The organism is Bacillus sp. ISL-51 (assembly GCF_018613535.1).
In the GTDB taxonomy this organism is placed as follows: Bacteria; Bacillota; Bacilli; order Bacillales; family Bacillaceae; genus Bacillus.
Map to the genome: position 1 here is coordinate 1 of NZ_JAGGQB010000002.1, position 56,995 is coordinate 56,995.

Annotated in this window: 57 protein-coding genes and 2 pseudogenes; 15 read left to right on the forward strand and 44 right to left on the reverse strand. The window is 46.8% G+C overall.

The annotated features are described in order from the left end of the window. Positions 1 to 346: 346 nt before the first annotated feature. Complete coding sequence (locus J7E26_RS00140) at positions 347 to 1,231, reverse strand: nucleotidyltransferase-like protein (protein WP_214800349.1); 885 nt, start codon at positions 1,229 to 1,231, stop codon at positions 347 to 349. 203 nt (positions 1,232 to 1,434) lie between these two features. On the opposite strand from J7E26_RS00140, the gene J7E26_RS00145 reads away from it, so the two are divergent. Continuing rightward, on the forward strand, positions 1,435 to 1,788 hold the full coding sequence (locus J7E26_RS00145) for a YgzB family protein (RefSeq protein WP_214800350.1): 354 nt from the start codon (positions 1,435 to 1,437) through the stop codon (positions 1,786 to 1,788). Positions 1,789 to 1,822: 34 nt separating this feature from the next. On the opposite strand, the gene perR is transcribed toward J7E26_RS00145, so the two are convergent. Then, on the reverse strand, positions 1,823 to 2,260 hold the full coding sequence (gene perR / locus J7E26_RS00150) for a peroxide-responsive transcriptional repressor PerR (protein WP_013351502.1): 438 nt from the start codon (positions 2,258 to 2,260) through the stop codon (positions 1,823 to 1,825). A gap of 125 nt (positions 2,261 to 2,385) precedes the next feature. Beyond that, positions 2,386 to 2,859: a thioredoxin-dependent thiol peroxidase gene (gene bcp / locus J7E26_RS00155; protein WP_214800351.1), complete on the reverse strand. Its 474-nt coding sequence runs from the start codon at positions 2,857 to 2,859 to the stop codon at positions 2,386 to 2,388. 168 nt (positions 2,860 to 3,027) lie between these two features. On the opposite strand from bcp, the gene J7E26_RS00160 reads away from it, so the two are divergent. Next, positions 3,028 to 4,317: a glutamate-1-semialdehyde 2,1-aminomutase gene (locus J7E26_RS00160; protein WP_214800352.1), complete on the forward strand. Its 1,290-nt coding sequence runs from the start codon at positions 3,028 to 3,030 to the stop codon at positions 4,315 to 4,317. 209 nt (positions 4,318 to 4,526) lie between these two features. After that, a complete protein-coding gene (locus J7E26_RS00165; RefSeq protein ID WP_214800353.1) occupies positions 4,527 to 5,591 on the forward strand; it encodes an aromatic acid exporter family protein in 1,065 nt (354 codons plus the stop codon). A gap of 75 nt (positions 5,592 to 5,666) precedes the next feature. Here the strand turns inward: J7E26_RS00165 and J7E26_RS00170 are convergent, their stop codons facing one another. From J7E26_RS00170 to fabL, 5 genes and pseudogenes are all read right to left on the reverse strand, one after another. Next, positions 5,667 to 7,409 carry an ABC transporter ATP-binding protein gene (locus tag J7E26_RS00170; protein ID WP_214800354.1) on the reverse strand — a complete coding sequence of 581 codons (1,743 nt, stop codon included), beginning with the start codon at positions 7,407 to 7,409 and terminating at the stop codon, positions 5,667 to 5,669. 81 nt (positions 7,410 to 7,490) lie between these two features. Further along, positions 7,491 to 8,021 carry a nucleoside tri-diphosphate phosphatase gene (gene ntdP / locus J7E26_RS00175; protein ID WP_214800355.1) on the reverse strand — a complete coding sequence of 177 codons (531 nt, stop codon included), beginning with the start codon at positions 8,019 to 8,021 and terminating at the stop codon, positions 7,491 to 7,493. A 135-nt stretch (positions 8,022 to 8,156) separates the two neighbouring features. Further along, on the reverse strand, positions 8,157 to 8,423 hold the full coding sequence (locus tag J7E26_RS00180; protein WP_214800356.1) for a YgaB family protein: 267 nt from the start codon (positions 8,421 to 8,423) through the stop codon (positions 8,157 to 8,159). 160 nt (positions 8,424 to 8,583) lie between these two features. Then, positions 8,584 to 8,736 (reverse strand): annotated as a pseudogene (locus J7E26_RS00185) (gamma-type small acid-soluble spore protein); the annotation flags it as partial. Positions 8,737 to 8,820: 84 nt separating this feature from the next. Further along, complete coding sequence (fabL, locus tag J7E26_RS00190) at positions 8,821 to 9,573, reverse strand: enoyl-[acyl-carrier-protein] reductase FabL (protein ID WP_214800358.1); 753 nt, start codon at positions 9,571 to 9,573, stop codon at positions 8,821 to 8,823. A gap of 83 nt (positions 9,574 to 9,656) precedes the next feature. Here fabL and J7E26_RS00195 point away from each other — a divergent pair, with 83 nt between their 5' ends. Further along, a complete protein-coding gene (locus tag J7E26_RS00195; protein WP_214800359.1) occupies positions 9,657 to 9,881 on the forward strand; it encodes a hypothetical protein in 225 nt (74 codons plus the stop codon). On the opposite strand, the gene mutY is transcribed toward J7E26_RS00195, so the two are convergent. After that, a complete protein-coding gene (gene mutY, locus J7E26_RS00200; protein WP_214800360.1) occupies positions 9,872 to 10,966 on the reverse strand; it encodes an A/G-specific adenine glycosylase in 1,095 nt (364 codons plus the stop codon). The two genes, J7E26_RS00195 and mutY, sit on opposite strands and share 10 nt — an antisense overlap. A gap of 226 nt (positions 10,967 to 11,192) precedes the next feature. On the opposite strand from mutY, the gene J7E26_RS00205 reads away from it, so the two are divergent. Further along, complete coding sequence (locus J7E26_RS00205; protein WP_214800361.1) at positions 11,193 to 12,176, forward strand: metal-dependent hydrolase; 984 nt, start codon at positions 11,193 to 11,195, stop codon at positions 12,174 to 12,176. Here the strand turns inward: J7E26_RS00205 and J7E26_RS00210 are convergent. The 6 genes from J7E26_RS00210 to J7E26_RS00235 form a co-directional block, all read right to left on the reverse strand. Next, on the reverse strand, positions 12,173 to 14,758 hold the full coding sequence (locus J7E26_RS00210) for a YfhO family protein (RefSeq protein WP_214800362.1): 2,586 nt from the start codon (positions 14,756 to 14,758) through the stop codon (positions 12,173 to 12,175). The genes J7E26_RS00205 and J7E26_RS00210 overlap by 4 nt on opposite strands. 36 nt (positions 14,759 to 14,794) lie before the next feature. After that, positions 14,795 to 15,775, reverse strand: coding sequence for a glycosyltransferase family 2 protein (locus J7E26_RS00215; protein ID WP_214800363.1), 981 nt, complete (start codon positions 15,773 to 15,775; stop codon positions 14,795 to 14,797). A 215-nt stretch (positions 15,776 to 15,990) separates the two neighbouring features. Beyond that, positions 15,991 to 16,851 carry an alpha/beta fold hydrolase gene (locus J7E26_RS00220; RefSeq protein ID WP_214800364.1) on the reverse strand — a complete coding sequence of 287 codons (861 nt, stop codon included), beginning with the start codon at positions 16,849 to 16,851 and terminating at the stop codon, positions 15,991 to 15,993. Next, a complete protein-coding gene (locus J7E26_RS00225) occupies positions 16,844 to 17,179 on the reverse strand; it encodes an SdpI family protein (protein WP_214800365.1) in 336 nt (111 codons plus the stop codon). Before J7E26_RS00225 ends, J7E26_RS00220 begins: the two co-directional genes overlap by 8 nt. A gap of 76 nt (positions 17,180 to 17,255) precedes the next feature. After that, entirely contained in the window at positions 17,256 to 17,789 is a 534-nt protein-coding gene (locus tag J7E26_RS00230) for an SH3 domain-containing protein (protein ID WP_214800366.1), read from the reverse strand. Between the two features lie 130 nt (positions 17,790 to 17,919). Continuing rightward, complete coding sequence (locus J7E26_RS00235; RefSeq protein WP_214800367.1) at positions 17,920 to 18,189, reverse strand: YfhJ family protein; 270 nt, start codon at positions 18,187 to 18,189, stop codon at positions 17,920 to 17,922. A gap of 123 nt (positions 18,190 to 18,312) precedes the next feature. Here J7E26_RS00235 and J7E26_RS00240 point away from each other — a divergent pair, with 123 nt between their 5' ends. The 3 genes from J7E26_RS00240 (at position 18,313) to J7E26_RS00250 (ending at position 19,890) form a co-directional block, all read left to right on the forward strand. Then, positions 18,313 to 18,465 (forward strand): small, acid-soluble spore protein K, encoded by a 153-nt coding sequence (locus J7E26_RS00240; protein ID WP_061520358.1) that lies wholly within the window; start codon positions 18,313 to 18,315, stop codon positions 18,463 to 18,465. Positions 18,466 to 18,611: 146 nt separating this feature from the next. Further along, positions 18,612 to 19,523 carry a trypsin-like serine peptidase gene (locus J7E26_RS00245; protein ID WP_214800368.1) on the forward strand — a complete coding sequence of 304 codons (912 nt, stop codon included), beginning with the start codon at positions 18,612 to 18,614 and terminating at the stop codon, positions 19,521 to 19,523. Beyond that, entirely contained in the window at positions 19,486 to 19,890 is a 405-nt protein-coding gene (locus J7E26_RS00250) for a DUF2606 family protein (RefSeq protein ID WP_214800369.1), read from the forward strand. Before J7E26_RS00245 ends, J7E26_RS00250 begins: the two co-directional genes overlap by 38 nt. 40 nt (positions 19,891 to 19,930) lie before the next feature. Here the strand turns inward: J7E26_RS00250 and J7E26_RS00255 are convergent, their stop codons facing one another. The 3 genes from J7E26_RS00255 to recX all read right to left on the reverse strand — a co-directional run bounded on the left by J7E26_RS00255 (position 19,931) and on the right by recX (position 22,376). After that, positions 19,931 to 21,124: an MFS transporter gene (locus tag J7E26_RS00255; RefSeq protein ID WP_214800598.1), complete on the reverse strand. Its 1,194-nt coding sequence runs from the start codon at positions 21,122 to 21,124 to the stop codon at positions 19,931 to 19,933. A gap of 139 nt (positions 21,125 to 21,263) precedes the next feature. Continuing rightward, positions 21,264 to 21,578: a YfhH family protein gene (locus J7E26_RS00260; RefSeq protein WP_214800370.1), complete on the reverse strand. Its 315-nt coding sequence runs from the start codon at positions 21,576 to 21,578 to the stop codon at positions 21,264 to 21,266. 6 nt (positions 21,579 to 21,584) lie between these two features. After that, positions 21,585 to 22,376, reverse strand: a complete 792-nt coding sequence (recX, locus tag J7E26_RS00265; RefSeq protein WP_214800371.1) for a recombination regulator RecX — start codon at positions 22,374 to 22,376, stop codon at positions 21,585 to 21,587. A gap of 90 nt (positions 22,377 to 22,466) precedes the next feature. Here recX and J7E26_RS00270 point away from each other — a divergent pair, with 90 nt between their 5' ends. From J7E26_RS00270 to J7E26_RS00280, 3 genes are all read left to right on the forward strand, one after another. Next, complete coding sequence (locus tag J7E26_RS00270) at positions 22,467 to 23,366, forward strand: TIGR01777 family oxidoreductase (RefSeq protein ID WP_214800372.1); 900 nt, start codon at positions 22,467 to 22,469, stop codon at positions 23,364 to 23,366. A 55-nt stretch (positions 23,367 to 23,421) separates the two neighbouring features. Next, on the forward strand, positions 23,422 to 23,532 hold the full coding sequence (locus J7E26_RS00275) for a YfhE family protein (RefSeq protein WP_003155504.1): 111 nt from the start codon (positions 23,422 to 23,424) through the stop codon (positions 23,530 to 23,532). Between the two features lie 68 nt (positions 23,533 to 23,600). Continuing rightward, on the forward strand, positions 23,601 to 23,792 hold the full coding sequence (locus J7E26_RS00280) for a YfhD family protein (RefSeq protein ID WP_003155508.1): 192 nt from the start codon (positions 23,601 to 23,603) through the stop codon (positions 23,790 to 23,792). A 37-nt stretch (positions 23,793 to 23,829) separates the two neighbouring features. On the opposite strand, the gene J7E26_RS00285 is transcribed toward J7E26_RS00280, so the two are convergent. The 3 genes from J7E26_RS00285 to mprF form a co-directional block, all read right to left on the reverse strand. Beyond that, positions 23,830 to 24,414, reverse strand: a complete 585-nt coding sequence (locus J7E26_RS00285; protein ID WP_214800373.1) for a nitroreductase family protein — start codon at positions 24,412 to 24,414, stop codon at positions 23,830 to 23,832. Between the two features lie 76 nt (positions 24,415 to 24,490). After that, a complete protein-coding gene (locus tag J7E26_RS00290; protein ID WP_214800374.1) occupies positions 24,491 to 25,375 on the reverse strand; it encodes a PhzF family phenazine biosynthesis isomerase in 885 nt (294 codons plus the stop codon). Positions 25,376 to 25,470: 95 nt separating this feature from the next. Further along, positions 25,471 to 28,044 (reverse strand): bifunctional lysylphosphatidylglycerol flippase/synthetase MprF, encoded by a 2,574-nt coding sequence (mprF, locus tag J7E26_RS00295; protein ID WP_214800375.1) that lies wholly within the window; start codon positions 28,042 to 28,044, stop codon positions 25,471 to 25,473. A gap of 169 nt (positions 28,045 to 28,213) precedes the next feature. Between mprF and J7E26_RS00300 the strand changes: the two genes are divergently transcribed. Then, positions 28,214 to 28,696, forward strand: coding sequence for a MarR family transcriptional regulator (locus J7E26_RS00300; RefSeq protein WP_214800376.1), 483 nt, complete (start codon positions 28,214 to 28,216; stop codon positions 28,694 to 28,696). 104 nt (positions 28,697 to 28,800) lie between these two features. Beyond that, entirely contained in the window at positions 28,801 to 30,393 is a 1,593-nt protein-coding gene (locus J7E26_RS00305) for an MFS transporter (protein ID WP_214800377.1), read from the forward strand. Here J7E26_RS00305 and bstA read toward each other — a convergent pair. The 4 genes from bstA to J7E26_RS00325 all read right to left on the reverse strand — a co-directional run bounded on the left by bstA (position 30,359) and on the right by J7E26_RS00325 (position 33,129). Further along, a complete protein-coding gene (gene bstA / locus J7E26_RS00310) occupies positions 30,359 to 30,895 on the reverse strand; it encodes a YfiT family bacillithiol transferase (RefSeq protein WP_214800378.1) in 537 nt (178 codons plus the stop codon). The genes J7E26_RS00305 and bstA overlap by 35 nt on opposite strands. Before the next feature lie 34 nt (positions 30,896 to 30,929). After that, positions 30,930 to 31,202, reverse strand: coding sequence for a ribonuclease inhibitor Barstar (locus tag J7E26_RS00315; RefSeq protein ID WP_214800379.1), 273 nt, complete (start codon positions 31,200 to 31,202; stop codon positions 30,930 to 30,932). A 242-nt stretch (positions 31,203 to 31,444) separates the two neighbouring features. Then, positions 31,445 to 32,536: an acyltransferase family protein gene (locus tag J7E26_RS00320; RefSeq protein WP_214800380.1), complete on the reverse strand. Its 1,092-nt coding sequence runs from the start codon at positions 32,534 to 32,536 to the stop codon at positions 31,445 to 31,447. Continuing rightward, positions 32,527 to 33,129, reverse strand: a complete 603-nt coding sequence (locus J7E26_RS00325; RefSeq protein WP_214800381.1) for an NAD(P)H-dependent oxidoreductase — start codon at positions 33,127 to 33,129, stop codon at positions 32,527 to 32,529. Before J7E26_RS00325 ends, J7E26_RS00320 begins: the two co-directional genes overlap by 10 nt. 190 nt (positions 33,130 to 33,319) lie before the next feature. Between J7E26_RS00325 and J7E26_RS00330 the strand changes: the two genes are divergently transcribed. Further along, positions 33,320 to 33,871 carry a PadR family transcriptional regulator gene (locus J7E26_RS00330; RefSeq protein WP_214800382.1) on the forward strand — a complete coding sequence of 184 codons (552 nt, stop codon included), beginning with the start codon at positions 33,320 to 33,322 and terminating at the stop codon, positions 33,869 to 33,871. A gap of 37 nt (positions 33,872 to 33,908) precedes the next feature. On the opposite strand, the gene cyoE is transcribed toward J7E26_RS00330, so the two are convergent. The 11 genes and pseudogenes from cyoE to J7E26_RS00385 form a co-directional block, all read right to left on the reverse strand. After that, on the reverse strand, positions 33,909 to 34,856 hold the full coding sequence (gene cyoE, locus J7E26_RS00335) for a heme o synthase (protein ID WP_214800383.1): 948 nt from the start codon (positions 34,854 to 34,856) through the stop codon (positions 33,909 to 33,911). Between the two features lie 91 nt (positions 34,857 to 34,947). After that, positions 34,948 to 35,598: pseudogene (locus tag J7E26_RS00340) on the reverse strand (helix-turn-helix transcriptional regulator). 119 nt (positions 35,599 to 35,717) lie between these two features. Continuing rightward, positions 35,718 to 36,575: a catechol 2,3-dioxygenase gene (gene catE, locus J7E26_RS00345; protein WP_214812856.1), complete on the reverse strand. Its 858-nt coding sequence runs from the start codon at positions 36,573 to 36,575 to the stop codon at positions 35,718 to 35,720. Positions 36,576 to 36,591: 16 nt separating this feature from the next. Then, positions 36,592 to 36,996, reverse strand: coding sequence for a DoxX family oxidoreductase CatD (catD, locus tag J7E26_RS00350; RefSeq protein WP_214800385.1), 405 nt, complete (start codon positions 36,994 to 36,996; stop codon positions 36,592 to 36,594). A 166-nt stretch (positions 36,997 to 37,162) separates the two neighbouring features. Then, positions 37,163 to 38,980 carry an ABC transporter ATP-binding protein gene (locus tag J7E26_RS00355; protein ID WP_214812857.1) on the reverse strand — a complete coding sequence of 606 codons (1,818 nt, stop codon included), beginning with the start codon at positions 38,978 to 38,980 and terminating at the stop codon, positions 37,163 to 37,165. Then, positions 38,961 to 40,694 carry an ABC transporter ATP-binding protein gene (locus J7E26_RS00360; RefSeq protein ID WP_214812858.1) on the reverse strand — a complete coding sequence of 578 codons (1,734 nt, stop codon included), beginning with the start codon at positions 40,692 to 40,694 and terminating at the stop codon, positions 38,961 to 38,963. The genes J7E26_RS00355 and J7E26_RS00360 overlap by 20 nt, the downstream gene beginning before the upstream one ends. A 290-nt stretch (positions 40,695 to 40,984) precedes the next feature. Next, a complete protein-coding gene (locus tag J7E26_RS00365; protein WP_214812859.1) occupies positions 40,985 to 43,312 on the reverse strand; it encodes a peptidase G2 autoproteolytic cleavage domain-containing protein in 2,328 nt (775 codons plus the stop codon). A 204-nt stretch (positions 43,313 to 43,516) separates the two neighbouring features. Beyond that, positions 43,517 to 45,103 (reverse strand): alpha-glucoside-specific PTS transporter subunit IIBC, encoded by a 1,587-nt coding sequence (locus J7E26_RS00370; protein WP_214812860.1) that lies wholly within the window; start codon positions 45,101 to 45,103, stop codon positions 43,517 to 43,519. Positions 45,104 to 45,117: 14 nt separating this feature from the next. Further along, a complete protein-coding gene (locus tag J7E26_RS00375) occupies positions 45,118 to 45,879 on the reverse strand; it encodes a MurR/RpiR family transcriptional regulator (RefSeq protein WP_214800390.1) in 762 nt (253 codons plus the stop codon). Positions 45,880 to 45,947: 68 nt separating this feature from the next. Continuing rightward, on the reverse strand, positions 45,948 to 47,297 hold the full coding sequence (glvA, locus tag J7E26_RS00380; RefSeq protein ID WP_214812861.1) for a 6-phospho-alpha-glucosidase: 1,350 nt from the start codon (positions 47,295 to 47,297) through the stop codon (positions 45,948 to 45,950). 174 nt (positions 47,298 to 47,471) lie between these two features. Further along, positions 47,472 to 48,467 carry a zinc-dependent alcohol dehydrogenase family protein gene (locus J7E26_RS00385; protein WP_214984611.1) on the reverse strand — a complete coding sequence of 332 codons (996 nt, stop codon included), beginning with the start codon at positions 48,465 to 48,467 and terminating at the stop codon, positions 47,472 to 47,474. Positions 48,468 to 48,590: 123 nt separating this feature from the next. Between J7E26_RS00385 and J7E26_RS00390 the strand changes: the two genes are divergently transcribed. Continuing rightward, entirely contained in the window at positions 48,591 to 48,917 is a 327-nt protein-coding gene (locus J7E26_RS00390; RefSeq protein ID WP_214812862.1) for a YnfA family protein, read from the forward strand. A 28-nt stretch (positions 48,918 to 48,945) separates the two neighbouring features. Here the strand turns inward: J7E26_RS00390 and J7E26_RS00395 are convergent, their stop codons facing one another. The 8 genes from J7E26_RS00395 to J7E26_RS00425 form a co-directional block, all read right to left on the reverse strand. Beyond that, positions 48,946 to 49,128 carry an H-type small acid-soluble spore protein gene (locus J7E26_RS00395; RefSeq protein WP_061520338.1) on the reverse strand — a complete coding sequence of 61 codons (183 nt, stop codon included), beginning with the start codon at positions 49,126 to 49,128 and terminating at the stop codon, positions 48,946 to 48,948. 66 nt (positions 49,129 to 49,194) lie between these two features. After that, entirely contained in the window at positions 49,195 to 51,003 is a 1,809-nt protein-coding gene (locus tag J7E26_RS00400) for a sigma-54-dependent Fis family transcriptional regulator (RefSeq protein ID WP_214812863.1), read from the reverse strand. Between the two features lie 106 nt (positions 51,004 to 51,109). Continuing rightward, positions 51,110 to 52,489, reverse strand: a complete 1,380-nt coding sequence (gene lpdA, locus J7E26_RS00405) for a dihydrolipoyl dehydrogenase (protein ID WP_214800394.1) — start codon at positions 52,487 to 52,489, stop codon at positions 51,110 to 51,112. 15 nt (positions 52,490 to 52,504) lie between these two features. Then, positions 52,505 to 53,698 carry a dihydrolipoamide acetyltransferase family protein gene (locus J7E26_RS00410; protein ID WP_214800395.1) on the reverse strand — a complete coding sequence of 398 codons (1,194 nt, stop codon included), beginning with the start codon at positions 53,696 to 53,698 and terminating at the stop codon, positions 52,505 to 52,507. A gap of 15 nt (positions 53,699 to 53,713) precedes the next feature. Next, a complete protein-coding gene (gene acoB / locus J7E26_RS00415) occupies positions 53,714 to 54,742 on the reverse strand; it encodes an alpha-ketoacid dehydrogenase subunit beta (RefSeq protein WP_214800396.1) in 1,029 nt (342 codons plus the stop codon). 1 nt (position 54,743) lies between these two features. Continuing rightward, a complete protein-coding gene (gene acoA, locus J7E26_RS00420) occupies positions 54,744 to 55,745 on the reverse strand; it encodes a thiamine pyrophosphate-dependent dehydrogenase E1 component subunit alpha (protein ID WP_214800397.1) in 1,002 nt (333 codons plus the stop codon). A 283-nt stretch (positions 55,746 to 56,028) separates the two neighbouring features. Further along, positions 56,029 to 56,178 carry a hypothetical protein gene (locus J7E26_RS18655; RefSeq protein WP_483861461.1) on the reverse strand — a complete coding sequence of 50 codons (150 nt, stop codon included), beginning with the start codon at positions 56,176 to 56,178 and terminating at the stop codon, positions 56,029 to 56,031. 357 nt (positions 56,179 to 56,535) lie between these two features. Continuing rightward, complete coding sequence (locus J7E26_RS00425) at positions 56,536 to 56,988, reverse strand: DUF6884 domain-containing protein (protein WP_214800398.1); 453 nt, start codon at positions 56,986 to 56,988, stop codon at positions 56,536 to 56,538. Between the last annotated feature and the right edge of the window lie 7 nt (positions 56,989 to 56,995).

The window sequence follows — 56,995 nt, forward strand, 5'->3', positions numbered from 1 at the left end:
CGCCAGCGTTCGTCCTGAGCCAGGATCAAACTCTCCGAGGGTGTGCAGGATGCGGATCATGCATGTGTCGTCACATGACGTGATGAACTTAACATGCGTTCCTTTCCTGCTTTTCTCGTCAGTTTGACTGACTACGCACATCGCTGTGCGATTTATTTAAAACTTTGAATTAACAGGTACGTTTTGTCTTGTTTAGTTTTCAAAGATCATTTCCGTCTCATCTTGAGGCGACTTTCTCATTATAACATTTTGACAAACTAGTGTCAAACGTTTTTTTCTTTTTATTTCTCCGCCGCCGTGTGCTTTTTGTTAAAGCGCATCAGCGACGTTTAATAATATAACATGGTTATGATTCAGCGTCAACATCTTTTTTAAAAGAATATCCACGATGATAAACCTCTTGCCCTTTGGTATCTATTTGACAAACTTCAATCAAGCCCTTTTCTGTCAGGTAATCGAGCATGACACCGAGGTCTTGGGTGAAATGAAGAAGATCGGGATGCTGAAGCAGTTCTCCAAACTGCCACATTTCTTTTTCTTTCATTACTTGATAGAGGTGGGCCGAACCGATCTCTGCTTTCGAATGAATCAGAAAATCATTTGCCAAGAATAATAATTCGAGTCTTTTCTCCAAACTTTCACGGCTCTCTACAAGTTCGGAATATAACTTGTATACTTGCGGCTCGATATGACGGACCTGATTCCACACTGTGGTTTCAGGATAAAAACCTCTGTCAATCACTTCTATGCGGGCCAAATGGTGCAGCGCGTGAACAACCGCATAGTATGCATCAAGAAAGTGATTGGCTTCAAAGAAAGCTTTTCCTTCCACATATCTTCTGATCAGCTTGCCGTATTCCATTCCGATTTTTAATTTACGTTCGGCAAATGGAAATGTATTAAGCCGGTCAATAAGCTCCGCAATATATTCGTTACGGTCAAACAGCACCTTTCCGTTTATGATCCAATCTATGATTCTTCTATTCGTGCCGAGCAAAATCCATTCCTGCAGCAAGGCTTCCGTTACAATATGTAAAGAGGCTGTTTTGTGTTCCAATTCATAATGTTTTATAAAAAGCGGCTCTTCAGCCTGTTTGACAATGACGAGCATGACCGCATCAAAGTTATCAGTGATGGATGATGCTTTGCTCCTTCTTTCAATCATAAGGACGGCCAGCGTATCGGGATGACTTGCTCTTTCTTGGTAAATTGGACGGAGAAGATTGTCCATTACGATTCCTCCAATGCGATTGTTTCACTAGCTTTTGCTTCTACATTTCTATGATAAAACATGAAAGTCCTTTTTTCTAAACACATTGCACTATTATAAACAATTTTCCTTCCGGCTTCCATATATATTCTTCCCTTTTCTTACGAAAACATGAAGAATATGCCATTCACTTTATGCTATAGTTAAACCAGAGGGGGATGGACATGGCGAAATACTCCAGCAAAATTAATAGAATCAGAACGTTTGCGTTAAGTTTGGTTTTCGTTGGGTTTATCATTATGTACATCGGATTGTTCTTTAAGCAGTCTGTTTTACTTGCCAGCTTGTTTATGATTCTTGGCCTGTTATCCATCGGCCTCAGCACCGCCGTTTATTTTTGGATCGGCATGCTGTCGACGAAAGCGGTCCGGGTGGTATGCCCCGCTTGTGAAAAAGAAACAAAAATTCTGGGCAGGGTCGATATGTGTATGCATTGCAGAGAGCCTCTCACATTGGATAAAGGATTGGAAGGCAAAGCATTCGATGAGGCATATAACAGAAAAAACAGCGTGAAATAAACAAAGCTGACCGTATCAAAGCGGTCAGCTTCGTTTAATGGTTTTCTTTTTTGGAACACTCTTGGCAGACACCGTAAATCTCCAATCGGTGGTGGCTTACCTTAAAGCCTGTTACGTGAGCCGCAAGCTGTTCCACTTCGTCAAGCCCCGGATAATGAAAGTCCACGATTTTACCGCAATTTTCACAAATGGCGTGATAATGGTCTGAAGTGACAAAGTCAAATCTGCTGGACGCATCACCGTACGTCAGCTCCTTTACAAGTCCCGCTTCCCGGAATACACGCAAATTGTTATAAACTGTCGCAACACTCATATTAGGGAATTTCCCTTCCAAAGCTTTATATATATCGTCTGCTGTCGGATGAGCCATAGAATCCACGAGATATTCCAGAATCGCATGACGTTGAGGAGTAATTCGGACTCCCGTATCCTTCAACGTGTCTAAGGCTTCTTTTAATTCATGTGCAGCCATCCGTCATGCACCTCTCTTCTAAAAAAGATTCTTACTTTATAATGTTTATAATTAGTGTACATCTTTTACCGGTTCCCTGTCAAATGTAATCTGAAGGAAAGCCCGGGATTTCAAACGTTTGTCCATTATTTTGCCGCAATTTGCTCCAATTCGCGAAGAGCCTCTGCGACATGGTCTTTTACTTTTACCTTTCTCCATTCCTTCACAAGACGGCCTTCTTTATCTAATAAGAAAGTGGACCGTTCAATTCCCATGTATTCTTTCCCGAAATTCTTCTTCAGTTTCCACACATCGAAAGCTTCTGCCAGTTTGTGCTCATCATCTACAAGAAGCTGAAAAGGAAGATCATGCTTCTCTTTGAATTTTTCATGCTTGTCCCGGCTGTCAGGACTTACCCCGATTATAACTGCGTCAAGCCCCGCGAAGCTTTCGTGCTGATCGCGGAAATCGCACGCTTCAGTCGTGCATCCCGGCGTCATGTCTTTCGGGTAAAAATATAGAACAACGTACTTTCCTTTAAAGTCAGTCAATGAGACCTCTTCTCCGCTGTCGTTTTGCAATTTCATATCCGGTGCCGTTTGTCCGATTTCAATAGCCATTTCTTGTACCTCCGGGTTTTTTTATTAAGCGTATCCAATTCACGGCAAGATTACAACCGTTATCCCCTCGGATTTAGATTGGCCTTTTTTACGGATTTGAACCGTTGTGCTCGTATTGAAGCATGCTACAATAGGAAATGACGTAAGGAGATATTAGGAGGGTCATTTTTGTATACAAAATCAGCTGAACTTCATAACGAAGCGTTAAAACATATCGTCGGAGGGGTGAACAGCCCGTCCAGATCTTATAAAGCAGTAGGCGGCGGTTCACCCGTTGCGATGGAGAAGGGAAAAGGCGCTTATTTTTGGGATGTCGACGGGAATCAGTATATTGATTATTTGGCGGCTTACGGTCCTATCATTACAGGCCACGCGCACCCGCATATTACGGAAGCGATCAAGAAAGCCGCTGAAAACGGCGTCCTGTACGGCACACCGACAAAACACGAGGTAACATTCGCCAAAATGCTGAAGGAAGCCATCCCTTCACTCGACAAAGTAAGATTCGTGAACTCAGGAACAGAAGCGGTGATGACAACGATCCGGGTCGCGCGCGCTTATACCGGGCGGACGAAAATCATCAAATTCGCCGGCTGCTATCACGGCCATTCTGATTTGGTGCTGGTGGCTGCGGGTTCAGGTCCGTCTACTCTCGGAACGCCGGATTCCGCCGGTGTACCGAAAAGCATCGCCAATGAGGTCATTACCGTTCCTTTCAATGATATTGAAAGCTATCAGGCAGCATTGGATAAATGGGGTTCAGAAATTGCGGCTGTGCTCGTCGAACCGATTGTCGGCAATTTCGGCATCGTTGAACCTAAAGAGGGCTTTTTAGAAAAAGTGAATGAGTTAACCCATGAAGCGGGCGCGCTTGTCATTTATGATGAAGTCATCACGGCGTTTCGTTTTATGTACGGGGGCGCGCAGGATCTCTTGCAGGTTAAGCCTGATTTAACAGCCCTCGGAAAAATTATCGGAGGCGGATTGCCGATCGGCGCTTACGGCGGCAAAAAAGAAATTATGGAGCAGGTTGCTCCGCTCGGCCCTGCATATCAGGCCGGAACGATGGCCGGAAACCCCGCATCCATTTTGTCAGGGATTGCCTGTCTTGAAGTGCTGAAGGAAAAAGGCGTATATGAGCAGCTTGACAAGCTTGGCGCCAAGCTTGAAAAAGGCATTCTCACGCACGCCGCGGCACACGGCATTACAATCACCGTCAACCGTTTAAAAGGCGCGCTTACGGTTTACTTTACCGATGAAAAGATAGTCAATTACGAGCAGGCGGAAAATACGGATGGAGAAGCATTTGCAAAGTTCTTCAAGCTGATGCTGGAGCGCGGCATCAATCTTGCACCGTCGAAGTATGAAGCTTGGTTTATTACAACCGCCCATACTGAAGAAGATATCGACGCCACTTTAAAAGCGGTCGAAGACACATTCAGACATATGAAAAAATAACTGCTGAAACAAGCGGGAGCCCGGGGCTTCCGCTTTTTCTTTTTGTCCGATTTGTGAGATAATGGTTTTTTCAAAAAAAGACCTTGAATAATTGGTTTGATCCCTGTATATTACTTTATTGTTTAGCAAATTAACTGACAGGGAAATGTAAGTGTCAGCCGTTCGTTCGGCACATAATTTATTAGAGAAAGGAATGCACGCACAAACCAATGAAACTTGGTGCCCGCATTTTTAAAACAGGGATTGCGATTACGCTTGCTCTCTATTTAGCATCATGGATCGGATTGCCTTCGCCGATCTTTGCAGGGATTGCAGCCATATTTGCCATACAGCCCTCTATTTACAGGTCTTTTCTTATCATTATTGATCAAGTACAGGCAAATATCATCGGCGCTATTATCGCTACGGTGTTCGGGCTGATTTTCGGCCCCAGCCCGATTATGATCGGATTGACCGCGGTGATTGTCATTACGATTATGTTAAAACTGAAAATCGAACATACCATTTCGATCGCACTCGTTACAGTCATCGCGATTTTGGAAACACCCGGAAACAGCTTTCTGACCTTCGCTTTAATACGAACAAGCACCGTTATTTTAGGGGTGCTCTCTTCCTTTATCGTGAATCTTGTGTTTCTTCCGCCGAAATATGAAACGAAGCTCACTCATCATACCGTAGAAAATACGGACGAGATCATGAAGTGGATCAGGCTGACCATGCGGCAGTCGACAGAGCATTCGATCTTGAAAGAGGATATCGAAAAGCTGAAGGAAAAAATGATTAAGCTTGATCAGACGTACCTTCTTTACAAAGAAGAAAGAAGCTACTTTAAAAAAACGACCTATGTGAAGTCACGAAAGCTTGTTTTATTCAGGCAGGCGATTATTACGGCGAATCGGGCGCTTGATATGCTGAAAAAACTGCATCGCTACGAGAATGAAATTTATCATATGCCTGAGGAATTTCAGACGACGCTTACAGAGGAACTCGATTATCTGCTTCACTGGCACGAACGGATTTTGATGCGGACGGTCGGCAAGATCAAACCGCATGATGATTCAGAAGAAGAAGGCATACGATATAAACAGCTGCTGACGAAATCTTTCTTAAAAAACCAGCAGAACTGTGAGGATGAACTGCTCGATTACAATATGCTCAGCATTATGGCGGCTGCGGCGGAATACCGCGAACAGCTGGAGCATTTGGATACATTGATCACTAGTTTTCAAACGTACCATCCGAAAGACAGTGAATTAGAAACAGAAGATGAGTAACCCGGTGTCAGAAAAACCGGGTTTTTTTGTATAAAAAAATCTTATACCGCCGAGCGGCGATATAAGATTTGGGGGTCAATTTAAGTTTTGAATGGTAAATAAATGTCTGTATTGGCTGTCCTGCCCCATCAATTCCCCGTGTGTGCCGGTTTCAATGATGGCGCCGTTTTCCATGACCACAATTTTATCTGCATGTGTAATGGTGGACAGCCTGTGGGCAACGATAAATGTCGTCCGGTTTTTCGCAAGCTTGTCCATCGCTTCCTGAATGTAGCGTTCACTTTCAAGGTCAAGCGCCGATGTAGCTTCATCAAGAATCAACAGCGGCGGATTTTTCAAGAATACCCGTGCGATGGAGATGCGCTGTTTCTGTCCGCCTGACAATTTAACGCCCCGTTCGCCGACCCGCGTCTCATAGCCTTCCGGAAACCCCATGATAAATTCGTGGGCATTTGCCGCTTTCGCCGCCGCAATCACTTCATCCAGAGATGCTTCCGGCTGGCCGATCGCTATATTTTCCCGAATAGTTTCGCTGAACAGGAATGTGTCTTGAAGCACCATCCCCACTTGATTGCGGAGGCTTCTCGCTTCATAGTCGCGAATATCAATGCCGTCAATCAGCAAGCTGCCGCTTGAAACGTCGTAAAACCGCGGAATGAGGCTTACGAGCGTCGATTTCCCGCCGCCGCTCATGCCGACGAGCGCTATTGTTTCTCCTTTTTTCACTTGCAAGGATACGTCCCGCAATATGTTTTCTTTTCCTTTTTCATAGCTGAACGAAACGTGCTGAAATTCGACTTCGCCCTTGATTCCGTCCGCTTTTACCGCATCTGGTTTATCGGTTAGCTCATACGGTTCATCGATAAATTCAAACACGCGGTCCATGGAAGCGATCGACTGGGTCAAGGTAGTTGAAGAGTTAATCAATCTTCTGACCGGATTGTACATTCTGTCGATATACCCGACGAAGGCAACCATTGTTCCGACTGTCAGCGGCCCGTTGATGACAAAATAGCCGGCAAATGCGATGACAATAAGGGGAGCCAAATCCGTAATGGTATTCACAACCGCAAACGTTTTTGCATTCCAATTCGTATGACGGATCGCTTTGTTCAGAAAATGCCCATTCTTTTCATCAAAGTTTGCTTGTTCATAATCTTCGATCGCAAAGCTTCGTATGACCGGCATCCCCTGCACCCGCTCGTGCAGGTGGCCCTGAACTTGAGCAAGAGCCTGCGACCGCTCTCTTGTGAGCTTTCGCAAACGGCCGTAAAAATACTTAACTGAAATGCCGTATAAAGGGAATAAAATAACGGATATCAGCGTCAGCTTTATATCGAGAGTCAGCATGATACAGATGACAATCAAAACGGTCATCATATCGAGCCAAATGTTCATCAGCCCCGTAATGACAAAATCTTTAGTCTGCTCGACATCGTTTATCACCCGGGAAATGATTTCACCCGTTCTTGTATTGGCGTAAAACCGCAGGCTCAGCTTTTGAATATGGTCAAACAATGCCGCTCTGATGTCATAGAGCACCCGGCTGCCCGTCCATTGCGCAAAATATTGCCGATAATACTCTACCGGAGGACGCAGGACTAAAAACAGCACGAGCATAATGCCCATAATGGTGAACAAGGTCGATGTTTTAGCGCTTGCCGTGCCGCCGCCTTGAATAATGTCATCGACCACATACTTTAACAGCAGCGGAAGCGCAAGCGGGATGGAGAATTTTATGATTCCGATCAATACTGTGATAAAGATTTGTTTTTTATAAGGTTTTACAAATTGCATATAGCGTCTGATTACGCCCACACTTTATCCCCCTCTCTCTTTAAGGCGTGTGAGCCCATGTGAAAAACCTGTTGACCCGCCAACAGGTTTTTTTCGTATTCTTTATTTTGTATAGCGCAGATACCGTTCATACCACATATCAACAAATTCCGGAGCAAACGGCCCTTTCCGCTGATGAATCCAATGAAGCAGCGTATTTAAATATTCTTTCAAAATGCTGTCGATTTCCTTAGGATAATTCATTGTTTTGCGGTGATCGTCATACTCATCTTCGTCAAGAATGTTATACGTCATATCCGGAAACACTTTGACATCCAGATCGTAATCAATATATTTAATGGCCTCTTCGTCGCAGGCGAACGGTGAACTGATGTTGCAATAATAGTGAACCCCGTCATCTCTCAGCATCCCGATGACGTTAAACCACTGCCTCGCATGAAAGTAGCAAATCGCAGGCTCTCTCGTCACCCATGTCCGGCCGTCGGATTCCGTTACCATTGTCCGGTCGTTTGCTCCGATAATGCACATTTCCGTACTTTTTAAAATCGTCGTTTCGTTCCAAATTCGATGAAGCAGCCCGTTATGCTTATAGCTGTGAATTTGAATGGTTTCTCCTTCCTTGGGATATCCCATATTTCTCCCCTACTTTCTGTAAAGCCCTGCAGTCATTGCAGCCGCAATTGCTTTCCGACAAGTCTTTTCACTATTATACCGTTACGAATTAAAAAATGAAAATAAAAGAACCATCCCGCTTCCGGAATGGCACATTCATCTTTGCACAAAGGAAGACGTCTTTTCTGTGCTGCGATAGGATCGGATGACCTGCTCTGTCTGCCTCTGGAATAACTCCTGTATGCCAGCCAGATCTTTTCGCTTGGTTGCGATTTCGTCCTGAACATTGTCCAGTTTTGCATCTCTTTCCAAACTGATGAGTTCCGCTTCGACTTGCCTGCATCGGTCAAGTTCTGACTGCAGCTCGAGAAGCTGATCCATGATCTTCATCTGTTCACTTACAAGCTTTTCAAACTCTGACATCGGGTTCCTCCTTGAGCTTTTGAGTTGATACTACATACCATTTCGATTTTCAGGAAGAAATCCCTTTGACTCATTCTGTAGAGGATTCACAAGTTTTGTCGTTTTCACACAAGAAAAAAGCACTTCCACCCGAAGATGAAGTGCTTTTCTGTTTCAGTGATTAGCTGTTTTGTTGTTTGTTTTGTTCAGCTGATTGGTTTTGCTTTTTAACCTGCTGTACATCAGTTTCACTGCCGAATTCAGTGCCGAATTGACCCTGACTGGAAGCTGATTGTTGGTTTTGTTTTTTCACTTGCTGAACGTCTGTTTTGCTGTTGTTTAAGTTTGCCATTGTTATCACCTCCACGCCCATTAGAATGCGCAGGAGGCAATACGGCTATTCATCTTTTTTAAAAAATTACACGAGCAGGGAACGGCCGCCGTCAATAATGATGGTCTGTCCGCGGATCATGTCCGCTTTTGAGGAAACTAAAAATTCAACCGTATCGATCATATCTTTAATTTCGACCATTCTGCCGGCAGGTGTATTTTGGCGGGCATCTTCTAACAGTTCCTCTCTGTTCGGGAAATGCTTCAGCGCATCTGTGTCAATCGCTCCGCCGGAAACGGCATTCACAATGATATTTCTCGGAGAAAGCTCTACCGCCAGATAGCGGGTTAATGATTCTAACGCCGCTTTTGAAACCCCCACTGTCGTGTAGTTTTCAAGATAGCGGATGCTGCCTAACGAGCTGATGCTGACGATGTGGCCGCCCCCGGTTTTTTCCATCAGCTTTGCCGCTTCTTGCGCGCAGAAAAGCAATGCTTTTGCGTTAATATTCATCGTCCAGTCCCAATGCGTTTCTTCAAGCTCCATAACGGGTCTCAGCACGCCTGAAGCCGCGTTATTGACGAATACGTCGAGTCTGCCGAAGGCTTCGTCGATCTGGCGGAACATGTCTTTAATTTTTGCCGGCTGTCCGACGTTTGCTTTAATCACCAGCGTTTTTACGCCGAGCTTTTCGATTTCTTCGGCAGTTTCTAATGCCGCTTTTTTGCTTCGGGCATAATTGATGACGATGTTGTATCCTTTTTCCGCCAGTCTGAGCGCGGCGGCTTTTCCGACTCCGCGGCTGCTTCCCGTGATAAGTGCGCATTTATTTTGTTCCATTTTTTCCTCAGCTCCTTGCTGCGTATAGTTCTTTGCATTCAACAAACAATAAAAGCAATAACTGTTGAAAGGGGTCTTCTTTTATGTATGTCGGACGTGATATAGGCGAATTGGCCATGATGTCAAAAAAAGATTGGAAGGACTCGGAACTTGCCTATTTCCATCAGGCCTTCCAGCAAATTATGCCGTATTTAAACGAGGAAGGCCAGTCCAAATATCGGGAACTGGTACAGGAAATCGAAGCGCGCGGCGGGCTGAAACGGAATGAAGCAGATTACGCCCACGGCACGCGCGTCACCTATGATTGAACGCTGTCCGCCATTTTCCAAATCTTTTGATGGGAAACGGGGAACGCGTATTCCTCGAGTTCTTCTTTTGTGACTTGTTTTAATTCTGTTGGATCCGACACTTGTTTTACTTTACCGAAAAAGACAGAAATATTCCATACAAGATGAGTGAAAACATGTTCAACGATGCCTTCCAGTTCACCGATTTCCGCTTTTACGCCCATCTCTTTTTCCAGAAAGGCTGCAAGCTGCTCCCTTTCCGTTTTTATTCCTTTTTGGGTTTCTGTGTTCGGGAATTCCCACAGGTTGGCGAGCAGTCCTTTTGACGGCCGTTTATGGATAAAGATCTTATCTTGTTCGTCTGTCAGGACAACGGCTGCCATCGTTTTGATTCCCGGCTTTTTCTTTTTGCTTTTGACTGGCAGCTCCCGCTCTGTCCCTTCTGAAAATGCCGAGCAATGATGCTGCACGGGACACAAAAGGCAGGACGGCGATTTCGGTGTGCAAATGATGGCTCCAAGCTCCATCAGGCCCTGATTAAATTCAGATGGTTTTTCATGTGAAATAAATGCCTTCACAGCCTGCTCAAAAATCGTTCTTGTTTTAGGTTTGGCGATATCGTCCCAAATGGAAAGGATTCTTGACATGACACGCATCACATTGCCGTCTACGGCGGGGATTGGCTTGTTGTATGCGATGCTGAGCACGGCTCCTTTTGTATAAGGGCCGACTCCCTTCAGGCCGCCAAATTCCTTTTCCTCAGCGGGAACAACTCCCCCGTATTGCTCGTTGACTTCTTTTACAGCGGTTTGCAGATTTCTGACACGGGAATAATAGCCTAACCCTTCCCACGCTTTGAGCACTTTTTCTTCATCGGCTTCGGCGAGAGCCCGAACGGTCGGAAATTGCTCAACAAACCGCTGAAAATAAGGAATAACCGTTTCTACGCGCGTTTGCTGCAGCATGACCTCTGACACCCATACCCGATACGGATCCTGATTTTCTCTCCACGGCAGAATTCTCTGTTCTCTTTCGAACCATGTAATTAAGTCCTCACGAAATTTGTCTATGTCTTTTTGTTTCATTTTTTCTTCAAGTGCGTTCATATCTTCTCCTCAGATGTTCGCGTCCCGCTTTTCTTAAAACCGTTTTTTGGTGTACACTAAGGGCACATCACGATAATATGTTACATTAAATAGAGATAAAGAAAAAGCGGAAACATATGAGAACGGCTGATACACACGCTATGATTGGGCAAACAGAAAATGGGGAATATCTTATAATGCGAAATATGCAGGCTCACTGATTTTTCCACCTGCAAGGAGGTCACCAATGGATACTGGCACTCACGTTGTCATGGGCATCGCGCTTGGCGGACTCGCTACTCTTGATCCTGCCGTCGGCATGCATACCCCCATGTCTCAGGCAGTCATGATCGCCGCGCTTGCGGGCTCTCAGGCACCTGATATTGATACTGTGTTAAAGCTGAAAAATAATGCCGTTTATATACGAAATCACCGAGGCTTCACGCACTCTATTCCCGCTGTTTTGGTTTGGTCGCTTCTGATTCCGGGCATTTTGTTCTTATTTTACCCGGAGGCAAACTTATTGCATTTGTGGCTGTGGACGCTCCTGGCTGTCGTATTGCATGTGTTTGTCGATATTTTCAACGCTTACGGAACGCAGGCCCTCCGTCCTTTTTCGAAAAAATGGGTGGCGCTCGGTTTAATTAATACCTTTGATCCGTTTATTTTTATCAGCCATTTGGCCGCGATTGCCGTGTGGTATATAGGCGGATATCCGGGCATTACGTTTTTGATTCTGTATATCATTCTTGCCGGATATTACGTCATCAGGCTTTTGATGCAGCTGCGGATTAAACGAAGGCTGCGCGAGATGATTGAAGAAGATATTGAAACCATCATTATTTCGCCGACGATGAAGTTCAGGCAGTGGCGGATTGCGGTGACGACGGCGCACGCCTTTTATGTCGGCAGAAGCCTTGATGGCCATGTGGTGATATTAGATACATTCAACCGTGTCCCCGTTCCGGAAACGGATGTGATGAAAGCCGCGAAACAGGATGAAAACATCGCAGCCTTTCTTTCTTTTTCTCCTGTGTACAGGTGGGAGATTGATACATTTAAAGATCATTATGAGGTGCGTTTCATCGATTTGCGCTACCGCAGCAAAGGCCACTATCCTTTTGTCGCCATCGTGCATCTCAGCCATGATTTAGAACTTCTCTCCTCTTACACGGGCTGGATCTTCAGCGAGGAAAAACTCCAGAAAAAATTAAAGCTCGGCTCTGTTTAAGAGCCGGGCTTTTTTTGCCGTCTTGCATATATGACAGCAAGAACGAGGCTGATGACAGAAACGGCTGAAGCCGGTTTGAAATAAGGCGGATAATAGGTTAGTTCAATGTCGTTTTTCCCTTTTTGCGCCTTAAATCCGATAAAGGCATAATCCGCTTTTTCAACCTGCCCTTGTTTGCCGTTAATCGTTAGCTCCCAGCCTTTTTCATACGGAACAGGAAGCATGATATACGGCGCGCCTGCCGTATTTTGATACGAAATATGCAGTTTATTTCCGCGCCAGCTGATGTCAGCCTGTTTTTCTTTTCCCGCTTTTTTGTAAGCGCTTTTGAGCGTCTGGTAATTTTCTTCGTACAGCGCAAGGCTGTCAAGCTGATAGGTTCCTTTCGGCAGCCGGATATTAATTGTTTTTGTTTTCGGCACTCTGATGGTGAGGTCATTGACACCTGTTTTGTAAATGGATTTATTCGATTTTCTCGTTGTGGTATAGTCGTTCACCTTTAATGTGAAGCCTTGGTCTTTCGCCTTGTTTTTCAAATAAAAGCTGACATAGTAATCTCCGGCGGATTTTGATGGTACGTGCGGGTTGATCTTCAGACCGCCGCCTTCCCCGTTTACCGTCAGTATGCCGTTATGATAATCCGCATCCTCGGCTGTCACGCTTGAATTGTGAATCAAATTCTTTACCGTCGGGGCTTGTTTCATTTTTTCTCCTCCGGATTCGGTTATAATTCCGTCAAGCATCGCCCGTTCCCGTACAAGCGGAGGCGCTTTCTCCAGATCACGCTCCTTATACACATGATCGGCTGTCCGGACAAACGGAAGCGTATATTGGTTTTGATAAACCGCGTAGCGGGAGGACTCCATGACTTTTGTAAAGCCGTACGGGACGTTGGCTTCGTTTGTTTTTTCCGTCATATAATATTTCCCGTAAAGCAGGCTGTATAAATTCGACCTGTTCCCTAAAGTCGCATAGCGGCTGACGCTTTCTCTGCCCATGTCGATTTGGAGGTCATTCCAATAAAAAGACAGCAGATTGCGGTTTAAAATGCTGGAGTATACACTGAACCCGTTGAATCCGTATATGATCGGCGTGTTATTGAAAACGCCGTTCATCCAATCCACGCGCGCGTAAGGGTCAGGGTCTTTTTTTTGCAGGCGCTGAATGAGCCCGGATTGCTCACTGCCTTTATAGTCAGCACCTGTCAGAAATGCGTTTGACACCGTATACAGTTTTCCGCCTTCTGACAAAGCGTACTTTTCATATGTATTTGCCGTAAGCACAGCCGTCAGGATAACGATGGCGTAAACGGCCGGGATCGCCCGTTTCAGCGCAGTCTTTGCGGCCAAAAGCGCCGCAATGGTCAGCGCCAGAAGCAGAATAATAGATAAATTGGCCGGCTCGGTAATATCCAGGCTGTGCCGCCTCACATTATTCCAATAAAGCATAATGACAACCACGGCCGAAACCAGTATATCCTTCAATCTTACTTCAGAAAGCTTGGAAAGCCCGGCCGCAGCCGTTCCAGCGACCGTAAAGCACAGGACGTATTCAAACCTGTTTTGCGGAGCTGAAAATCCATTAAAGGCGCTTGCTGCAAACGGGCTGAAATGAAACAGAATATAAAGCAGGCTGATCCCTGCAAACAGGCGGAACAAACGATACTTGTATAAAGAGATTGTAAATAAGAAAAGCAAAAAAATGGCCGGCAGTATGATAATCCGGCTTGAGAATAAAATATTATCGGAAAAATCGACCCAATCGATATGCTGTGCATACTTAGGGCGCAGATTATTCAGATAACCGTACACGACAGGAATAAAGGACACCGCGCTTATGCCGAAGCCGAGCAAGCCGGACAAAATAAATATTCTGCATTGGGCAAGCTTGCCCGTCTCCGCTTCCTCAAAGCGGATCATCCATCTGAATAAAATGTAGATACCGATAAAAATCAGGTTAATATACGCAAAGTAAAAATTGTTGATTAAGGTCAGCGCGCAGGCAAATATAAACCACGCGGGCTTTCGCTCCCTGATAATTTTTTCTGCTCCGTAAACGAGCATCGGAAGCCACAGCATGCTGTCTGTGAAAAAGTCCCAATAAACTTCGTGCCGGAAGAAGATAATCGAAACGCCGTACAAAACGGCGCCGATAAACGCGGGCACCTGCTTTTTGACGAGATAACGGAAGACACATGCCGCTGTGAAGATAATAAAACTGAGCTTGGCTATGCTGATATAGACAGATGCCTGAGCCCAAAACAGCACGTCAGCCTGCCCCGTCAAATGAATAAGCTGTAACATGCGGACAACGGAAGAGATACAAAGAAAAAGAAAAGAAGTAGAAAAATAATAGCCGAGCTGGCTGTACACTCCCCCGCCCAGTCCGAACGAATAGCTGTAAAACAGCCGGCCATGCATGTATTGTTCAAACAGCAGTTTTTTGAACACGGCCATTTGGGCAATTCCGTCTCCCGAGCCCGTCATATAGCGCCCGTCCGTCCACTCTTTCAAAAAGAAAACATGGGCAAGCACCGCGATGAGCACACTGGCCGCAAACATGATCATATTCGCTTTTTTCATAAAACCTCTCCAGCCTTGGCACAGAGCGGAGCTGCATCAATGGTTCCACTTGCGCTTTTTTGTATAATTCGTTTCATTTTGATCTCCGTATGTGATATTCGCTTCTTTAATTAAATAGTGGGGGCGTTTTTTTGTTTCATAATAAATCCGTCCGATATATTCCCCGATAATGCCAAGGCTCAAAAGCTGGATGCCTCCCAAAAACAGCACGGCGGAAATAATCGTAAAATACCCCGGAACAGACACACCATTTGTAAGAATGTGAATAAAGGTGGCCACAATGTACACAATCGACAATAGCAAAATCAGAATGCCGGTAAAAAAACAAATTCTCAACGGTTTGTTATTAAAGGAGACGACGCCGTCCATCCCGTAGTTGAACAGATTGCTGAACGACCATTTGGACGTGCCGTTTTGCCTCTCGACATTTTCATAAAAAACGATTTTCTGATCAAATCCGATCCAGCAAAACAGCCCTTTTGAAAAACGGTTCCCTTCACTCAGTTTCAGGAGAGCGTCTACAGCCTGCCGGCTCAGGAGGCGGAAATCTCCGACCCCGTCACGCAAATCAACTTCAACCGCTTTGTTGATAAATTTATAATAAAGTGAGGAAAGCACAGAACGGACGGGGCTGTCCCCTTTTCGGTTGCGCTGGGCGATAACTTGGTCGTATCCTTCTTCATAGCCTTGAATGAAGTCTTTCAGCAGATACGTCGGATGCTGCAGGTCCGCATCCATCACGATAACCGCTTCGCCCTGCACGTGCTCGAAGCCTGCCAAAATAGCAGCTTCTTTCCCGAAGTTGCGGGAAAAGGATATGTATTTGACTCGATGAGACCTCGCGGCCAGTTCTTTTATTTGCTGAAGTGTATCATCCGCGCTACCGTCGTTGATGTAGAAAATTTCATAGTCATAATGAATCGTTTGAAACTCTTTCTTTAATGATTCATGAATGAGTTTGACATTGTTTCCTTCATTGTAAGACGGAATAATAATTGAGATTAACCCTTGTTTCATGAAGGCACCTTCTTTGTATTATTCTTTTTAATATGGCCTTAAAGGAATTGTCCACAAAACTTCAGTAAGGCTATTCCTTTTTTAAAAGTCGTTTAAACCTTTATTTTGTTACAGGGCATGATAAATTTTTCACTTCATGGTTATATATTTTTATTTTGTCATCTTTTCCTGTATATATGAGAAAAAAAAGAAAAAGTCTGTACGGCATACAGACTCTATCCTTGCAGGTATTCATGAATCAGGCGGTTGACGATGTCAGGTTTTTCATGATTTACCCAATGAGAGGCATCATCGATAAAAATTAATTCACCGTTTGGAATCTGTCTTCTTGTTTCTTTGGCGAGTTTTTTGCTTAAGGCGCGGTCATTCACGCCCCAGATTAACCGGTACGGGATGGGCATTGCAATCGGCACGGCCGGGCCAAGGCCGCCGATCCTGATCGCTCTGTACCAGTTAAGCATAGCCGTGAGTGCGCCTTTTCTGGCCCAGGCTTCTTTGTAGTTATGAACATCCTCACAAGAAAAGAGCGACGGACGCTCGGATAAGCCGATGGCGTGATCCAATACGCGGTAGTTGTCTTCTGATAATCTTCGTTCGGGTTTTTCAGGAAACTGGAAGAAAGCAATGTAGGAGCTTTTTTTCCATTGCGGCGGATAAAAAGGAGTGACCTTCCTCATGACCGCCGGATGCGGAATATTGACTGTAATCAGTTTTTCAACGTATTGCGGCCGGGTGGATGCCAAATGCCAAGCGACGGCTCCTCCCCAATCATGTCCGATGACAATGGCTTTTTCATTAGTAAAATGCGTGATCAGACCGATGATGTCATCTCTTAACGTATCAATCACATAGTGTCCGATGCCCGCCGGCTTGTCACTGAGATTGTAGCCGCGCTGATCGGGCACAACCACATGATATCCGGCATCCGCAAGCGGTTTGATTTGGTTCTTCCAGCCGTACCAAAATTCCGGAAACCCGTGCAAAAGCACAGCCAAAGGGCCGTCTTTCGGGCCGGAAGAAGCAACGTGAAGCGTAATGCCGTTCGTTTCTATAAATTGAAAAGTGATGTCATTCATTCCGCTCTCCTCCCATGCTTTTCAGGCTTCTTTCTGTCATTACAATGGTCAATGCACAAGCTGCGGCCAAATAAGTGATCTGAAGGATCAGACTGAAGGGCTGATTGATTGAAATGAATCTATCACTTGCAACCCCCGCCGCGGCCGCAAAAAGACCGAGTATGATCATCAGGCTCGCGCTGAAGCGATTCCCTTCTTGCCATTGTCTTCCGTTGGACATGGAGCGCCTCGTCCGATAGCCGTACACGCTGTTTATCGACCTCGGAGGAAAGCATTTGGCCAAGATACCCGCGACCGCCATCAGCATGCCTCCGATAAAACCGACCATAAGACCACTCTCCTTTTTAAGTCTTACGTAAGGAAAGGGAAAATGTTTCAGAAAAAAAGCAGGCAGATGCGCCTGCCTACTTACTTATTTGGCTTACATCCGCTGTTTTTACGTAGCCTGCTTTTCCTCCGTATGTTACGTACGCCCATTTCCGGTCAAATCCGCCGTTCTTACTGAATCCCCAGCCGAGCAGCGTCACCGTTTCACCGGCTTTAATCGAATCCGTTTTTCCGTTTTCGAGAGTCGGTGAATAAAAAGCGGTTTGTTTCGCCGTTACTGCCTTCGCCGGCTGCTTCATCAGAAAATGAGTTGAGATATAGGCTTCCTGCCCTTTGTATTCAATCTTTGCCCAGTCTGCGCCTTTAAACTGTTTAATCTTTACGGCATCCTCTGAGCGGAGCGTTCCTAAAATCTTCCCCTGTGTATTTGGTTCTGCACGGACGTTGAGTTCTCCTGCTTTGATGATATATGTATCTGCCGTGCTGTCTATTTTTGTTTGCTGATTCTCTAATGCATTTGCTGCCGGATCAAAAAAGACGGTGCCCGCCGCTAAAAATAAGCAAAGTCCGGCGGCTGGAATAAATGCGGTTAACCCTTTTTTCATGTTCATTTCGGTTCCTCCCCGCTATTTAACAAGTTATTAAACGTTTCCACATTCAGCGAATGATCAAACATGATTTTCCCGATTCTTTTGTAAAAAATGAAAAAAGCCCGCCGGATGTATCCGGCGGACCGATATATTAATGCAGGAGCCCCCTGCTTTGGTCCAAATAATGAGAAACGTCTTCCCGCATGCTTTGGAACATGTGAAGCTTGCTGCCGTAAGATTCAATCCATTCCTTGACGACGCGTTCTGTCATTTGCTCTCCTTGATAAGGGCGTCCCGCTTTTGCATAAGTCGCTTCGAAATCTCCCCATAAAAGCTCAACCCAAGTCCGCGCTTGTAAATAGCTGAGCGTTTCATTTTTCTCAAGCAGCAAATTCGTCAGTTTATCGATATATGTATTCATGTCTCTGTCTCCTTTCCTTGGGAAAACCTGCTGCTTTTACACAGCATGTCATAGGCATATACTAACTTTACGTCTTCAGTTCAGAAGGCGCAACCTTTTGATATTGGCCGAGGGGGAAAACAAATGGTCCGGAACAAAGCAAAAGGATTTCCTAATCAAAACAATAATAAGTTTGAAGGCGAACCGCGGGCAAAGGATGACTTCGCTTCGAAGCGCGCGGACGGATCGACGAATACGCACCCGCAAGAGCGGATGAGGGCATCCGGCAGACGATAAGAAAAACAGTGTAGAGACTGGGATTGTATCCCGGTCTCTTTTTGTGATAAAAAAATGCTCTTCAAGTCATAACGCCGCAATAATTCCATAATATGTTAAATGTTGAGCCGAAAGTTGGTAGACAAATAAAGGGGGCGTTTTATAAAATGAAGGCAGTTTTTAAACAATTATTGAGCTTTTCCGTTATACTTCTGTCGGTCTTATTATTTACAGCTGCAGCTGAAGCTAAAAGCAATCCGCAAACATCTGTATCCAGCAGCGGTGAGGAGTTTGAAGTTAACCATAACGGACCGTCAAAAACACAGCAGATTTCTCCAGCGTTTGAAGGAACCGGCCGGACAAAAGGACAGTTTACAGAAAACAGCCAAGTAAGCCTGAAATCATTGAAGCCTTCCAGTATTATAGGAACCGACGAGCGAATCAGAATTTCTCCTACGACATCATTTCCTTACAGCGCCACCGTTCAGCTGACAGTCAAATACAGCGGCAGCTCCAGCACCTTCGGATGTACGGGATTCTTCGTCAATCCAAATACGATTGTGACGGCCGGACACTGCGTCTATGATCAGGATAACGGCTGGGCCTCAACGATCACAGCGGCTCCGGGGCGCAACGGGTCGTCATACCCTTACGGCTCATATTCCGGCACGAAGTTTTACAGTGTCAAAGGGTGGACAGAAAGCGGAGATACCAACTATGATTACGGCGCGATTAAAGTAAACGGCTCACCGGGAAACAATAGCGGCTGGTACGGATACCGGACGACCAACAGCTCCAGTCCCGCAGGGCTTTCCTCATCTGTAACGGGATACCCTTGCGACAAAGTGTCCGGATCGATGTGGTCAGACAGCAAGCCGATTCGTTCCGCTGAGACCTATAAGCTCACCTATACAACAGATACGTTCGGCTGCCAGAGCGGGTCGCCCGTTTATCACAATTACAGCGATACAGGCCAGACTGCAATCGCCATTCATACGAACGGCGGGTCGTCATACAATTTGGGAACAAGGGTGACAAATAATGTATTCGACAACATTAAATATTGGTCAAATCAATAAAAAGGTAATCCTCTTCATCTTTGTGCTGGTTTTATTCGGCTGCAGCAAGGATGATGATTCCGCCTCCGATCAAAAGGCGCCGCCTGTCACTTTCCACCTGGAGGACGCAGACGGTTCACCGGCAGATGGAGTAACGGTCACCGTTGTGAAAGCGCCGAAGTCAGACCAAGAGCCGAATATAGAGCGCGGAGAGATATTAGGCAAAACCGATCAAAACGGCGATATTCAGTGGAAAAGCGGCAGGAAAGGAACATATGCCGTCGCTTTTCAAACAGATGAGATGTCAGAAACCCGTAACGTTACCTTATCAGACCACCATAAAAATACTGTGATTAACTACAAACTGAAAACATACAAACAAGGCTGAAAAAAAAGCTTGCCGGACAGACATCACCGGCAAGCTTTTTTCACCCTTTATGAACTTGGTATTCATATACGTCTTTTTTCTCTGACTGGCGGGCAAAGGCTGAGAGCACGAGTCCGAGCGCCGTCATCAGGGCGCCGCCTGCAAACAGCCATGAGTAAGATCCTGTTCCGCTCAGAATCAATCCCCCGATCCACGCGCCGAGAGCGTTGGCAAGGTTGAATGCGGAAACGCTCACCGCTGCTGCAATGGTTGTGCCGCTTTCAGATGAAGAAATGACCTTTGTCTGTAAAAGCGGCGGCGTGCCGAATGCGCATGCGCCGAATAAAAATGTCGCTGACACGGCTGCGGCAGGAAAGACGGCGACATACGGGAAGATCGCCAATACGCCGATTAAGCCGATCATGACGCCGATCATCGTGCGCGTAAGCAGGTGGAGCGGCACTTTTCCCGCAAAGAAATTACCTGCCACGCCGCCCAGACCGTAAGCAAAGAGAGCGCCCGTGATGCCGACTGTGCCGAATCCGGCTGAGTTTCTGAGAATCGGTTCAATGAACGTGTAAGCAATAAACACGCCGGAATACCCCAAAATGGTGATGGCAAAGGAATAGATCACTTGCTTATGCTTAAAAACACTCCATTCATTCATCAGCACCGGAATCACTTTCGGTTTTCGATTCGGAACGGTCATCATCAGGCCGATAAATCCGATGATACCCAGAACAGTAATAATGGAAAAGACAGCTCTCCAGTTAAGCGCATCCCCTAAGTAGGAGCCGAACGGAACGCCGAGCATCAGCGCTACGGTTAAACCGCCGTTCATGGAAGCCGCTGCCGCCGCGCGTTTTTCAGGCGGCACCATCTCGCTTGCAAATACCATGGCAATCGCAAAAAATGCCCCGTGAATTGAAGCGGATAAAACTCTGGAAATCGCTAAAACAGCAAAGTTAGGCGCGAAAACACTCATCAGATTCGCAAGGACGAAGATGCCCATCAATCCGAGGAGCACCGGTTTTCTAGGCAGTTTGACTGCAAAAATCGTTACGATCGGGCCTGTCAGGCAGACGCTTGCCGCATAGGCTGTGACAAGCATGCCCGCTGAAGATACATGTATATGAAAGTCATCGGCAATCGACGTCAGAATACCCATGACAGCATATTCCGTATACCCGATGGAAAAGGTGCAAATCATTAACACAAAGATGATCAATTTAACAGATGGCTGCTTCTTTTTGATATTCAACGCAAATCGCCTCCTTTTTGATAAAAAACAACGAATTCCATCTTAAAAGATATTTAAAGTGAATTCAATTATTTTTTACTAAAAACTGAAACGAATGTGCTGAATAGAAAAAGAGGCCGAGCGGCCCCTTATGTTATCTTTTTTCTTGTAAAACGGAAATCGGCAGCGCCTCTTCTTGTTCCGGCGAAGAAGTTCTGTATCCCCAAGCAAAAACACCGTTTAGATATTCGATATGGAATGCGGCATCCGAGCCGTCTATATGATAAACCGTGCCGGGAATGAAATCTTCCGGGTTCAGCATGTAGGCTTTTGCCATCGTGATTTTCCGTTCAAGCACCGCCAGCTCGTTTACAATGCCCATCTGTTCTGCTTTTCTTGCTTGTTCAGTCAGTCCTGCGATTTCTGTTTGTAATTCATGAGGCGTCATATGGCTGTATCGTTTTTCCATGTAGGCTTACTCCTCTTCCTGCAAAAATTGGTCAATGTTATCAAGCGAAAATCCTTTTCTGAATAAGTATTGCTTTACCTTCATTCGGCTTTCATAAGAACCGTCGTAACGATATTTACGAATCGCTTTTTCGGCATGCGCCTTTAAGGCTTCCATTTCGGCTTCGTCATCATTTTCGTATTCGGTCTGCTCCAGAGCTGCATTGATGACGTCGAAGGAAAAGCCCTTTCGCTGCAGCTGCATTTGCGCCCGCTGTTTTATCTCTTTCGTTGACAGCTTTTTATCTTTTTTCAGTACTTTCCCAATATGTTTGAGCGCTTCTTGAATCTGTTCATCGACTGTGAATTCTCCGAGCGTCTCCTTAATGGTATCGTCGTCTATCCCCTTCGTTTTCAGCTCGCGGAACAGAACGTCAGGCCCTTTGCCGTTTGTTTTTTTGTGGGTGCTCGCATAAGCCGCAGCGAACTCTTTGTCATTTAAATAGCTGTAATCGTACAGCTTGCGGATGACTTCGGTAATCACCGTGTCCGGTGTTTCTTTTTTCTTTAAATGGTCTCTCACTTCTTTTTCTGAGCGCATCCTGTACGATAAAAATTCAACGGCTCGGTTAAAGGCTTTTTTCATATCATCGCCGTGCTGGATTTCAAGGATGTCTAGCTCGTCCACTTCTTTTCCTTTTTTCAGATCAAAGCGGACGAGCACATCCGCGTCAACGCTGAATGCATATTTCTCATCGAGAAAGATGTTAAAGCGTTCGGTATTTTTCTTTTGCGTCGATATTTTCGTAATAAACGGCATCCCGGTCTCCTTTCCCGCCAAGTGTTCTGGCGTTTTTCTTTTATTGAAATGAGGTAAAGTATATCTATACATGTGTAAGGAGAGATGGATATGAATATCGCGATGACAGGCGGCACCGGTTTTCTCGGCCGGCATCTGACAGATGTGTTTATCCGGCAGGGACATCATGTCTTTATTTTATCAAGAAAACAGAAAGAAACCGAACAAAAAAATGTGACATATGTTCAATGGCTGGCTGTGGGTGCCGCACCTGAGCGAGAGCTTCCCCCTATTGATGTATGGGTGAACCTTGCCGGAAAATCCATCTTTGACCGTTGGACGGACAATACGAAAGAACAAATTATCTCGAGCCGTGTTGAAGCGACAAGGGAAGTCAGACGGCTCATTCAGCATCAGCCGGAAAAACTGCAGGCGCTGATTCAGGCGAGCGCGGTCGGCATCTACGGCACCAGCAGGGACAAAACGTTCACTGAGCAATCTCCAACGTCTGATGAAGACTTTCTCAGCCATACGGCTCATATGTGGGAGCGGGAAGGCCAGAAAATAGAGGCGCTCGGCATCAGGACGGTGTATGCCAGATTCGGCGTGATGCTCGGTGAAAAAGGGGCTCTTCCGCTGATGGTTCTTCCTTATAAGCTTTTTGCAGGAGGCACGATCGGCTCAGGACGCCAATGGCTATCATGGATTCATGTGAAGGATGCGGCTCAACTCATCTCCTATGCGGCGGAGCATGGCGAGATCTCCGGACCGATGAATGTTACGTCACCCAATCCCGTTGAAATGAAACAGTTCGGGCAAATGATTGCAAGCATTTTGCACCGCCCTCACTGGATTCTCGTTCCTGAATTCTTTTTGACCAAGGCATTGGGTGACATGAGCCTGCTGATCGTAAAAGGACAGCGTGCGCTTCCTGAACAGGCGATGACGGCCGGTTTTCGATTTACGTATGCAGAGCTTGATTTCGCCTTAAAGGAGCTCTTATCTGCATAAAAACGGTAATAAAAGCCAATCCTAATGGTATTCTGTTTGAAGGAGGTCTTCTTTTATGGAAAAGAAGCGCGAAAAACATCAGCAGGGAGCCAATCTGAAAAAAATGCAGGAAGTTCTTTATTCGGGTGAATTCAAAAAGGCGGAAAGAGCAGCCAAGCGGAAGTAAGCTGCATAAACATCCGGATATGACAAATACTATATTTGTTTGATATCACTTTTTAGGGGGCATTTGATATGGGCAGAAATCATACTCACAAAAACCGTGATAAAAACAAACAAAAGCTTCCTCAAGTTCCTGACGCTCTGAAACGCGAGACTGACGGCACGTATGAGGAATATTCAAGCGAGCTTGCTGATTCCGCCGACCGCGAAGCGCAGGCGAGAATGAAAGCCGCTGACAACAGAGCCAAAAGCAAAACACGCTAATGACAAAATCCCCGCCTCAACAAGAGCGGGGATTTTTTTACATCTCTGTGAACAGACGGCTTGCAGGTGTCCGTTCTTTTGCCTTAGGCTGTTCGTCGGGATAGCCGGTTTGGATGACGGCGGCAAAGCGTTCATTGTCCGCAAGGCCGAAGTCTTGATGGACTTGTTTGTCATAAAGAATCCTGCCGCTTTTCCATACCATTCCGATGCCGTTTTCGCAGGCGAGCAGCTGAAGGTTTTGAATCATGCCGCTTACTGCCGCGAAATCATCGTTTCTTGTAAATTCGTTTTCATCTTCCTTTAAAACGACCAGCAAAAATCCCGGAACGGAGGCGAGCGTTTTTCTCATGTTCTGTTCTTTTTCCTCGTTGAAATCATCCTTTATCTTTCTGAAAAATGAGACGTAGCTGTTTGCGAGCTTCGCTTTTCCCGCTTCACTTGCCACATAGATAAAACGCCACGGTTCAGTCAGTCTGTGGTTTGGCGCGTAGACTGCGGTTTCCAGCATATCTAATATGACATCAGAAGATACGGTTTCCGGTTTAAATGACCGGATGGATCTTCTGTTTCTGATGGTGTTTTTAAGACTTGAGTTTTGATGTAGCTGTTCGGTTTTCGGCATGCCGATTCACCTTCCTATTCAATTGAAAATGATTATCATTTATAATATAACGGAAAGCACGGCTTTTTGTAAACCTTTACGGCAGCTGAAGATCGATTGATTCGGCATAAACCGCCGTTCCCGTCATCCTAATTTTGATCTTTCCGTTTTCTTCGCCTATATTAATCTCCACTTTTCCGTCTTTGCCAATTTCTTGGCCCTGTTCGATCGTCAGCGTCCCGGCATCCGAACCTCCGTATTTTCTCATATATGCCCCCATGACACCCGATGCCGTTCCCGTAACCGGGTCTTCCGTCGTACCGGAAAAAGGGGAAGAAAAATGGCGCCCGTGCAGATCACTCTCCGGATGAACCGTTTCAATTGAAAACGGATGAACGCTTGCTTTCGGAAGGTCTTGCAGAATATCCGGAAATTGCTTGTTGTCCGGCACCATGTTTTGTGAGGCTTCAAGTGTTTTTATCGGAACGATCAGCGTCCAAATACCCGTTGAGCCATAGACAATCGGAAGCTGATCATGAAAGTCCGCAGCCGTGATACCGAGTGAAGCCGCCAGTTTTTCTTTGTCCCCTGTAAACGGAAGAAATTGCGGAGAAGCCTGTTCGAGTGTGATATACACCCGCCCGTCACGTTCAGAAGCTTCCACGGGAAGAATGCCCGCTTTCGTTTCGATAGTGTACCTTTGATTAGCCTGAAGCCCTCCCTTTTCAATTAATGCATAGAGAGAAGCTACGGTAGCATGGCCGCATAAATTCATTTCGTGGCCGGGCGTAAAGTAGCGGATTTTCAAATCGGCTGCCGCGCTTTTGCAGAGAAACGAGGTTTCATTGTATCCGGCCTTATGGGCAATCCGCTGCATGTCCTCTTCTGAATAACCGTCTCCGTCTAAGACAACTCCCGCCGGATTTCCCATCTTAGGTACATCGGTAAACGCTTCATATTGTAATACGGTTGCTTGCTTCATACATCAGCCTTCCTTTCTCCTTATCGTCACTTTATTCAGTATAACAAAACGAAATTAGAATTTTTAGCTAACTCAATAACAAAAAAGACGCCTTTTTAACGGCGTCTTTTTGCTTTATTTTTTCCGATGAGACGGGTGACGAGAATCATTGTGATGGATAGTGATCTGTTTTTGCGGTACGCCAAGTATTTTCCCCGCCACTCCGGTTTATATTTTTCTTTAAATGCCCTCAGCCCGCTGAAGCTGTACATGTACCGGACATTGTTAAATATCACCGCTGCAATTCTTTCTGACCAGAAGGACGTAAAGGCCGTTCCTACGTTTGATAAGGGCGCCATGCCCATATTGAAGATGGTATAGCCTTTTTCCTGCGCCCAAAGGAACAGGCGGATAAAAAGCGCGTCCATGATGCCGCCAGGGGCGTGTTTCCGATAGCGCATAAGGTCGACTGATATCTCGCCTTCCTGATACATCGGCATAAGATTGGCGAATGCGATGATCTCCCCTTCAGCATCTTTCATATATGCAATCGGGGCCTGTTCCAAATAGTCCCGGTCAAAAAAGCCGAGTGAGAAGCCCTTCTCGTTTTTCCGCCCGAGCCATTCATCTGAAATGTCTTTCAGCTTGGCGATAAACTCGGAGGAAAACGGCGGATCGTCCACATGGAACGTATAGCCTTCTCGATCATATTTGTTGTTAATCGCCCTCAGCCCCGCCTTTTTCTTTCCTGACAGGGTAAAGGCATCCATATCGACAAGGGCCTCTTCTCCAAGCTTGAAGAAGTTATAGCCGAAATCGTGGTACAGCCCCATATCTTCCCGCTCGATCTGATAAAACATGACAGTCAGGCCTTGCTTATGGGCCTCGTTCAAAAATTCTTCGATGACAAGCGGAAAGGATTCTTTTTGTCCTGACGGATCACCGAGCACCACAAGCCTTCTGGAAATTTGCCCGAACTGTAAAAGCGCTTTGCCGTCGCTTGAGAAATAAAACCGCTTATCTCCTAAGAAACCAAGATGGCTGAGCGCATTTCCGCCTTCCTCCGCCAGAAATGACTTCAACCGCTCGGGATTCGCTTCTTCGCCGATCGGCTTCGATCTTTTATGATAAACCATCGTAAATATGAAGAAAAACAGCGGCACAATGACAACGGCCGTAATGGTCGCATATGTAATGTGCGAATTGTTATGGACGAAGTAATCATGGCGCAGCAGCCGGTTCATTCTATCCCAGATAAAACTCGCGATGATGTTGTAGTTAAACAGCGCGACGATAAACAGAGCGGCCGCAAATACCATCTGGCCGAGCGTATAGGATGCCTGCTCCCTGATAAACTGCTTTTTCAGCAGTACAAGCAAGACGATGACGACCGGCAAAATAAAGATGGCGCTGATATTCATTCCTTTTAAGAAACTGAAAACAAATCCGCCGACAAGCGCAGTAACCGCCATTGAATAAGAGCGTTTCGTCCGTTTGTACAATTCAATCGGCAGGATCAAAAGGATCAATGCCGCGCTTAAGGACAAGCCGTTAAATGCAAGCAGAGCCGGACGCGGAATGTGGGGAATGACTGTCTCCCTGTCGATCGGCAATGCGACAGAAGCAAGCACCACAAGCCCTGATACGAACACGATCAGCGATAACGAGCCGTAAAGCACTCTGATTAAAATCGCGCGCTGAAACACTAACAGCACGTTTGTCGTTTCAACAGCCGGAGCCATGCGCGGATTCGTTTCAAGCCGCTTCAGCGTATTTTCCGTCAAGTCACCGGCCGCGAAGAACAGCCCGAACACAAACGGAATAAACGAATACACGATACGGTAAATGACGATGGATGTCACCACCGCCTCCTGCGGGTAGCCCATGTTTTGCATTCCGAGCAGAAACAGCAAATCAAACGAGCCCAATCCCCCCGGCACAAGGCTGATGATTCCGCCGATGGCGGCGATAGCAAATACACCGAACACATGGCGGACATCAGCCTGGATACCCATAACAAGCAGCGAGTAATACATCACGACAGCGGCCGCAAGCCATTCGGCAAACGAAGCGCCGATGTAAGAAAAAACCGGATGCTTCGGCTTTGCTTCAGCATCTTCTCCCGCCGCTTTTTTATTGTTGATAATTGCGGCAATCAAGGCGGCCGGCACAATAAGCGCCACCCCGGCTACGACGATCCACATCCACGGCTTTTCTCCGGTGATTTCTTCTACCGGCAGCACTCTTGCGAGGGTCAGGATGCTGAAGACGGACAGGCCGAGGAGCGCTGATGACGTGAGCCAAGCGATGCCTGCAACCAAACCTTTTACATCCTTCGTGTGCTCCTTATAAAGCATCGTCCGTAATCCGACACCCGCCAGACCGCCGAACCCAAGCACATTGTTAAAGGAATTGGCGATAAAAGAAACCCTGAACACTTTCCAGTTCGGTATGTCGAGGCGCAGCGTTCGTTTCAGCACAAAATCATAAAAGGACATCGCACTGACCGCAAGCAGGCCGAGCACAACGAGAATAAACAGATCATACCGCTCGATGCCGTTAATGATGTAAAGCGTTCGCTTAAAGGAAAGGTCCGTCAATTCCTTCTTTGATTGATAAATGACTAAAAGCAGAACTGCAATAGGAAATAATACTTTTAATATCGATAAGGCATTTTTTTTAGTCAGCAATGTTCTCTCCAATCATCATAAAATAGCTTTTTTATTATAATTCCCCCAATAATCTCCAACATATTATACACTACCACCTCCTATTCAAACAAAACTCATCTGTAACTTTCTTTCTCAGCTTAAAATCAGTAATATGATAAGAAGGAGCAAGTGATGAGGAAGTGAGACGATGGAATATAATCTGCATGACACAACGGTTTTAGGCGGCGATATCTTTTCACCTGAGGAACGGGATATTTGGGTGCTTTATATGAAAGTGATGACATCCGCCGGACTCGGCGATGTTTCGGAATGGATGAAGCTTGATATGAGCATGCCGCAGATGAAGGTGCTGATGCTTTTGAACAATCACGGGACGCTGAAGGTAAGTGAAATCGCAGAAAAAATGGGGGCTTCTCTTTCAAATACGACCGGGCTGCTAGACCGTTTGGAAAAGTCCGGGTTTATCAAACGCGCCCCCTCAGAGAAGGACCGCCGTTCAGTCGTCATTCAATTAACGGAAAATGCGAAAAATATTTTTCGCAGCCTTTATCAAAAAGGACATTTGAAATTAAAGCGTTCACTGGAAACACTGACTGCTGAAGAGAAACAAACGGTTAATCAGGGGCTTGCCATTTTGGCAAAAGCGCTTGAATCCTCCCAGCCAAAATAAATACTAAAGGTCTGCCGATGCCGGCAGGCTTTTTTTATTTGACATTTAATTCATTCAAAATGAATAATATATTCAAAGTGAATTAAATAGAAAGGATGATCAATATGCCAGAGGCTTCACCAAGGCAAAAGAGCCAGAAATGGGCCATCAGCCTGTTTACAATCGGCGTGTTTATGGCGGCGCTGGATAATGGGATTATTTCCGCAGCGCTTACGACAATTAACAGCTCTTTTGACGTCTCCCCGTCATGGGGATCGTGGGGAGTCACCCTTTATACATTAGGGCTCAGCGTCAGCGTGCCGATTGTCGGCAAGCTGTCGGATCGTTACGGGCGGAAAAAACTTTTTATGATTGAAGTCGGGCTGTTCGGCCTCGGCTCTTTGCTTGTCGCACTCAGCCAGAGCTTTCCGATGTTTTTAGCGGCAAGGCTGATTCAAGCTCTTGGCGGGGGCGGGATTTTCATTATCGGCAGTTCACATATTCTCGCGGTGCTGCCGAAAGAAAAACAGGGAAAAGCGCTCGGGCTTTTAGGGGCGATGAATGGAATGGCGGCTGTGCTCGGTCCTAATATCGGCAGTTTTTTGCTTGATTGGAGCGGGTCGTGGCATTGGCTGTTTTTGATTAATTTGCCGATTGCCGCTGCATTGGTTGTGTTCGGCGGATTGTTTATTGCTGAAACGAAAGAGCCTGAAACAAAAAGGCTTGATTTTATCGGGGCGATGATGCTGTCTCTTGCCATTTTGTCCTGTATGATCGGCATTACGAATCTTGACGGGGCTGCTCTTTTGGAAAGCTTGGAGAATGTGAAGGTATTCGGATTTATCGCGGCCGGCGCGCTTCTCTTTTTTGTTATGCTGCGGTACGAAAAGCGAGTCGAAAGCCGGGGAGGTGATCCGATTCTCGCTTACTCGCTTCTTCAGAACAAAGTATTTCAATGGACGCTTGTGATCGGATTTTTGTCGGGAGGACTGCTCGCTGCGGTCATTTTTATTCCGTCATATGCAGAGCAATATCTGCACGTTTCTGCGGAAAAAGCCGGTTATTGGATGACGCCGCTCGCATTGGCGTCAGGCATCGGCGCATGGCTGGGCGGGGCGCTGACCGATAAAAAGGGACCGGTTTTTTCAGCCGTTTTATCAGGCTTGATCGCAAGCGCCGGATTCAGTTTATTTCCTTTGTGGGTAACGGAAAAATGGGAGTTTGTCATCGCAAGTGTCATTGCGGGGGTAGGATTCGGCTTTTTACTCGGGGCACCGCTGAATGTACTTGTATCTGAGACTGCCGGCGCGGCTAAAGGAACGGCGCTGGGTACGCTGTCACTGGTCAGGCAGGTCGGCTTGACGCTCGCTCCGACCCTATATGCCGGCTTCATTACAGCCGGCTTTGATCGGATCGGAGATGACATCAGAAACCGTTTAGACAAAAGCGGCATTCCGGCAGATCAAGCGCACATGCCCGCTATTGGAGGGGGGCTTTCATCCGTACAGGAACAGATCAGCCGAATCCCCCTCCCTGCCGTCAAAAAAGCAGTTGCTGATGCCGTTGAAGCAAGCGTCGCAAGCGGCTATCATCATCTCTATGCCGCAGCCGCCGTCATTTCGTTTTGCACAATTGTGTCAGCCTGTATTCTGGCGTTTTTTTGCAAATCGGCTTTATCTAAACCTAACGCCAGTCCATCCGCCGGGAAAGCTCCGTAATATGAGCGATGTGATGCTCAGAATGCCAGACATATAAACCGAGCGCATGCTCAAGTGTTGTCGTCTCCTTCGTTTCCGGATGAAAAAATGCGCGTTTAAATTGGGCATCGGTCATGGAGCGCAGCAGATCGGCCCATCTTTTGTGTAAAATCGTCAACAGCTCGATGGAAGCTCCGCAAGCTGCCGTTTTGGAATCACGGAGATCAGCCCAGCCTTTTTCATCGTATGGGCGGATCGCCGGCTCTTCTTCAGTTAAGCTCAATTTAAAACGGATATAACCGTTCATGTGGCTGTCCGCCATATGATGAACCACTTGGCGGACAGTCCATCCCCCTTCACGATACGGCGTATCAAGCTGGCTGTCTGACATTGCGCTGACCGCTTGTTCAAGTTTTGCAGGCGCGTGCTCCAAAGCATAAATCCACCCCTGTCTCTGTTCAGCTGAAATGGATTCGGCAGGCTTGTATTCTCCTATCGGAAACTTCAGATTCTCTATTTGCATATTGTTTTCTCCTTCTTTAAGCGCTGATAGAGTATTAAGAAAGCGAGATGGTAATGTCACAGCCTTCCGCTTTAGCGTCATGAAAAACCTGCAGCACCGCTTCGGCCCCGTCCCCTGCATTCCGTTTGCTTTGTTCGAACTCCCTCCATTCCAACACGAGCGGGTACTCAACCCATCCGGTCAGACAATCCCATAAGGCGTCAAGGTTCTCACCATAGTAGTCAGGAAGGCTGAGTTCTTGTTTTAACGCCTGGTGAAGGTCGCTCATACTTCTGATCTGTTCACCGTGAATGACTGCTTTGTTCATAGCTGTCTCCTTTCTCTTTTTCTCACTCTATCAGTTTACCATCCTTCCGTGGGGAATAGCGGATGTTTGCTGCTGTATCACCTGTGTGGCTTCTGTTTCTCCTTGTAAGCAGAAACAGAGCCAATATGCATTACCTAAAGCTGGCATCCCCGGCCATGGAATAGGATTCACCCTTACTGCTGAAAGCGGGAAAATATCTGTGTACTGTCCAATAGGGCGGCGGGTCATCCCGCCGTCCTTTTTCAGCCTGTGTGGCCTTGGTGCACCTCCGTGTTTTTCCGGGTCTGTTTCGGCTGATAAATTTTTCCGACAAACAGATACCCGTATGTAAACTTGTTCAATGCCCATGACACTAAAATGGGGCCTCCCGTGCAGATCGCAAAAAGCAGGAGGACGGCCGCCGGTAAGGAAATGGATTGAAGATAGCCCTCCAGCAGGTAGCCGAGGATTAAAAAGTAAGTGTGAAGCAGATAGATAGAAAAAGAATAGTTGCTGATGAACATCACAATCGCAGGCACCTTTTTCAGTCTCGAAAAGAGGCGGAAGCACAGAAAGATGATACTGACCGCATAAACCATAATGTCCGGCCGTTTTGAGGAAATGGTTCCTTCTGTGTTGCCATATGAAACTGCAACGATTAATACGGCCGAGAGAACCGCACTTAGGTAAACGGCATAGCGGTATTGAGTGATCAGCGCCAAGAAGCGTTTATATTCCTTGCCGCAGTAAAACGCCAGACAAAAGTAGAAAAGCCAGCCCGGAAACGGCACCCAGAAGAACGGAAATATTGAATCCAGCCCGGAGGAAGACGGAGGATTGATGATTGAGAAATAGGTCAGATACACTGCATTGATTATAAAAGAAACCGATAGAACCCATGCAGGAGACGCCTTTTTCAGCCAGCCGTGCAGCAGCATATGAAGAATATAAAACTGAAAAATCACAAGTATGAAGTAACCGATAAATTGGCCGAGAAATACATTTTCTAAGAATTTTCCGACAATAGGGATAAAACCATTATCGTCCTCCGCCAATCCTTTCATCATGATGGCATCAAGCGCGGAGATAAACAGAAACGGCACAAAAATGACCTTTCCCCTTTTCTTTAAAAACCCCGCAGGAACGCCTTCCGGATAAGAGCGGGCAAGCAGAAATTCCGAGATAAAGATAAACGCGGGCGTGCTGAACATCAAAAGCGTCCGAAACGAATCTACAGTGTGAGCGATTTCTGAGACGGCTTCCGCTTGAATCATCAGCACCATTGTAACGACATGGAGCAGGACGACACTTAAACAAGACAGACAGCGAATGACGAAGATTTCTTTTATTTGCATGCTGCGCCTCCTTTTTCACAAGCGCGGCGGACTTTGGCGTATGCTTGGCGCAGCCATTTTTCCCGAATCTCGGGTGTGCTGTCTTTTACGACTGAGAAGAGGTTCCGCTCTGCTTTTTGAATGCCGCAAAATTGCAAAATGCCTTTTTTTAACGTAATCCAGTCCGCGTTTTTCCGGAACCACTTTAAGTACCAGTTCGGTGAATCCGCCGTATAAAAGATCTGGGCTGTCTGTGCGGGGAGCAATCCTTTTACGCGGCCGTTTTCAAATGTGTAGGCTTCTCCGGCGACAAGCACCCTGTCAAAAAAGCCTTTTAATATCGCCGGCACGCCACCCCACCACAGCGGGTAAATGAGGATGAGATGGTCCGTCTCTTTCATCAGTTTCCGGTATTCCTTTGTTTCAGCGTCCCGGCTCATGTCAGACCGCCTTTTCTCTCCGCCGTACCGCAGGACGGGATCAAATTGATCGGCATATAAATCAATGACCGTATACTTTTGGCCGCTGTCCTTTAATGCCATTGCCACATATTTCAGAATAGCGGCATTGAAACTGTTCTGATCCGGATTTGCATAAACAATCACCGTGTTCATAAGTCCCTCCCAGTATTTTGATAATTTTACAGTGATTATATCATTATGACATATAAAAGAGGTAAGCACACGGTCTTGAAGATCCCCTGTATCTTAACCTGCTGCTCATTACCGCTGTTTGCTGAGTCTTCTGCGTTTCCGAACTTCCTATGGTATACTAACTGTCAAATGAGTTGGCTTGGAGGACATCATGAGAATTTTAAAATACGCGATTTTAGGGCTTTTGCGAAAAGGCGAAATGAGCGGATACGATATAACGAGTTATTTTAAAGAAGAGCTGGGCCAGTTTTGGAGCGCGAAGCACAGCCAGATTTACCCTGAATTAAAAAAGCTGACGGATGAAGGATTTATTACGTTTCGGACGGCGATTCAAGGGACGAAGATGGAGAAAAAAATGTACACGCTGACCGAAAGCGGAGAGCGTGAACTTGCTGCCTGGATGACGAAAAAGGAGCCGATTCCGGAAACGGTCAAGGATGAATTTATGCTGAAGGCTTATTTCATATCGGCTTTAACGAAAGAAGAAGCGGATGATTTATTCACGGACCAGCTGCAAAAGCGAAAGCTGAAACTGGCTGATCTGGAAAACAGTTATGATGAGCTGATGGCATCCTCTAAGGAGGCCGAGTCATTTTCTTCACCAGATTTCGGCCATTATCTTGTGCTGACGAAAGCACTTGAACGCGAACGGAATTATATAACCTGGCTTGAGCACATTTTGGCTCTCATCAAAGAAGCATAAACGAAACAGGCGGCTCTTTAAAAATGAGCCGTTTTTTTTACGGAATGAAAAATGCCGTGACCAACGAATCAGCCATCATGATGATAAACAATAAACTGAAATAGACGATCGAATAGATAAACATCCCCTTGGCCCATTGAATATCATCGGCTGATGTAAAGCCGCGGATCCCCTTATACACCCAGATGGCCCCGAGTATCAAAGCAGAAACCGCGTAAAACGGGCTGACATGGACATAAAAAGGCACCAGGAGCGTAACGGCGGCCAGAATCAGAATATAGCGCATCATTTTTATTTTTGTCATGTGATTGCCTTTTATCACCGGCAGAAGCGGTATGCCGGCGGCCCGGTATTCTTCCTTCCGCCTGATTCCGATCGCCCAAAAATGCGGCGGCTGCCACAAAAACATGATGGCATACAAGATCACCGCCGGCATGTCGATATACCCCGTCAGCGCGCAATACCCGATCAAGGGCGGTGCTGCACCGGGGAAGCTGCCGATGAATGTGCTCCATACCGAGTGTCTCTTAAACCAAAGCGTATAGACGACTGCGTATAACAAAAAAGCGCTCAGCCCGAGGGTGGCGGCCAGTATGTTGAGTGAAGCGAGCATGCCCAATCCGGCGGCGCCCAGACAGGTTCCGAAAGTAATGATCGCCGACGGCGGAATTTTTCCGGTAACGGTTGCGCGATTTCGTGTTCGCGCCATTTTGGCATCCATGTTTCGGTCAAAGCAGTTGTTAAAGACGGTGCTTGACGCCATGACAAACGCCGTCCCGATCATCGCAATGGCCATGGTAACGAGAATATTGTGCCCTTCCCCTGTTTTTTCTGAATGTAACCACGCCATCCAAAATCCGCTAAATGCGGCGAGTGAATTGGATATGATAATTCCCGGCTTGGCAAGAATGATAAAGTCTTTGACGGTCACCCTGGCCGGTTTGTTATTCATGTGCTGCTCTGTTCCGACTGCATTTGAATTCATATTTTTGGGTTCTCCCTTTTTTTCGCCCATCATAGCAGGAAGAATCAGGAATAACAATTCTTTTTGGGCCCTTTTCACACAATTGTAAATATTAAAGCTGCTCTTTTTGATAGACTTTGACGTTTGCCTTTTTATATAAAGAGCGAAACTGTCCGGGAGAGCTGCCCATCTGCCTTGAATACTCTCGTAAAATAGTGGATCGTCAAACCGACCTCTTCTGCAATTTGTTTAATGGATAAGTCGTTGATTTAAGCAGGGAAGCCGCTTGTTTCACCCGTTCACGCCGGACAAATTCGGAATAACTGACGCCCGTTTCTGAAACAAACAGCCTGGACAGATGACGGCCGAGATATGAAAGTGGCTTGAGACGCCGGCCAGCGGCAGGGGAGCTGCGGTTTGCAGCAGTGTCAAAATAAGCGAGCAGGCCATATTTGTCAGAATTTCTTTTACAAACATAAAGAAGGCTTAAGCCCGTTTCGCTTTTGATTTGGCGGATAACGCCGGGGCGGGTGACAAATATCGTATTTTCTTGGAGGGGATACGTTTTTTCTCCTTCTGCATACTGGCCTTGTCCGCTGAGGACAAAGGTGATTTCAAAGAAGGAGTGCTTATGGACAAGATTATTATAATGCGTCGGCATGGCTCCCCAATAATGAATATGAAAAGCCGCCCCATTTTCTTTTGTATGGTGTACAAATTGGTTCAACGCGATTTTACCTGAAATAAGCTGGGTCCAATTCAATGATAATCCTCCTTAGGTCATGCATTTTTATCTCAGATTATCCCCTTTCCAGTTCCTTTTCAAGAAAATTTTCAGAAAAATAAAACACCTTGCGCATGTAAGCGGCAAGGTGTTTTCGTTTATAGTGTAAAAGCGATATGCACCCCGGAAACCGGATCTTTGACAAATATGCCTTCTTGTTTTTCTTCAACCGGATATCCGGCATCAGTCAAAGCAAGCGTCACCCGTGACAGCTCCTTTTGGTTCGGCAGCACGATGGTGTAATAGTCCAGTCCGCTGGCGTTCGCCGGTTTCGGCGGTGCGTTTTTTCCGGCCCAAATATTCAGGCCGATATGATGGTGATAGCCTCCTGCCGAGATAAACAGGGCGGACATGCCAGCGTAATTGCCGACAATGTCAAAGCCGAGTACATCGGTGTAAAAGGCTTTGGCTTCCTGTAAATCAGTGACATGCAAATGAATATGGCCGATGACGGTTCCTTCCGGCAGCCTGCTTTTACGCTCACCTCCGACCTCTTCCAGCAGTCCTTCGACATCGACAGGCGCTGTCGTCATGACATAGTTGCCCTCAGAATCGCGCCGCCACGTGCTGCGGGGGCGATCGGCGTATATTTCAATGCCGTTTCCGTCCGGGTCAGACAGATAAAGGGCCTCACTTACGGCATGATCACCCTGACCGAGCGCAATGCCGTTTTCGATCAGCCGTGCCAGCGCAATGCCGAGTTCTTTCCTGTCAGGGAGAAGAATCGCAAAATGGTAAAGGCCGGTGACTGTTCGTTCAGGCAGGACGACGGCACTCGGGTTTTCTTCAAGCACCAGCAGCACTTGTTTTCCGTCTGCCGATAATTCTGCGGTATGATCCGTTTGTGAGACGACCTGAAAGCCGATCACATTTTGGTAAAAGGCGAGCGATCGTTCCAGGCTTTTGATCGTCAGTTTGACATAACCGATTGCTGTATCTTTATGAATGCCGGTCATTTGAATGCCTTCTTTCTTATGCTGAGAAATTTTCTCCCTTTTTTGTTTTGAAAAGGAGCTGGTCAAGTGCAAGCAGACGGCTTCCTGAAAGGGCTAAGTGAATGGAAGCAACTAATAAAATGAAATCAAATTCTGATCCGCCCATAAATGGAGCCGAAAGCTTCGCCGTGAAGATGGCTCCGATTAACGTAATGGCAAACAGAGCGCCGATGACGCGTGTCGCCAAACCGAAAAAGATCAGAACGCCGCCGACTAGTTCAATCGTTGCGATTACGTAAACCAGAAAGGCAGGAAGTCCGATGCTTTGGAAAAATTGCATAGCCCCTTCTAATCCTTGAAATTTTGATAAGCCGTGAACAAAAAAGATAATACCTGTAACAACCCTTAAAAGTAATGTACCTGCTTCGAATGATTTATTCATAAAATCCTCCTTGAAAATTATTATCACTTACTTTATGTAAGCTAGTATATATACATAACTTGTTTACGTCAAGTAATTTTGTTACATTTCTCGAAAATAACTTAAAAGTACTATAGATCGGCGCAAAAAAAGGCCTCCGCACATTGCCGGGGGCCTTTTTCCCTATTTACGATTGATGAAACTGGCTTTCGTATAACTCATTGTAAAAGCCTTTTTGCTTCAGAAGTTCGGCATGGCTTCCTTTTTCAGCCATTTCTCCGTCCTTCAACACAAGAATCTGATCGGCTCTTTGAATCGTGTTCAGCCTGTGGGCGATGATGACGCTTGTTCTGCCCTCCATTAAACGGCCGAGCGCTTCTTGTATTTTCACTTCTGTCACTGTATCAATGTTGCTTGTCGCTTCATCCAATATCAAGAGAACCGGGTCTGCCAAAACAGCCCTCGCAATAGAAATGAGCTGCTTTTGTCCTTGGCTGATTCCGGCTCCGTTTTGGGTAAGAACCGTATCATAGCCTTTCGGCAGCCGTTCAATGAAGCTGTGGGCATTGGCTGCTTTTGCGGCTTCCTCTACCTCTTGGTCAGATGCGTCCAGACGTCCGTAGCGGATATTCTCCCTGATTGTGCCCTGGAACAGAAATGAATCTTGAAGAACAAACCCCATGTTTTTTCGCAGGCTCGATCTTGTCATCTTTTTTATATCCGTGCCGTCAATGAGAATTTTTCCTTCGTTCGGTTCATAAAAGCGGGCGAGAAGGTTGGTAACAGTCGTTTTTCCCGCGCCTGTCGGACCGACAAACGCGATGGATTGTCCCGCTGGCACTGTAAAGCTGAGGTGTTTCAGCGTCTGACTCCCTTCCTCATATCCGAAAGAGACGTGGCGGAATTCAATGGCGCCTGTTTGAATCGGCTGATACAAGGCGTTCTTTTCATCCTCCCGTTCTTCTATTTCATCGAGCACATCGAAGACACGTTCAGCTCCTGCAATGGCAGACAACATCGTATTAAATTGGTTGGCGAGATCGTTCAAAGGGCGGGTAAACTGTCTTGAATACTCGGCGAACACCACGATTGAGCCAATCGTAATCCAGCCCTTTAACGCAAACCAACCGCCGATGGCCGCAATAATTGTAAAGCTTAGATTGTTCAACGTGTTCATCACTTTCGGGATAAAGCCGGAAATCGTCTGCGCCCAAAAGCCAGATGCCTTCAGGCTGTCGTTTTTTTCTAAAAACTCAGCGGTCACCTGTTCTTCCCGCGAATAAGCTTTGATGACCTTGGCGCCTGAAATGGATTCTTCAATATAGCCATTAAGCTCGCCAAGGTTTTTTTGCTGCTCTTTAAAAAGCTTTCCCGTACGGTTGGTGATCCATTTGATGCTGACCGCCATAATCGGCACGATGATCAGCGTGATGAGCGTCAGCAGCGGGTTCATGTACAGCATCACTGAGATTGTTCCTGCAAAGGTGATGACGCTTGATAAAATTTGGATGACCGATGTGTTTAAAGTTGAACTGACATTTTCAATATCATTCGTCACCCGGCTCATCAGCTCGCCGTGCCGCTGTTTATCGAAAAACGGAATCGGCAGCTCGTGCAAGTGGGTGAACAGCTCACTCCGCATTCTGAATACAGTGCTTTGGGAAATATTAATCATCCAATAGTTTTGAAACCATAAAGACAGGGACTGGATGACGTAGATCCCTAACAAGCCAAGCAATACCGGAAAAAGCCCGCTTGCCGTCCGGCCGACAATAAAATGGTCGATGGCGCGGCCGATCACAATAGGCCCAAGCAAGCCAAACACGGCACTGACCACAACCATGATCATGACAAGTGTGAGCATCCCTTTTTTCTCAGCCAAGTAGGACCACATTCTGCCTAGCGTCCCTTTGGCATCCTTTGCTTTCGTTCTTTTTTTGGAGCGGTCTTTTTGATCAATCAGTATTTTTTTATATTGGAAAGGACTACGAATGTCTTTCAGCATGACCAGCCCCCTCCTTTCCGAATTGGGACTCGTAAATAAGCTGATACAAATGAGACTGTGACAGCAGCTCCTGATGCGTGCCTTTTTCAATCAGTTCGCCGTCTTCAAGAAGCAATATGACATCGGCTTTCATGGCAGTGCTGACTTTTTGGGTGATGATCAGTGTTGTGCATTCATAAGCGCTGATCGCCTCAAGCAGCTTTCCTTCTGTTTGCAGGTCGAGGGCGCTTGTACTGTCATCCAATAAAAGAATGGCGGGCTTTCTGATAAAGGCTCTGGCGATGGAAATTCTTTGTTTCTGACCTCCTGACAAATTGACGCCCTTTTGCCCAAGCACCGTATCATAGCCTTTCGGGAGCTTCATAATCGTGTCATGAATTTGCGCGCTTTTGGCCGCTTCCATTACTTCATCTAGTGAAGCATTTTCTTTGCCCCAGGCGATATTTTCCCTGATCGTTCCCGAGAAGAGCAGCACTTCCTGCGGAACGTAGCCGATCTGCCTCCGAAGCCCTTCAGCCGGAAATTCGCCAATCGGCTTCCGGTCAATCAAAACCCTGCCTGAATCCGGTTTGTATAGCCGCGGAATTAACTGAAAGAGCGTTGATTTTCCTGAGCCTGTCGCTCCTAATAGCGCAATCGTTTCCTTTGGTTTTGCTGTAAAGGTTATGTGCTGAAGCGCTTCTCTTTCCATATCGGGATAGCGGAATGACACATCTTCAAAATCAATACGGCCGCTCAGCAGCTCATCCGTTTTGCCGCGCTCCCGTTCATCGCCTTCTGTCTCAAGCACCTCTCCGATTCTTTCCCCGGAAGCTTTCGCCCGTGAAAAAATCATAATCAAGAACGGAAAAACGGACAAAGCGCCTGTAATGCGTGTGGCGTAGTTAATAATCGCCACAACATCGCCGACCTGCGTACCGTTTTGTGCCGCGCTATTGGCGCCGAGCCACAAAATAAACAGAATGCATATATTCATTAACAGCATCAAAACAGGCATCGTTGCTTCAACGAGACGAAAGGCCGAGACCGTCTTTTGCATCAGTATGGTGTTTGATTTCAGAAACCGTTTGATCTCGTGGCTTCCGCGAAGCAGCGCCTTAATCAATTTGATAGCCGCCAGGTTTTCCTGCATGATGGTGTTCACTTGGTCAAGCCGTCTCTGCACAGAGCGGAACAGCGAACCCCCTTTTTTTAATACCCAAAGTAAAAACAGAATCAAAATCGGAATCGTCACAAGCAGAAAAAAACCGAGCTTCACATTGACGGCCACTGATAAAATAACACCGCCGACAATCATTAAAGGCGCCCGAAGCATAAACCTGAGGCTCATGAAAATCATATTTTGAACCTGTGTCACGTCATTGGTCAGCCTCGTAATAAATGATGAGGAGGAAAACTGCGCAAAAGAAGAAAAAGAGAAGGACTGGATTTTTTGAAATATCCCTTTTCTCGTATCGTAAGCATAGCTTTGGCTGACATGAGCCGCATAGAAGGAATTCAGCATTCCCGCCGCAAATGACACCAGTGTAAGCCCGACCATTACAGCTCCCCATACCCAGACTGTCCTAAGGTCTTGTTTCAAAATCCCCTCATCTATAATTTTTGCGATAAGAAGAGGCTGCACAAGCTCTACCGCAAGCTCAGTCAGCATCAGGACAAGAGCTATCCCCGCTATCAAATAGTATGGTTTTAAGTATGATAAAGCCTTTGACATCTGAAAGCCTCCCAAACCTGTTTATCAATATGTATATTTATTTTATTTGTTTGTCTTAAATGAATAAAGGATTAACCCTTGAACCCGCACTTTTATTATGTACTTTGTGTAAAAAAACGGAAATCACTGAAGATAAAAATTGAAGGATTGAAGCGTGTAAATATATGGAGGCTGACTTGTCTTTTCTTTTTACCAGCGCCTGAACCGGAGCCTTTTATTTTAAAATGAACTAGCGGAGCCTTTAGAAGACGTCCGCTATTCAGATGATCATTCATGCCGTGTCATTTCATTTAACGAATAAAAACGAAAGCGACCCCAAATCCTTTATCAGCATCAAACTCTTTGATCACTTTCATGACCTGCCAGCGCTGGTTTGGAGAATCGGATTTTGTTGCAATCCCGTTATGAGCGTGAATAAAATCTCCTGCTTTCACAGTCTCATCGCATCTGACATATACCTGGCCGATAAGCCCGACAATGTTCCACTCGTCTCTCTCTTCTCTTGAAGCATAGTCTTCTTCAGGTCGAAAGTCCGGATTTTCTTTTGGAGCCATGACCATATGGCCGTTTGCATCTTTCTGTTTTTCATAAACATAGCCGCCAAACTCATTCTTTACGTATCGTCCCGACCAGTGAAAACTCGACTCACCAAGAATCACTCCGGCAGTCTCGGAAATTACCCCAAGCATGAGATCACCTTTTTCAGCCGGTCTGATCTTATCACCTTCAAGTGTGACAAGTGTTCCTGTCGGAATCTTCTCCCCGCTCAGACTCTCAAAATACTCGGCGTAGTCAGAGAATGTCGAGGAACCTGTTACGCCTCCCGCAGCCTTAATTGTTCCTTCTTTTGCGTGAAGCTCAATTTTTCTGTTTGCCGATGACGGAGTGCTGCCGGCAGCCCAGCCAAGTGCTACAGAATCTGAATTCGGGTTAATTGTATTGTACGAAGAAAGCACTGAAGATTGAGCCGCTCCGGTTGCTCTTCCCCGAACAGAACCAGCCACAAAATTATTGTTTCCTGTAGCGTGAGATTCACGGGAGCCAATGACTCCGCTTCCTTTATGTTTGAATAAGAAATAAGGAGTGACTGCTCCTCCAATGTTAAAGTCAGTTTCATAACCTGAAAAATCACAATTGGAAACATTAAGGTCTGGATCTGAGGAATAAATTCCAACTGTCCCGCTATTATTTTTTGGAGATCTCTGTCCCCAAACATTACTAACAACAGACTCGTACATTCCGCTGCCAAAAGCAACTCCATTTTTTCCGGAGTCAATCAAGGTGACGCCATCTACCATTACTTTACCTACTGAGTTATCCCCGCCGACAATATATAAGTCATTGTCTGCAGTCTTAAATCCGCGAATGGTTATATTCTTTAAGCTGATTAAGCGTCCTTTATAAAATACGCTGACTACAGAATTACCCTTATAATCAATTGAACTATCATCACAAATAGCATGGAAATTCATAACACTCACACCATCATATCCGGAGATTTGCAACGCGTTTGGTCCCGCCCCTTTGTAAAGATCATTTGGTTTAGGGTTATATGCGATACAATTCGCGAGCTGCACATCATGGGCTGTCGCTGACTGAGGATCGCTTGCTGTGTGGTGACCGATATGGCGGATGCTATATCCAATGGCATTTTCGTATGCGCGGCAGTTAACAAGCTGTACTCTCTTCGCTGCCGGTGCATAACCATGTGCTTTAATCTCAAAGCCTCGGACTCCTCCAATTGAGATACAACTATCAATCATTACGTCTTGTGAGCCGTCATCAATTTCAAAACAGTTCGTGTTAGAAGTTCCGTCATTTAACCCCATAGGATGGTAAGAGAGGCAATGACTGAAAGTAGTGTGTTTACCAAAATGGCAAGTAAAGTTATCATCGCCGGATCCTGTTGCTTCACAATGTGAAAATGTTACAAAGTTACAGCCATTGGGCTGATAATAAGTTGGGTCGTCCATTTCACCATGTCTGTTATAGTTCGGGCTCGTAGAATCAAAGCCGTGCAGGCCGCCGTTCTTCGCAAACACATGCTCGACAAAAGAATAGTCAACATTCGCAAAAAGCAAACAGCTTGAAGTGGGACCTTTCGGAATCTTCCAGCCGACAGGACGCGTATCCTTGTTCCAGTCCAGCGTGAGATGGCCGACGTATATATTTTCATTACCGTTCGTGTAATCACTGTTGGTAAGAACAGAGTGCCCTACCGGTGTTTCGTCTAATAATTTAATGACCGTTCTTTTCTTGCCTGCTCCGATAAGCATTGTATTTGACGGAACAAACAATCCCGATGTTCTGAATACACCCGCGGGAACTGTTACTACATAACCTCCGTCAGCCATAGCATCATGAAACGCTTGCGTATCATCTGTTACTCCGTCACCTTTAGCCCCAAAATCCATAACGTTTCGCTCTGTAACATGTTCAAACCTGTTTTCATACATTTTAAGTCTTTCGTTTAAGTTTTCATAAGTTGACGTGCCATCGCTAAGGGCAGCACCGATTTTGCTGTCAATCGCTTCAAAGTTTTGAGCAATGCTTTCAACTTCAACACCCTCAGTTTTATTGGGTTTGTAAAGTCCTAAGAAAGTAGTATAGTTTGTCATTGTCCTGCCTCCTGATTTTTAATTGCTATTTAAAACACCGAACACCATAGAAGTCATTCGTTTCTGCATCATCCCCTCACTTTCGCTCCTGCATGTACAGGTGGCAAAGGTATGACAAGTTCACACATTTTTTCAAAACATAAAAAGAGCGCTTGGATAAACAAGCGCTCTTCCCATTCTGCACATAGCCTTCTGCAGCAGTATTTAACCGTTCAGTATTCTCTCCACACGCTCCCGCATCTGCGGAACACTCAGCCCGACAATGACCTGAAGCGCTTTGCCGTTTCTCACGACGCCGTGGGCGCCCAGCTCTCTGAAGGCGCTGTCGTTCTTGACCTTTGAATCGTCTGCGACACTGACACGGAGGCGGGTGGCGCAATTGGTGACCTCCATAATGTTGTCCTTTCCGCCCAGCGCTTCAATGTACAAAGCCGCCGTATCCCGTTCTTGTTCATCTGCCGCGGCTGTTTCTTTTGCAGCCTGCTTTCGTTCTTTGTACTCTTTTTTAGAATACAGCTTCGTTTCCTGCCCTTCTTCTTTTTCCCTGCCCGGTGTGGCGATATTAAATTTGAGGATGAGAAATCGGAAGACAAAAAAGTAGATGGCGGTAAAGGATAATCCGATTATAATCTGGTACACATACGTCAAGCCGTGGCTGCTTGCCAGCGGTATCCAGTTTAGCGTCACCGCTTCGATCAGGCCCCCGCCCATATTTCCGACGACACCGGCCATAAACATGACGGTTGCCATGCAAGCGGCGAGCAAAGCATGCACTGCGAATAAAAAAGGCGAAATAAACAGGAATGTAAATTCAATCGGCTCCGTAATGCCGGCGATAATCGATGTCAGCGTGACCGGAATCAACAGGCCGGCGACAATTTTTTTCTTCTCCCTTGAGGCGGTGGCGTAAAAGGCGAGCGCGATGCCCGGGATTCCGAAAATCTTTGAGTTGCCGTGAAGCGCGAAACCGCCTTGCGGGAATAATTCTTTCAGCGGTTTGGCAGATTGAGAGTATTCGCCGAGATGCTGCGCCCAATAGGTGACAATGCCGCCTTCAGCCACAGCCGGCCCGTAAACAAACGGGGCATAAATAAAATGATGAAGCCCTGTCGGAATTAAGATCCTCTCTAAGAAAGTGTAGATCCATACACCAAGCGCCCCTGACGCAACGAGAAAGCCTTGCAGCGAGGCGATTCCTGACTGAACCATCGGCCAAACGTACGCCACCGCAAGTGAAATCGGTATCATAATGAAAAAAGAAATGATGACGATGTACGAAGATCCTTGGAAAATCCCCAGAAAATCCGGCAGATTCTTATCAAAAAAGCGATTGTGCAAATAGACGACAATGGAGGAAATAAAAATCGCTCCGATAATGTTCGTATCAAGTGTTTTAATGCCAGCAATCATCGTCAGCCCGCTCGTTCCGCCAACCTCCTGATTCATATCGACATGAAAAGCCCCGCCCCATACCGTCAGAATCGCGTTGATAAAGTAATTGAATGTCAGATAAACTGTAAGCGCTTCCAAACAAGCCCTCGCCTGTGCTTTTTTCGCTAAAGCCACAGGTATGCCGATCGCAAACAGCAGAGGCATTTGATTAAAGACGGTCCAGCCGCCCTGTTCAATGACGTACCAGCATTGATACCAAAGCCCGTCAGGATCAGCCAGCGGCCCCATCAGTGTTTTATTTTTAAAGAGCGTACTCAGACCGACAATAATACCGGAAAATGCAAATAACAAAACAGGCACAAACATCGCGCTGCCGAAGCGCTGGACTTTTTGCATCATATCGTAACCTCCCGTTATTCATCAAAATTTTCAAGCTCTTTGTAATCAACATATGCGCGGAACAGCGCTTCGCCCACAAGAAAAAAAGGAACGAACGCTACAATTTCCGTTTTATCGCTTAACATCACCGGCTTGCTTGTCGCATAAAGATTATGCGGTGTCGTTTGGGCCAGTACGTTATTTTTCAGGTTGGTGATTGAAATAAACGGAACCCCCTTTGCGGAAAGGGCCCTTGCCTGCGGTATCAGTTCAGGCGTTTCACCGGATAAGGAAATAATAATGAATAAGTCATCCACATTAAAATCATCACACATAAGTTCAAATTCTGTTTTATCCTGGATTAAAATCAGATACTTCCGCCTGGATACAAACATCCTTTGCAGCTCGCGGGCGCATACCCTTTGCGCCGTCCCCGATCCGTAAACGAAAATCCGCTTTGCATCATCTATCAGCCGGCACATTTCTGTCATGTCTTTTGACTTCACGTATTTCACATTAGCTTCAATATCGTCCAGCAGCTTTTCAAAACTCATACTCTCACCCTCTTCAGGCTGATCCTCCCATTTCAGAAATACGCGGAATTCACTGTAGCCGCTGAAGCCGAGTTTTTGGGCAAGCCGCAATATAGAAGAGCGCGAGACATTGCAGGCTTTCGCCATATCATTGATGCCAAGGCGGTAGCACGTATGCTTATGATTCAATATATATTTTAAAATATAAAAATCGTTATCATTTAGTTTGCTGTAATACTGATTGATGAGTTCCTCCAGCCGCATCCCAAAATCCCCCCATTTTCTTTCTATTATATAGAATAACAGATGGAGAAAACGGGGGAAGATTGTCATTAGGAAATATGAGACGGACTCACATCAAGCTCAGGCCAGTATTCCTTATTGGCCTCCAATAAATCTTCAAGAATCAGCCTTGCCACACGGGCATTCGGCACTGTTTTTGACAAGATCAGCGCCTGCCACAGCTTTTGAAATGACCGTTCTTCCCAAGCTTCAACCGTCAGTTTTTCAACAGATACCTGCTGCTCCATCAGCCCTTTTTGGAACTGCGGAATGTTTCCGACCGTAAGCGGCTCAGGTCCGTTCGAGCCTACGAGACAAGGCACCTCAACCATGGCGGATGGGTCGAAGTTTGAAATCGCGCCGTTGTTTTCAACGATTAACAGCATTCTCTCCCCGGTGTTATAAGCGATCGCACGTGCGAGGTCGACAATATAGGAGGCGTGATCGTCAATTTTAATTTCGCTGTTTTCTGACGATTGCTCCCGTGTAATCATGTCACATTGGCTGAAAATAAAGGCTTCACGCCCTTCCATAACTTCATTTGCCCGTGTATGGTCCGGGTTTGATTTTTTCACCATGTCGTCCGGGAACAAATAATATTGCAAGTACGTGTTCGGCAGTGTATCCGGGTCGGCTGCCTGCACATCACGCGCTTTGCCGAATGTGTCATTCCAGCTTGCTTCAGTCTGTTCAGTTTCCGTCTTCGGAATATAGCCGTATTCGCGGACGTGCTCTTTCAGCTTCGGCATTAAGTCATTGCCCTTTTGATCAGTGATGGATGTCCACCAGCCAAAGTGGTTCAAGCCGTAATACCGGACGTTCATTTCTTTTCTTGAGGACAATCCGAGGATTTGCGCCATCCGGTCTTCAATTCCGACAGGCATGTCGCAGATGTTCAATATTTTCGAATCCGGTCTGAGGCGCCGCGTGGCCTCGGCCACAATCGCCGCAGGGTTGGAGTAATTCAGCATCCATGCATCAGGCGAGTAGGTTTCCATATAATCAAGAATCTCTATAACGCCGCCGATTGAGCGCATGCCGTATGCGATTCCGCCCGGTCCGCATGTCTCCTGTCCGACCACGCCGTACTTCAGCGGAATTTGTTCATCAAGCGCGCGCATTGCATATTTTCCGACTCGGATGTGCGCCATGACAAAGTCAACATCTGTAAAGGCCGTTTCAGGATCAGTTGTCGCCAAAAATTCAATCTCCGGCGCCTTTTCTTTGATAAAGACCTCACAGGCACCCGCAATCCGCTCCTGCCTTTCTTTGTCATTGTCATAAAGCTTCAGCTTTCTGATCGGAAACTCCTTCAGATGATTCAAAAGCATTAATACAATTCCCGGTGTAAATGTACTGCCGCCGCCTGCAATGACGATTGAGAAAGATTTGTTTGTCATATGAAGACCTCCCTTGATAACGTTTACATTTTATTTATATCATGTGAAGAACCTCTTTGTACCGGAATTTGGAGAGTTAGATCATTTGATCAGTTTTAGTTATTTTTCTCAAAGAGCGGGAAAGTTCCCGGGGCGCTCAAATCAAAAAGGCTGCCATGGTCAGCAGCCTTTTTTTCAACTGGATGAGCTGAAATCAAGCAAGATTTTTCCCTTCGTCAGCTCATTGCAGCGTAATGCCTCTTTAAAATGTTCAAAGCGAAATACGGCGGCCGGAGCATTCATGGCCAGGTCTCCCCTGGCAAACAGATCAATTACTTCTGAAAAGCGGCGGCGATATGCTTCGGCGGTGTGATGTTCATTCCAAAGCCGTAAAGCAAACAGCTTTGGAGACAAGCAATACGTTTCGTGCAATTTTTTCCAATCTGTCGGAATTCCTGAAAGCAAGCCATAGCTGACAAGCATGCCGTTTGGTTTTAATGCGGCAGCCAATATTTCGCTTTCTGCACCGCCCACAGCGTCAATCGCATAATCAGCTCCCTTGCCGCTGCAAGCATCAGCGATCATTTCTCTTACATGTCCTTTAGAAGCATTAATAACCTTCCATGCCCCAAACGCCTGAAGCTGTCTTGCGCCGCCTTCATTTCGGGCAATGGCGATTAACCGAAAGCCGAGCACCTTCGAAAGCTGGGCAAAGATCAGGGCAATGGAAGTGCCTCCTCCGTTCATCAGCAACAGATCATTCGGTTGTATGTCCAGCATTTCTTTACAAATCAGCCATGCCGTCAGCGGATTAATATACAGACGGCTTGCATCATGATCGCTGATGACAGATGGCACCTCAATGGCATACTTGGCTTTTGCGATTGCATATTGCTGCCAAGTGCCTTCACCTCTCACAGGCACAACCCGCTTGCCGATCAAATCTTGTGACACATCTGCGCCTGTATCGATAACAGTGCCGACTCCTTCATATCCGGCCGTCGCGGGGAGTTTGATCCGGTGTGAGTATGCGCCGCTGATCGGAATCAAATCAGACGGATTGATTGGGCTTGCAAGCATTTTAACGAGCACTTCATCAGCTTGAAGCGGCGCCTTGTCTTTTTGGCAAAGCTCCAATTGTTCCAATGGGTCTCCAAACGCTTTATATAGTAAAGCAGTATTCTTCAACATTCATCCCTTCCTTATCTGCCATTTTATTAAGAATGCTCGTTTTTTAAAAGTAAGTCAATCTTTACAAAGTGCTCTCGGAATTCTTATGATAAAGGAAAAGGTTACGGAAGCGGGAATGCTGTCATGCTGTTTACGATTGTTTTGTTTATTGCTGCGGGGATTGCTGAAATCGGCGGCGGATATTTAATTTGGCTGTGGCTGAGGGAGATGAAGCCGGTTGGATACGGGATTGCGGGAGCGCTCATTCTAATCGCCTACGGCGTAATTCCGACATTTCAGTCATTTCCATCGTTTGGCCGTGTGTATGCCGCATACGGAGGAGTATTTATTGTGCTTGCCGTTCTTTGGGGATGGCTCGTTGACCGGAAAACGCCTGATGTGTACGACTGGGCCGGAGCGCTGATTTGTCTTCTCGGCGTCGGCATCATGCTGTTTGCACCGAGGGGATAAAAGGCCCGCTGTTCTCAGCAGGCCTTTTTCAAAAATGCTCTTGTAAATCTGAAAGAAGCACCTCTTGCTCAAACTGAGGGTTGCCGATAGGGAAAATCCGTGCTGTTTCCTTGTCTTCGTTGACATGCTGAATGTAAATAGGGACTCCTTCGTAGGTCACATACGCCATTGCAGCGGATTCAGCAATGTCTTTTGCGCGTTGTGTATTCATGTCTCAAACCTCCTTTGCGTCTCACACATAAAGTGTCCGGCCGGCAACGGAAGTATGCTTTTTTTCTTAAAATTGCCCGGCAGACAGCTTGAATCTTTTCAGGCGTTTGTAAAACGTGCTGCGCGGGATACCCGCCATTTTAGCGGCCAGCGTAACATTTCCCTTTGCGGATTCGAGGGCGTTTATGATGATGTTTTTTTGTATTTGCTCCCGAATGGCTGACGGCGGCGCTTCGCTCGGACCAGAGGACTGCTGTGACGGCGCAAGCCCCGATGCTTCGAGCAGCGATGAGAGGGGGCGGCTTGATAACCGGCCGTCCGGGAACATGACGGAAAGACGTTCAAACACATTAAACAATTCCCGGATATTGCCCCGCCATTCCCGGCTCTTTAATATAGCTAAAAACTCCTGCGGAAGCTCGCCCGCCCAGTTGTTGTTTTGCTTGAATTCGTAAAAGAGGCCGGGAATATCTTCTGTGCGTTCCCTTAATGGCGGGAGGTGAATCGGGCAGACGTGCAGCCGATAAAATAAATCTTCTCTCAGTTTTTTGCTCTTAACAAGCTGTTTCAGATCAGCGTGGGTGGCGGTGATAATTCTGATGTCAACGGGAATCTCTTTTGTCCCGCCGATCGGGGTGATTTTCCGTTCCTGCAGCACCCTTAAAAGGGCAACCTGCATGGCGTGCGTGATTTCTCCGATTTCATCGAGGAAAAGCGTGCCTTTATCTGCTTTCAGTAAAGCGCCTTTATGGCCTTTCCGTTTTGCTCCGGTGAACGCGCCTTCCGTGTAGCCGAACAGTTCGCTTTCAATCAATTTTTCAGGTATCGCTCCGCAATTGACGGCAACAAACGGGCCGTTTTTCCGGGGACTGTTGTCATGGATCGCCCTGGCGGCGACTTCCTTCCCCGTTCCGGTTTCTCCGGTCAGGCAAACCGTTGCGTCCGTTTGGGCGACAAGCTCCAGCTGCTTCAGCATGCTTCGGGATGAACGGCTTTTTCCCGCCGCTCCTTTGAAAATAAAGGCGGGCTTTTTTTCATTCTTGGATAAATAAAAACATGTGCAGCCGTTCTCTTCTTGTACGGCCTGTTTGATGTGAAAGCCTCGTTCCTCAAGCTCAGACAGCTGCTCTCCGATGAAGCTATGGACCGGCCGGCTTGCCCCGATAATTCTGCCGCGCTCATTACAAAGCACAAAAGGGTCGCGGGACTGGGCGAGTCCGGCAAATTGATTGATCATCTCAAGCTCTTTCATCTTGGTCTTGAGGGCGAGTTCCCGTTCCGCCGTATAAGCGATGGAGGAGGCGATTCCAAGCATAATAGGCTGAGCGCGGGCGGCGGGACAGGAAATGTCAATAACGCCGGCAAGCCTTCCGTCTTCATAACGGATCGGCGCGGCGGAACAGCTCCATTGGTGGGAAGCGAGCGAATAATGTTCAGAGCCGTGAATAACGACCGGCTCCTTTGTATAAAGGGCCGTGCCGATTGCGTTCGTGCCGACTGCGGTTTCTGTCCAGCGGGCGCCTTTTAAGAAATTAATGCGTTTCGCTTCATTGATTGTACGGAGATGGCCGTCGACTGAGTGGACAACGCCGTCGGCATCAATTAACAGAACCATCATTTCCATTTCCTGCATCGCCATTTTTATCTTTTCTGCATAAGGCATTGAGGCCGCTAAGAACAACGCGTGCTTTTCGGCCTGCCTTTCAAGATTTTCTGCCGGCAGCACGTTAGGCCCCTTTTCAAGATAAGGATTAACGTCCGCTTTTTTGCAGCGGTGCCACGAGGCCGCGACCCGCTTTTGAATGCGGGCTTCGTCAAGGACGCCCTCGCTCACAAATCGCTTCCAGGTTTGCAAATCATTACGGATGACATTCATTTTTATTCGCTCCCCCCTGTTCAATCATATCTTTTCATTTATTGTAGGGGAAAAATAAAACGCTTTCAATAAAAATAAACCTTCTGAATCTCAGAAGGTTTATTCGCTATACTGAATGCACCGCAAGCCCGGTTACGTTTAAGAGCGCTTCTTGAAGAGTTTCCGAAAGGGTCGGATGTGCGGCGATAAAGTGTTCTGACATATCAGCCGTCATTTCGCCGTTCATCAGCATCGCCGCCTGCCCGATCAATTCAGTGACGTCAGGACCAATCATTGAAACGCCGACAATTTCTCCGAATTCCGGTTCGGCAATGATTTTCATTTTGCCGCCATGCTGATTTTTAATTAAGGCCTTTCCGTTAGCGGAAAACGAACATTCTCCAATGTGCACGTCTCCGTATCGCTCTCTGGCCTGTTTTTCTGTCAGCCCGATGGCGGCCATTTCCGGCGAAGTGTAAATACAGCGGGGCACGGCCCGCGCATTCACTGCGGCATCGCGGCCGGAAGCATGTGAAGCGGCAGCCATTCCTTCATGTATGGCGGCGTGCGCGAGCTGAATTCCGCCTGCCGCATCACCGCAAGCGTAAATATGCGGAAGATTTGTCTGCATGTGCTCATTTACTTCAATTCCGCGCGGGGAAAAGCGGACGCCGGCCTGTTCCAGATGCAGCCCTTGTAAGCGCGGTTTTCTGCCGATCGCGATAAGAATGTGATCGGCACTTGCCTCGATTTCTTTCCCGTCTTTCGTCCATACCGCGGTTTTGCTTGCCTGATCCACCCGCTGCAATGCGGCTCCCGTTTGAATATCAACTCCGCTTTCTCTTAATGTTTCCTCAAAAATTGCGGCGATTTCCCCGTCTTCGGCCGGAAGCAGCTGATCGGCCATTTCAATGACCGTCACTTTTGTTTTGAGCCTGCTGAATAAAGAAGCAAACTCACAGCCGATCACACCCCCTCCGACAATGAGAAGCGAGGAAGGGATTTGTTTAAGAGAGAGCGCACCTTGGCTGTCAATCACCCAGCCGCCGTCAAAAGGGGCACACGGCAGTGACATCGGTTCTGAGCCTGAGGCAATCAGGATTTTGTCGGCTTCAATGATTTCTTTTGCGCCTCCGGCGTGTTCTATCAATAATGTTTTGTCAGAGAGAAAGGAAGCCGTTCCGCTGACGACTTTGATTTGATTTGCCTTCATTAAATATTGAATGCCCTGTACGAGCTGATTGACGATTTGCCGCTTGCGCCCCTGCATGCGGGCCCAATTGATGGTGATGTTCTGCGGGATTTCAATGCCGAATGTATTCGCGTGTTTGATTTTATCAAGGATATTTGCGCTTTCCAGCAGCGACTTGGTCGGGATGCAGCCCTCATTGAGACACGTTCCCCCAAGCGGGCCTTTGTCTATGAGAACGACTTGCATCCCTCTCCTTGCAGCTGTCACGGCAGCTGCATACCCGGCCGGACCGCCGCCGATAATGGCTAGTGTCAATGTCTTCACCTCTCTTTATAAAATCAATCCTGCCGGTTCTTCAAGAAGCTCTTTCACCGTTTTCAAAAAAGCCGCAGCGGGTGCTCCGTCACATGCTCTATGATCGAAAGTGAGGCTCAGCGGCAGAATGGTGCTTTTTACAAGCTCTTCCCCGCGGTACACGGGTGCTTCATAACTCGCCCCGACTCCGAGAATGCCGGTTTCCGGCGGGTTTAAAATCGGGGTGAAATGTTCGATGCCGTAAGCGCCGAGATTCGTGATGGAGAAAGTCGAGCCTTGCAGGTCATCGCCTGAAGCATTGCCTTCCCGCGCCCTGCGTGCGTTTTTCGAGATATGGTCTGCAAGGTCAAGGAAAGAAAGCTGTTCCGCATCACGGATGACCGGCACGACGAGTCCGTTTTCAAGAGAAACTGCCATTCCGAGATGAACATAGGGATAGGTGATGATCCGCTCCTCGTGATAGGAGCTGTTCAGCTCAGGATGCTGCCGTAATGCTAGCACCGCGGCCCGGGCTGCGAAATGCGTGACAGTCAGCTTGACGCCGGTGCGCTTTTTCGCTGTTTCGGCGAGCTGATGCTGCAATTTGATCAGCTCTGTAATGTCAGCTTTCATGGTCAGCGTCAGCTGAGCGCTGTTTTGCAGACTTTTGTGCATTCGGTCTGCAATTACTTTTCTCATCGCTGAGGCTGGTTTCCCCTCAGGTGATACTGGCTGCGCCGGTGTTTGCGGCTTTGATTCCGTGTTTATCGCCTTTATGACGTCTTCTTTGACGATTCTGCCTCCCGGTCCGGTTCCTTTCAGCGTGTCAAGTCGTAATCCGGCCTTCTCCGCCATTTTCCGCGCAACAGGAGACACTTTGACTCGGTTTGCGGGCTTTTGTTTAACGGTGAAATCGTGACTCTTTTCAGGTGCCGTTTTCGGCTCTTCGCAACTTTCCGGCCGGCCTTCTCCTTTCTCCTGCACCTCTTCCCCGTTTTCCCCGATATAACAGATGGCGGTGCCCGGCGGAACTCCTTCCCCCTCTTTTACTTTAATGTGAAGAAGCGTGCCGCTCTCCGGCGCTTCAATCTCCATCTCGATTTTTTCCGAATTGATGCTGGCGATGCTCTCTCCTTTCTCGACCGTATCGCCTACTTTTTTGTTCCAGACAGATACTTCCCCTTGCTTCATAGCCATTCCAAGCTTCGGCATCACTACTTTTACAGCCATTCATTTGTCCCTCCTTTAATTCATTGCCGGCTCGCCAAGCAATTCAAGCGTGACGCTGACAATTTGATCTGGTGTCGGCAAATATTGATCTTCAAGCACTGGTGAAAACGGAACCGGTGTATGCGGCGCTGTAATCCGTTTAATCGGCGCATCAAGCAAATCAAAGCCCTTGTCGGCGACAATCGCAGCAATATCCGTGGCAATGCTGCAGCGCGGATTGGCTTCATCAATGATAATCAGCCTGTTTGTTTTTTCTAACGATGTGAAAATCGCTTCCTCATCCAAAGGAGACAGACTCCGGGGATCAAGCACCTCGGCCTCGATGCCCTTCTCAGAAAGCTGTGCAGCCGCTTCAAGCGCGGTATTGACCTGCTTGCCGATCGCCAACAGCGTGATGTCGCCGCCTTCACGTTTGATATCCGCTTTTCCGAGCGGGATTGTATAATAACCTTCCGGCACCTCGCCCTTCATGTTGTAGGACGTTTTGTCTTCAAAAAAGAACACCGGATCATTGTCTTCTATTGCCGCCAGCAGCAAACCTTTGGCGTCATACGGATTGGAGGGAACAACCGTCTTCAGACCCGGGATGCTGGTGAACAGGCCATACAGCGCCTGCGAATGCTGGGCAGCTGCCCGGAACCCTGCTCCGTATGTGGTGCGGACGGTAATCGGCACTTGCGCTTTTCCGCCGAACATATAGCGGAATTTCGCCCCTTGGTTGATCACCTGGTCAAAGCACGTGCCGATAAAATCATTAAACATCAGCTCCGCAATCGGTCTCAGCCCAGTTGATGCCGCAGCCATAGCCGCACCCATATAGCCCGCCTCAGAAATCGGTGTGTCCAGCACTCGGCTGCGCCCAAATTCCTGTACGAGCCCCTTTGTAACCCCTAATACACCGCCCCATGCTTCATCATCCTGCAAATGATCGACAGCCGCTCCCCCGGCGACATCCTCACCGATTAAAAGCACATTTTCGTCTCTTCTCATCGCAAGCTTCATTGCTTCATTGATCGCGTCTGACATGCTTATGACTCTCGCCATCTCACATTCCCCCTTTTTCATATGACACGTAGACGTCTGTCAATAATTCTGACTCTTTCGGATATGGACTCTCTTCACTGAACGAGACGGCTTTTTCAATCGATTCACTGACACGCTGTTCTATATCTGACAGTTTATTTGCATCTGTTTCTTTTAAAAGATAGTTTTTAAAGCCTTGGATGGCATCCTTTTCTTCAAGATGCTCAGTCCTTTCATCCTTTGTTTTATAGGTCTGGGCATCTCCTTCGAAATGGCCGTAGTTTCTGTAAGTCATACATTCAATCAAAGATGGGCCGCCGCCGTTTCTTGCTCTTTCTACCGCTTCCTCGGCTGCCTGATAAACTGCTAAAATATCTTTTCCGTCAACTGTGACCCCCGGCATGTTATAGGCAGCCGCCCGTTCGGCGATTGAATCACAGGCTGATGCGTACTCAAATGTCGTGGCTTCGCCGTAGCCGTTGTTTTCGGCGATGAACACGACAGGAAGGTTCCATACTGCCGCTAAGTTCAGCCCTTCATGGAAGGTGCCTTGGTTATTTGCGCCGTCCCCGAAAAAGCAAACGCTTACATTCCTAGTCTGTTTATATTTAGCGGTGAGCGCTGATCCGCATGCGAGCGTGAATCCGCCCCCCACGATTCCATTTGCCCCCAACATACCTTTATTGAGGTCGGCAATGTGCATAGAGCCGCCCTTGCCTTTACACAGTCCGGCCGCTTTCCCGAAAATTTCCGCCATCATGCCGTCCAGATCACAGCCTTTGGCGATACAATGGCCATGTCCCCTGTGCGTGCTTGTAATGCTGTCGCCATCATGTAAATGAGCGCACACCCCTACTGCAACCGCTTCCTCACCGGCATACAAATGGACGAATCCAGGAAGCACTCCCTGCGCGAACAGTTCATGCACTTTGTCTTCAAAGCCCCTGATTTCCAGCATCTTTTGGTATATCCACAGCGCTTTCTCCTCAGTTAATGACAAGCCTTCTCGTTTTAACAATTCCATTTTGTGCGCCTCCTTCTATTTAGGGTTCACGTTTATAAATGCAAGAAGTGTGCCAGCCTTTTGAGCCCGTAAAATCGATGTTGTTATTTTTACACTGGAGACAGTTTGAGACAGGTGTCTCATTTTGTCTCGATTTGATCCATTTGTCTCGTTTTATGACATAAAAAAAAGACCGGGCATCACCCTGTCTTTGACAATGATCGACGTATTTATTTCCTCGGAAATCTTTTAACTGCTTAATTTTTCTGCATCGCTTGTCTGAATGGCTGTTTTCGGAAGAAAATCAATTGAATATTTGACATAACCGAAACCGCCGTCCCCGTCCTTCTGGTGTATATCCCTTTTCATTAAGCGCTTTTTTGACCGATTCCGCCACTTTTGCGGCATCTGTTTTTGATAATCCGCTGGCGTCTAACTGAATCGTCATGCTCATAGGCGCTTTTTGACACCCAAAACAAGCATCAGCTCTTATAACTTGCAGAACCGCTTATTTCAGATCTGCTTCTATTTCCTTCGATGCTTCTTCAATTCCATCGCAGGTGACCTTAGGATGAAGAAATCCCTTCGTCACATTGGGTAGCGAGAAATACATCTTCCGAGGTTTTAGCGTAATATACCCATTCGTGATCTTGATTTCTTTTTTGGATAGGTGTGCTTCACAAGCGGCATTTTTCGTAAATGGATCACCGAACCATATGTGGTAGATATATAGTCCTCATAATACCGCAACGGCAAGCAAGCCAACCACAAGTTTTTTTCATGTTCACACTCTTTTTCCTGATATGCTGTGCTACAGTTCTTGCTTTTCTTCAACTGCCCGGTTCAGCGCTTGAAGCATGTAGCCAATGCCTTTGTACGATGATAGAGGCCAGCTGAGGTGCTGATGTTCTCCGATAACGGCGTTTAGGACGCTTCGGTATTTTTTCCCGCCAAGCATGACAAGCTCTTTGGTATTAGAAAAGCCCTTTTCGTAAAATTGGCGGCACAGTTCCTCCGCTGTCATGATCTCCGGATGGCCTGTACCAAAAGTAACATCGTAATTTTCGGGAACGATATCACCAGGGCGAAGGAATCCGTGCTTCGCCGACAAAATTACCCACTCATCGAAAAATGCTTTCGCATACCGCTCGCACGCCTGATGAAACGGGCTGAGATAAGCGTCCTCCGCCCTTATCGGCCCTTTATCTGGATGGAGGTCCCATATTTTTTTCTTGCCGCAGGGGATGATGCACAGTCGTTTCATTTTTCTC

Coding starts and splice junctions, on each gene's coding strand:
- J7E26_RS00140 (WP_214800349.1), bottom strand. CDS start 1,231: ATGGACAATCTTCTCCGTCCAATTTACCAAGAAAGAGCAAGTCATCCC.
- J7E26_RS00145 (WP_214800350.1), top strand. CDS start 1,435: ATGGCGAAATACTCCAGCAAAATTAATAGAATCAGAACGTTTGCGTTA.
- perR (WP_013351502.1), bottom strand. CDS start 2,260: ATGGCTGCACATGAATTAAAAGAAGCCTTAGACACGTTGAAGGATACG.
- bcp (WP_214800351.1), bottom strand. CDS start 2,859: ATGGCTATTGAAATCGGACAAACGGCACCGGATATGAAATTGCAAAAC.
- J7E26_RS00165 (WP_214800353.1), top strand. CDS start 4,527: ATGAAACTTGGTGCCCGCATTTTTAAAACAGGGATTGCGATTACGCTT.
- ntdP (WP_214800355.1), bottom strand. CDS start 8,021: ATGGGATATCCCAAGGAAGGAGAAACCATTCAAATTCACAGCTATAAG.
- J7E26_RS00180 (WP_214800356.1), bottom strand. CDS start 8,423: ATGTCAGAGTTTGAAAAGCTTGTAAGTGAACAGATGAAGATCATGGAT.
- fabL (WP_214800358.1), bottom strand. CDS start 9,573: ATGGAACAAAATAAATGCGCACTTATCACGGGAAGCAGCCGCGGAGTC.
- J7E26_RS00195 (WP_214800359.1), top strand. CDS start 9,657: ATGTATGTCGGACGTGATATAGGCGAATTGGCCATGATGTCAAAAAAA.
- mutY (WP_214800360.1), bottom strand. CDS start 10,966: ATGAACGCACTTGAAGAAAAAATGAAACAAAAAGACATAGACAAATTT.
- J7E26_RS00205 (WP_214800361.1), top strand. CDS start 11,193: ATGGATACTGGCACTCACGTTGTCATGGGCATCGCGCTTGGCGGACTC.
- J7E26_RS00210 (WP_214800362.1), bottom strand. CDS start 14,758: ATGAAAAAAGCGAATATGATCATGTTTGCGGCCAGTGTGCTCATCGCG.
- J7E26_RS00215 (WP_214800363.1), bottom strand. CDS start 15,775: ATGAAACAAGGGTTAATCTCAATTATTATTCCGTCTTACAATGAAGGA.
- J7E26_RS00220 (WP_214800364.1), bottom strand. CDS start 16,851: ATGAATGACATCACTTTTCAATTTATAGAAACGAACGGCATTACGCTT.
- J7E26_RS00225 (WP_214800365.1), bottom strand. CDS start 17,179: ATGGTCGGTTTTATCGGAGGCATGCTGATGGCGGTCGCGGGTATCTTG.
- J7E26_RS00230 (WP_214800366.1), bottom strand. CDS start 17,789: ATGAACATGAAAAAAGGGTTAACCGCATTTATTCCAGCCGCCGGACTT.
- J7E26_RS00235 (WP_214800367.1), bottom strand. CDS start 18,189: ATGAATACATATATCGATAAACTGACGAATTTGCTGCTTGAGAAAAAT.
- J7E26_RS00240 (WP_061520358.1), top strand. CDS start 18,313: ATGGTCCGGAACAAAGCAAAAGGATTTCCTAATCAAAACAATAATAAG.
- J7E26_RS00245 (WP_214800368.1), top strand. CDS start 18,612: ATGAAGGCAGTTTTTAAACAATTATTGAGCTTTTCCGTTATACTTCTG.
- J7E26_RS00250 (WP_214800369.1), top strand. CDS start 19,486: ATGTATTCGACAACATTAAATATTGGTCAAATCAATAAAAAGGTAATC.
- J7E26_RS00260 (WP_214800370.1), bottom strand. CDS start 21,578: ATGGAAAAACGATACAGCCATATGACGCCTCATGAATTACAAACAGAA.
- recX (WP_214800371.1), bottom strand. CDS start 22,376: ATGCCGTTTATTACGAAAATATCGACGCAAAAGAAAAATACCGAACGC.
- J7E26_RS00270 (WP_214800372.1), top strand. CDS start 22,467: ATGAATATCGCGATGACAGGCGGCACCGGTTTTCTCGGCCGGCATCTG.
- J7E26_RS00275 (WP_003155504.1), top strand. CDS start 23,422: ATGGAAAAGAAGCGCGAAAAACATCAGCAGGGAGCCAATCTGAAAAAA.
- J7E26_RS00280 (WP_003155508.1), top strand. CDS start 23,601: ATGGGCAGAAATCATACTCACAAAAACCGTGATAAAAACAAACAAAAG.
- J7E26_RS00285 (WP_214800373.1), bottom strand. CDS start 24,414: ATGCCGAAAACCGAACAGCTACATCAAAACTCAAGTCTTAAAAACACC.
- J7E26_RS00290 (WP_214800374.1), bottom strand. CDS start 25,375: ATGAAGCAAGCAACCGTATTACAATATGAAGCGTTTACCGATGTACCT.
- J7E26_RS00300 (WP_214800376.1), top strand. CDS start 28,214: ATGGAATATAATCTGCATGACACAACGGTTTTAGGCGGCGATATCTTT.
- J7E26_RS00305 (WP_214800377.1), top strand. CDS start 28,801: ATGCCAGAGGCTTCACCAAGGCAAAAGAGCCAGAAATGGGCCATCAGC.
- bstA (WP_214800378.1), bottom strand. CDS start 30,895: ATGCAAATAGAGAATCTGAAGTTTCCGATAGGAGAATACAAGCCTGCC.
- J7E26_RS00315 (WP_214800379.1), bottom strand. CDS start 31,202: ATGAACAAAGCAGTCATTCACGGTGAACAGATCAGAAGTATGAGCGAC.
- J7E26_RS00320 (WP_214800380.1), bottom strand. CDS start 32,536: ATGCAAATAAAAGAAATCTTCGTCATTCGCTGTCTGTCTTGTTTAAGT.
- J7E26_RS00325 (WP_214800381.1), bottom strand. CDS start 33,129: ATGAACACGGTGATTGTTTATGCAAATCCGGATCAGAACAGTTTCAAT.
- J7E26_RS00330 (WP_214800382.1), top strand. CDS start 33,320: ATGAGAATTTTAAAATACGCGATTTTAGGGCTTTTGCGAAAAGGCGAA.
- cyoE (WP_214800383.1), bottom strand. CDS start 34,856: ATGAATTCAAATGCAGTCGGAACAGAGCAGCACATGAATAACAAACCG.
- catE (WP_214812856.1), bottom strand. CDS start 36,575: ATGACCGGCATTCATAAAGATACAGCAATCGGTTATGTCAAACTGACG.
- catD (WP_214800385.1), bottom strand. CDS start 36,996: ATGAATAAATCATTCGAAGCAGGTACATTACTTTTAAGGGTTGTTACA.
- J7E26_RS00355 (WP_214812857.1), bottom strand. CDS start 38,980: ATGCTGAAAGACATTCGTAGTCCTTTCCAATATAAAAAAATACTGATT.
- J7E26_RS00360 (WP_214812858.1), bottom strand. CDS start 40,694: ATGTCAAAGGCTTTATCATACTTAAAACCATACTATTTGATAGCGGGG.
- J7E26_RS00365 (WP_214812859.1), bottom strand. CDS start 43,312: ATGACAAACTATACTACTTTCTTAGGACTTTACAAACCCAATAAAACT.
- J7E26_RS00370 (WP_214812860.1), bottom strand. CDS start 45,103: ATGATGCAAAAAGTCCAGCGCTTCGGCAGCGCGATGTTTGTGCCTGTT.
- J7E26_RS00375 (WP_214800390.1), bottom strand. CDS start 45,879: ATGCGGCTGGAGGAACTCATCAATCAGTATTACAGCAAACTAAATGAT.
- glvA (WP_214812861.1), bottom strand. CDS start 47,297: ATGACAAACAAATCTTTCTCAATCGTCATTGCAGGCGGCGGCAGTACA.
- J7E26_RS00385 (WP_214984611.1), bottom strand. CDS start 48,467: ATGTTGAAGAATACTGCTTTACTATATAAAGCGTTTGGAGACCCATTG.
- J7E26_RS00390 (WP_214812862.1), top strand. CDS start 48,591: ATGCTGTTTACGATTGTTTTGTTTATTGCTGCGGGGATTGCTGAAATC.
- J7E26_RS00395 (WP_061520338.1), bottom strand. CDS start 49,128: ATGAATACACAACGCGCAAAAGACATTGCTGAATCCGCTGCAATGGCG.
- J7E26_RS00400 (WP_214812863.1), bottom strand. CDS start 51,003: ATGAATGTCATCCGTAATGATTTGCAAACCTGGAAGCGATTTGTGAGC.
- J7E26_RS00410 (WP_214800395.1), bottom strand. CDS start 53,698: ATGGCTGTAAAAGTAGTGATGCCGAAGCTTGGAATGGCTATGAAGCAA.
- acoB (WP_214800396.1), bottom strand. CDS start 54,742: ATGGCGAGAGTCATAAGCATGTCAGACGCGATCAATGAAGCAATGAAG.
- acoA (WP_214800397.1), bottom strand. CDS start 55,745: ATGGAATTGTTAAAACGAGAAGGCTTGTCATTAACTGAGGAGAAAGCG.
- J7E26_RS18655 (WP_483861461.1), bottom strand. CDS start 56,178: ATGAGCATGACGATTCAGTTAGACGCCAGCGGATTATCAAAAACAGAT.
- J7E26_RS00425 (WP_214800398.1), bottom strand. CDS start 56,988: ATGAAACGACTGTGCATCATCCCCTGCGGCAAGAAAAAAATATGGGAC.